Source organism: Streptomyces sp. CA2R106, assembly GCF_037034245.1.
Taxonomy (GTDB): domain Bacteria; phylum Actinomycetota; class Actinomycetes; order Streptomycetales; family Streptomycetaceae; genus Actinacidiphila.
In genome coordinates, this window is sequence record NZ_JBAGKC010000003.1 from 223,785 (window position 1) to 281,455 (window position 57,671).

Annotated in this window: 42 protein-coding genes (1 of these 42 only partly in view); 16 read left to right on the top strand and 26 right to left on the bottom strand. The window is 73.8% G+C overall.

Annotation, left to right across the window (positions count from 1 at the left end):
- The first annotated feature begins 62 nt into the window (after positions 1-62).
- Positions 63-1,643, top strand: coding sequence for a hypothetical protein (locus WA788_RS06650; RefSeq protein ID WP_335972426.1), 1,581 nt, complete (start codon positions 63-65; stop codon positions 1,641-1,643).
- An 82-nt stretch (positions 1,644-1,725) separates the two neighbouring features.
- Here WA788_RS06650 and WA788_RS06655 read toward each other — a convergent pair whose 3' ends face one another.
- From WA788_RS06655 to WA788_RS06675, 5 genes are all read right to left on the bottom strand, one after another.
- Positions 1,726-3,675, bottom strand: a complete 1,950-nt coding sequence (locus WA788_RS06655; RefSeq protein ID WP_335972427.1) for a DUF2264 domain-containing protein — start codon at positions 3,673-3,675, stop codon at positions 1,726-1,728.
- A gap of 16 nt (positions 3,676-3,691) precedes the next feature.
- On the bottom strand, positions 3,692-4,747 hold the full coding sequence (locus WA788_RS06660) for a LacI family DNA-binding transcriptional regulator (protein WP_335972428.1): 1,056 nt from the start codon (positions 4,745-4,747) through the stop codon (positions 3,692-3,694).
- A gap of 46 nt (positions 4,748-4,793) precedes the next feature.
- A complete protein-coding gene (locus tag WA788_RS06665; RefSeq protein WP_335972429.1) occupies positions 4,794-6,446 on the bottom strand; it encodes an extracellular solute-binding protein in 1,653 nt (550 codons plus the stop codon).
- Positions 6,447-6,540: 94 nt separating this feature from the next.
- Entirely contained in the window at positions 6,541-7,428 is an 888-nt protein-coding gene (locus WA788_RS06670; RefSeq protein ID WP_335972430.1) for a carbohydrate ABC transporter permease, read from the bottom strand.
- Complete coding sequence (locus WA788_RS06675) at positions 7,425-8,279, bottom strand: ABC transporter permease (RefSeq protein ID WP_335972431.1); 855 nt, start codon at positions 8,277-8,279, stop codon at positions 7,425-7,427. The genes WA788_RS06670 and WA788_RS06675 overlap by 4 nt, the downstream gene beginning before the upstream one ends.
- A gap of 669 nt (positions 8,280-8,948) precedes the next feature.
- Here WA788_RS06675 and WA788_RS06680 point away from each other — a divergent pair.
- The 5 genes from WA788_RS06680 (at position 8,949) to WA788_RS06700 (ending at position 18,476) form a co-directional block, all read left to right on the top strand.
- Complete coding sequence (locus WA788_RS06680; RefSeq protein ID WP_335972432.1) at positions 8,949-11,681, top strand: exo-rhamnogalacturonan lyase family protein; 2,733 nt, start codon at positions 8,949-8,951, stop codon at positions 11,679-11,681.
- Positions 11,682-11,735: 54 nt separating this feature from the next.
- Positions 11,736-12,815 (top strand): GDSL-type esterase/lipase family protein, encoded by a 1,080-nt coding sequence (locus WA788_RS06685; RefSeq protein WP_335972433.1) that lies wholly within the window; start codon positions 11,736-11,738, stop codon positions 12,813-12,815.
- A gap of 82 nt (positions 12,816-12,897) precedes the next feature.
- Positions 12,898-14,031, top strand: coding sequence for a Gfo/Idh/MocA family protein (locus tag WA788_RS06690; protein WP_335972434.1), 1,134 nt, complete (start codon positions 12,898-12,900; stop codon positions 14,029-14,031).
- A 25-nt stretch (positions 14,032-14,056) separates the two neighbouring features.
- Positions 14,057-15,415, top strand: a complete 1,359-nt coding sequence (locus WA788_RS06695) for a right-handed parallel beta-helix repeat-containing protein (protein WP_335972435.1) — start codon at positions 14,057-14,059, stop codon at positions 15,413-15,415.
- 64 nt (positions 15,416-15,479) lie between these two features.
- Positions 15,480-18,476, top strand: a complete 2,997-nt coding sequence (locus WA788_RS06700) for a glycoside hydrolase family 35 protein (protein WP_335972436.1) — start codon at positions 15,480-15,482, stop codon at positions 18,474-18,476.
- Here the strand turns inward: WA788_RS06700 and WA788_RS06705 are convergent.
- Complete coding sequence (locus WA788_RS06705) at positions 18,461-19,414, bottom strand: NAD(P)-dependent oxidoreductase (RefSeq protein WP_335972437.1); 954 nt, start codon at positions 19,412-19,414, stop codon at positions 18,461-18,463. The genes WA788_RS06700 and WA788_RS06705 overlap by 16 nt on opposite strands.
- Before the next feature lie 254 nt (positions 19,415-19,668).
- Between WA788_RS06705 and WA788_RS06710 the strand changes: the two genes are divergently transcribed.
- Together WA788_RS06710 and WA788_RS06715 are read left to right on the top strand one after the other, a co-directional pair.
- Complete coding sequence (locus WA788_RS06710; protein WP_335972438.1) at positions 19,669-20,499, top strand: PP2C family protein-serine/threonine phosphatase; 831 nt, start codon at positions 19,669-19,671, stop codon at positions 20,497-20,499.
- Positions 20,500-20,568: 69 nt separating this feature from the next.
- Positions 20,569-21,555 carry an MASE1 domain-containing protein gene (locus WA788_RS06715; protein ID WP_335972439.1) on the top strand — a complete coding sequence of 329 codons (987 nt, stop codon included), beginning with the start codon at positions 20,569-20,571 and terminating at the stop codon, positions 21,553-21,555.
- Positions 21,556-21,603: 48 nt separating this feature from the next.
- Here the strand turns inward: WA788_RS06715 and WA788_RS06720 are convergent, their stop codons facing one another.
- The 15 genes from WA788_RS06720 to WA788_RS06790 form a co-directional block, all read right to left on the bottom strand.
- Positions 21,604-22,461, bottom strand: a complete 858-nt coding sequence (locus tag WA788_RS06720) for an SMP-30/gluconolactonase/LRE family protein (RefSeq protein ID WP_335972440.1) — start codon at positions 22,459-22,461, stop codon at positions 21,604-21,606.
- Between the two features lie 66 nt (positions 22,462-22,527).
- The gene (locus WA788_RS06725; RefSeq protein WP_335972441.1) at positions 22,528-23,361 is read right to left on the bottom strand and encodes an SDR family NAD(P)-dependent oxidoreductase; all 834 of its coding nucleotides are present in this window, start codon (positions 23,359-23,361) and stop codon (positions 22,528-22,530) included.
- Positions 23,362-23,539: 178 nt separating this feature from the next.
- Positions 23,540-24,394: an NAD-dependent epimerase/dehydratase family protein gene (locus WA788_RS06730; protein WP_335972442.1), complete on the bottom strand. Its 855-nt coding sequence runs from the start codon at positions 24,392-24,394 to the stop codon at positions 23,540-23,542.
- Complete coding sequence (locus tag WA788_RS06735) at positions 24,388-28,566, bottom strand: fibronectin type III domain-containing protein (RefSeq protein ID WP_335972443.1); 4,179 nt, start codon at positions 28,564-28,566, stop codon at positions 24,388-24,390. Before WA788_RS06735 ends, WA788_RS06730 begins: the two co-directional genes overlap by 7 nt.
- Entirely contained in the window at positions 28,563-29,462 is a 900-nt protein-coding gene (locus WA788_RS06740) for a carbohydrate ABC transporter permease (RefSeq protein WP_335972444.1), read from the bottom strand. The genes WA788_RS06735 and WA788_RS06740 overlap by 4 nt, the downstream gene beginning before the upstream one ends.
- Positions 29,459-30,358, bottom strand: coding sequence for a carbohydrate ABC transporter permease (locus tag WA788_RS06745; protein ID WP_335972445.1), 900 nt, complete (start codon positions 30,356-30,358; stop codon positions 29,459-29,461). Before WA788_RS06745 ends, WA788_RS06740 begins: the two co-directional genes overlap by 4 nt.
- A gap of 52 nt (positions 30,359-30,410) precedes the next feature.
- A complete protein-coding gene (locus WA788_RS06750; RefSeq protein WP_335972446.1) occupies positions 30,411-31,751 on the bottom strand; it encodes an ABC transporter substrate-binding protein in 1,341 nt (446 codons plus the stop codon).
- A gap of 98 nt (positions 31,752-31,849) precedes the next feature.
- On the bottom strand, positions 31,850-33,130 hold the full coding sequence (locus WA788_RS06755) for an enolase C-terminal domain-like protein (RefSeq protein WP_335972447.1): 1,281 nt from the start codon (positions 33,128-33,130) through the stop codon (positions 31,850-31,852).
- Positions 33,131-33,190: 60 nt separating this feature from the next.
- On the bottom strand, positions 33,191-36,100 hold the full coding sequence (locus WA788_RS06760) for a hypothetical protein (RefSeq protein WP_335972448.1): 2,910 nt from the start codon (positions 36,098-36,100) through the stop codon (positions 33,191-33,193).
- 65 nt (positions 36,101-36,165) lie between these two features.
- Positions 36,166-38,088, bottom strand: coding sequence for an alpha-galactosidase (locus WA788_RS06765; protein WP_335972449.1), 1,923 nt, complete (start codon positions 38,086-38,088; stop codon positions 36,166-36,168).
- A 528-nt stretch (positions 38,089-38,616) separates the two neighbouring features.
- Complete coding sequence (locus WA788_RS06770; protein ID WP_335972450.1) at positions 38,617-39,333, bottom strand: GntR family transcriptional regulator; 717 nt, start codon at positions 39,331-39,333, stop codon at positions 38,617-38,619.
- Positions 39,334-39,440: 107 nt separating this feature from the next.
- The gene (locus tag WA788_RS06775; protein WP_335972451.1) at positions 39,441-42,245 is read right to left on the bottom strand and encodes a fibronectin type III domain-containing protein; all 2,805 of its coding nucleotides are present in this window, start codon (positions 42,243-42,245) and stop codon (positions 39,441-39,443) included.
- 35 nt (positions 42,246-42,280) lie between these two features.
- Positions 42,281-43,216, bottom strand: coding sequence for a carbohydrate ABC transporter permease (locus WA788_RS06780; RefSeq protein ID WP_335972452.1), 936 nt, complete (start codon positions 43,214-43,216; stop codon positions 42,281-42,283).
- A complete protein-coding gene (locus tag WA788_RS06785; protein ID WP_335972453.1) occupies positions 43,213-44,130 on the bottom strand; it encodes a carbohydrate ABC transporter permease in 918 nt (305 codons plus the stop codon). The genes WA788_RS06780 and WA788_RS06785 overlap by 4 nt, the downstream gene beginning before the upstream one ends.
- A 29-nt stretch (positions 44,131-44,159) precedes the next feature.
- Complete coding sequence (locus WA788_RS06790) at positions 44,160-45,458, bottom strand: extracellular solute-binding protein (RefSeq protein ID WP_335972454.1); 1,299 nt, start codon at positions 45,456-45,458, stop codon at positions 44,160-44,162.
- 105 nt (positions 45,459-45,563) lie between these two features.
- Between WA788_RS06790 and WA788_RS06795 the strand changes: the two genes are divergently transcribed.
- Together WA788_RS06795 and WA788_RS06800 are read left to right on the top strand one after the other, a co-directional pair.
- Positions 45,564-46,304, top strand: a complete 741-nt coding sequence (locus tag WA788_RS06795; protein ID WP_335972455.1) for a GntR family transcriptional regulator — start codon at positions 45,564-45,566, stop codon at positions 46,302-46,304.
- Positions 46,305-46,432: 128 nt separating this feature from the next.
- Complete coding sequence (locus WA788_RS06800) at positions 46,433-47,500, top strand: mannonate dehydratase (RefSeq protein WP_335972456.1); 1,068 nt, start codon at positions 46,433-46,435, stop codon at positions 47,498-47,500.
- Between the two features lie 119 nt (positions 47,501-47,619).
- On the opposite strand, the gene WA788_RS06805 is transcribed toward WA788_RS06800, so the two are convergent.
- Positions 47,620-48,192 (bottom strand): hemerythrin domain-containing protein, encoded by a 573-nt coding sequence (locus tag WA788_RS06805; protein ID WP_335972457.1) that lies wholly within the window; start codon positions 48,190-48,192, stop codon positions 47,620-47,622.
- A 286-nt stretch (positions 48,193-48,478) separates the two neighbouring features.
- On the opposite strand from WA788_RS06805, the gene WA788_RS06810 reads away from it, so the two are divergent.
- Positions 48,479-49,663, top strand: a complete 1,185-nt coding sequence (locus WA788_RS06810) for a zinc-dependent alcohol dehydrogenase (protein ID WP_335972458.1) — start codon at positions 48,479-48,481, stop codon at positions 49,661-49,663.
- Between the two features lie 7 nt (positions 49,664-49,670).
- Here WA788_RS06810 and WA788_RS06815 read toward each other — a convergent pair whose 3' ends face one another.
- A complete protein-coding gene (locus WA788_RS06815; protein ID WP_335972459.1) occupies positions 49,671-50,582 on the bottom strand; it encodes a LysR family transcriptional regulator in 912 nt (303 codons plus the stop codon).
- A 151-nt stretch (positions 50,583-50,733) separates the two neighbouring features.
- Between WA788_RS06815 and WA788_RS06820 the strand changes: the two genes are divergently transcribed.
- On the top strand, positions 50,734-51,102 hold the full coding sequence (locus tag WA788_RS06820; protein ID WP_335972460.1) for a VOC family protein: 369 nt from the start codon (positions 50,734-50,736) through the stop codon (positions 51,100-51,102).
- On the opposite strand, the gene WA788_RS06825 is transcribed toward WA788_RS06820, so the two are convergent.
- Both WA788_RS06825 and WA788_RS06830 read right to left on the bottom strand, forming a co-directional pair.
- Positions 51,096-52,103 (bottom strand): SDR family NAD(P)-dependent oxidoreductase, encoded by a 1,008-nt coding sequence (locus tag WA788_RS06825; protein ID WP_335972461.1) that lies wholly within the window; start codon positions 52,101-52,103, stop codon positions 51,096-51,098. The genes WA788_RS06820 and WA788_RS06825 overlap by 7 nt on opposite strands.
- Before the next feature lie 140 nt (positions 52,104-52,243).
- A complete protein-coding gene (locus WA788_RS06830) occupies positions 52,244-52,606 on the bottom strand; it encodes a helix-turn-helix transcriptional regulator (protein WP_335972462.1) in 363 nt (120 codons plus the stop codon).
- A gap of 126 nt (positions 52,607-52,732) precedes the next feature.
- Between WA788_RS06830 and WA788_RS06835 the strand changes: the two genes are divergently transcribed.
- From WA788_RS06835 to WA788_RS06845, 3 genes are all read left to right on the top strand, one after another.
- Complete coding sequence (locus tag WA788_RS06835; RefSeq protein ID WP_335972463.1) at positions 52,733-53,182, top strand: STAS domain-containing protein; 450 nt, start codon at positions 52,733-52,735, stop codon at positions 53,180-53,182.
- A 153-nt stretch (positions 53,183-53,335) separates the two neighbouring features.
- Entirely contained in the window at positions 53,336-53,887 is a 552-nt protein-coding gene (locus tag WA788_RS06840; protein WP_335972464.1) for a DUF6328 family protein, read from the top strand.
- 159 nt (positions 53,888-54,046) lie between these two features.
- Positions 54,047-56,257 carry a catalase gene (locus WA788_RS06845; protein WP_335972465.1) on the top strand — a complete coding sequence of 737 codons (2,211 nt, stop codon included), beginning with the start codon at positions 54,047-54,049 and terminating at the stop codon, positions 56,255-56,257.
- Positions 56,258-56,342: 85 nt separating this feature from the next.
- Here WA788_RS06845 and WA788_RS06850 read toward each other — a convergent pair whose 3' ends face one another.
- On the bottom strand, positions 56,343-57,293 hold the full coding sequence (locus WA788_RS06850; RefSeq protein ID WP_443033983.1) for a Rieske 2Fe-2S domain-containing protein: 951 nt from the start codon (positions 57,291-57,293) through the stop codon (positions 56,343-56,345).
- A 240-nt stretch (positions 57,294-57,533) separates the two neighbouring features.
- Between WA788_RS06850 and WA788_RS06855 the strand changes: the two genes are divergently transcribed.
- Positions 57,534-57,671, top strand: the 5' portion of a protein-coding gene (locus WA788_RS06855) for a hypothetical protein (protein WP_335972466.1). It continues 423 nt past the right edge of the window; 138 of the gene's 561 nt are visible here — the first part of the coding sequence; its start codon is at positions 57,534-57,536; the stop codon falls past the right edge of the window.

Here is a 57,671-nt window from a genome sequence, read left to right on the forward strand (position 1 = left end):
GTTCGCTTTGCGCGGCTACCGTCCCAGGCGGCCCGGTCCGGCACAGGAGAGGCGCACCATCGATGAGCACCCCGCTCCACCGCATACCCGCACGTCAGCCCGGGGCGCCGGTGTCCTGGGACCGGCGGCGGCAGGACGGCGGCCGGCCGGCAGCCCTGCCGGGCAACGCGGCGCAGCGCGCACTGCTGGAGATCCAGTCCCGCGCCGGCAACCGCGCCGCGGTGGCGGCGGTGCAGCGCGCCCGCACCGGCGGCGCGGCCCCGGCCGACGGCGCCGCGCCCGCCCCGCCCGCCGCCCGCCCGCACCGGTACCGGGAGCGGATCACCGAGATCCTCGACAAGCTGAAGAAGAACTTCGAGTTCCTCGACACCTTCGTCAAGAACGTGCAGGTGCCGGCGAACGCGGGCTTCTCCCAGCACGCCGCCGCCACCGTCGACGACGGCCTGAAGCACAACGCGGCGTCCTCGGGCGGCGCGGCCGGCGCGGAGAGCATGGTCGCCGAGGGCATCGGCGCGGCACTCAACGGCCTGGAGGCGTCCAAGGCACGGCAGGACCTGAAGAAGCACCGGACCGGGGCGGCCCACCACGGGGCGGCCAAGAAGTTCCGGTCGAAGGCGTCGGAGGCGGTCATCAACGCGGCCAGTTCCGCGGCCAACGCGCTGAGTTCCGCCAAGGAGCTGACCAAGGCCGAGCACGCGCTGCACGCCGCGAGCGTGGCCGAGGCCGGCGGCATCGGCTCCGGCGTCATGGGCGCGGTCAAGGGGGCGCGCGCGGCGCGCCGCACCGGGCTGACGGCCCGCAAGTACCGCGCCCTGAAGAGGATCGAGAAGCCCGCGCGGACCCCCGACGAGGCGCTGGCGCAGCTCAGCCAGGCGAAGCAGAACGCCGAGTGGGCCGCGGCCGAGGCGTACGTCGCGCTGGACGCCCAGTGGGACGTGGGCGGCGACGACCTGGCGGACCGGCTGGGCGACGCCATCGACACCGCCTGGGGGGCGATGGGCGACGCGCGCGACGCCGCCCGGGACTACCAGCGGGCCCAGGACGTCAACACCATGGACGACGTGCTCTCCTACGCCACGGGCAAGCAGCGCCACAAGTTCGGCAAGCAGGCGCTGACCGCGGTCGGCGAGTCCACCAAGGCCGCCGGCGGCATCGTGACCGCGGTCGCGGCGACCGCGGGCGGCGCGGGCCTGGCGAGCAACCCGGTCGGCTGGGGCCTGGCCGCGGGCGCGGCCGGGCTGATCCTTGGGGTGACCGCCTACAAGGCGGGCCGGGCGGGCAAGAAGCGGTACGACGGGGCGCGGCACCCCGAGCGCTGGGCGGAGGAGGGTGCTCGGACGGCGGCGCCCGCCTCCCGCGAGGACGCCCTGAAGGAGGCGCTGAAGTTCTGGAAGAAGGTGACGGGCGGCGAGCGCCAGGCCATGGCGCGGAAGATCTACGCCCTGGCGGCGGGCCCGCAGATCCGGGGCAGCGGCGACACCGCGCCGGAGATGCGGGCGTCGGCGAGGTCCTTGCTGGTCGCCCTGAAGGCGGGCCCGGCCGACCAGAAGCTGGACCCGGACGCGTGGGCGCAGACCCTCGACGACCCGGCGAAGACCGCCGCGTGGATCAAGGAGATCGGCGAGCAGCTGTCCTCGGCGTGACCTCGCGCCCTTGGGAAGGTCCGGACGCCGCCGGGCGCGGGTGCATCCGGCGGCGTCCGGGCCCGGCGGCGCGGGCCGGTGCTCAGGCCGTCCGCACGTCCTCGGTCGTGCCGTCGGGGAAGACGACCCGGACGGCGCCGTCGGCGGTGCGGACGGCGCTCGCCCCGGTGTGCTGCGGTTGCGGCCCGCCGTGGAGGGCGGGGTCGGCGCTGAGGACCACCAGCGTGGCCAGCAGGCGGGTGCCGCCGGGGTGGCGCGCGGTCAGCAGCGGGGTCGCGGAGTGGCGGCCGTAGGCGTTGTGGCCCACGGCGGTGGCGACCGACCCCTGGCCGCCGGGCGGTTCGCCGTCCCAGCCGAGCAGGCCGACGAGCAGGCTGGCCAGGCCGTCGCGGCGGCGGGCGAGCGCCCAGCCGGGGCCGGCCTGCGCGACGGGCGGCGCGGTGTCGTCGGCCACGGCCCAGCCGCCTTCGCGCAGGTGCGCGCCGGCGGGCGCCTCGACCCGGTGGACCCGTACCTCCCAGGGGCCGTGGGCGACGCTGACGGTGGTGATGCGGGCGTGCTCGCCGTTGTCCGCGGACGGACGGGTGTGCCAGGAACCGGCACGCCGGCCCTCGGTGAAGAGGCGGTGGATTCGGCCGCGGGCGAAGCGGCCGGGCGCGTCGAGCAGGGTGATCTGGTTGTCGGGGCCGGCGGCCGTGTCGTCGGGGGGTGTGTCGGGCGCGGTGGCCGTGGAGTACGCGAAGCGGTTGTAGTGCGGGTCGTCCTGGATCGCGGAGGTCGGCGACTGGTGGTCGCTGCCGTGGTTGACCAGGCGGACGATGCCGTCGGCGGCGGTGGAGTGCAGCAGCCAGCCCGGGCCGGGCAGGGCGAGGTGGCGGTCCGCGGTCTCGACCGGGCCGGGCTCTTCCGGCGCGGTCCACACCGGGTGGTCGGCGGGCAGCAGCAGGCCGAGGAACGCCTTGTTCGCCCAGTACGGCGAGGCGGGGCCGGAGTAGGGCTGGGTGACCGGGAGGTAGGGGCCGTACCAGCCCAGCCGCAGCAGCCCCTCGCTGTCGGGTGCGCCGCGGTCGGCGAAGTGCTTCAGCGTCCCGGAGGCCAGCCGGCGGGTGCGGCCTGGCGGCAGCGGGGTGGCGTCGGCCAGCACCCCGGCCCACAGCGGGGCGGCCGCGGCGAACCGGTAGGTCAGGGAGCGGCCCTGGTGGACGGGGGCGCCGTCGGCGCCGAAGAAGTACTGGTGGTCTTCGAGGAAGCGGCGCAGCCGTTCACGGTGGGCGGCGACCAGCATGCCGTCGGCGCGCGGCCCGGCGATGCGGGCCCACAGCACGGGGTACAGGTGCAGGGTCCAGGCGTTGTAGTAGTCGAACTTCTGGCCGTCGCCGTCGGTGTACCAGCCGTCGCCGCGGTACCAGTCGTCGAGGCGGGACAGGCCGGCGTCGATCTCGGCGCGGCGGTGCGGGGCGCCGACGGAGGCGAGGAACTCCTCGGTGACGACCTGGAAGAGCCGCCAGTTGGAGTCGTTGGGCTTGGCGCCGACGAATCCGCCCAGCCAGGCGGCGGTGCGCTGGCGGACCGGTTCGGGCAGGGCGTCCCAGATCCACGGGCGGGTCTCGTGCAGGGCGATGGCGATGGCGGCGGCCTCGACCATGGACTGGGCGCGGTCGGTGACGGGGGGCCAGTGCTCGGGGTCGGCGGGGTCGGTGCCGGCGGCCAGGCCCGCGGCGTAGCGTGCGATCAGGTCCTGGATGTGGGTGGCACCGGGCTGGTCCTGCCCGGCGGCGCCGGCGATGCGGCAGGCGGCGAGGGTGAAGGACCGGGCGTAGCCTTCGAGCCCGTCCGACCAGGCGCCGGAGTGGCTGGCGCGGCCCGGGAGCCGGTACTGCGCCCGGTGGGGTGAGGCGTACGGGAGCAGTGCGGCCAGCATGCGGTCGGCGGCCGCCTCCCAGTGGGCGCGGGTGTAGCCGGTGTACGGCGACAGGCCCGGGTCCAGGGGCGGTTGCTGGGGGGAGTCGGCCAGGAGGTGCGGCGCGGTCATGCCGGTTCGGGCCCTTTCATGGGGTGCGCTCCGGTGGGGGCGCGGCGACGCTTTCGCGTACGACGATGTGTGTGCCGAGCACGTGGTGGGTGCTCGGGGAGTCCTCGGGCGAGCGCAGGGCGATGCGCACGGCCTCGCGGCCCAGTTCCTCGGCGGGGGTGCGGACCGTGGTGAGCGGCGGGTTGAAGTCGGCGGCCAGCGGGATGTCGTTGTAGCCGACGACGGAGATGTCGTCGGGGACGCGCAGGCCGGCGTCGGCGATGGCGCGCAGGGCGCCGGCGGCGACCATGTCGTCCCCGGCGAAGACGGCGGTGAAGTGCGAACCCGCCTTGAGGAGTTCGGCCATGGCACGCTGTCCGTTGGCGCGGCCGAGGCCGCAGTCGACCACGTGCGCGGCCTGCGCGGGCAGCCGGTGCTCGGCCAGCGCGGCGCGGTAGCCGGCGACGCGGGCGTCCAGCGCGGTGTTGCCGGGCAGGCCGCCGAGGAAGACGATCCTGCGGTGGCCGGCGGACAGCAGGTGGCTGGTGATCGCACGGGCGCCGGCCTCGTTGTCGAAGTCGACGACCAGGGCGGGGATGTCGGGGCTGGGGGCCGGGCGCCCGCACAGCACGAGCCGGGCGCCGGCGCCGTCCAGGGCGTGGGCGTACTGGGCGACGCGCTCGCGGTAGTCGTCGTCCTCGACGACGCCGCCGACCAGGACCACCAGCCGGGCGCCCTCCTCGCGCATCAGCTGCATGAAGGCGAGTTCGCGCTGCGGCTCGCCGCCGGTCTGGCCGACCAGGCACAGCCAGCCGTGGGCGGCCGCCTCGGCCTCGACGCCTTCGGCGACGTGCGCGTAGAAGGGGCTGGTGACCTGGCGGACGAGGACGGCGACCATCTTGCGGCCGCCGCCGACCAGCGCGCGGGCGTGGGCGTTGGCGACGTAGTCCAGGGCCTGGGCGGCTCGCATCACCTTCGCCCGGGTCGCCTGCGGCACGGGGTAGTTGCCGCTGAGCACCCGGGAGGCGGTGGCGACCGACACTCCCGCCCGCTGCGCCACGTCCCGGATGGTGACCCGTCGATTCGCCGCCATGCTGCTCCTGCCTCTTCCCCGCGCTGCCGTGTACGCCATTGCCGCCTCACGTGTTCGAGGCGTGTTCCTTGGCGTATTCGTCAGCCATTCTGTCGCCGCCTCCCGAGCGCCACTTGCTGATCGCGCCGTCCAGCGCGGACAGCGGCTCGCGGCCGGCGATGACGGAGGTGATGGTGTCGTCCATGTCGGCTTTGAGCGTGGTGCCCTGGGAGTTGAAGGTGGCGGACTGGAGTCCGTAGGAGGCGTCGCGGATGGCGACCGGCACCACCTTCTGCTGCCAGGCGTGCAGGGCCTTGGTCGCGTCGGGGAAGCCGGGCAGGAACAGCACCTGGGGGCCCTCGGCGAGGTAGCGGAAGGGCAGGTTGGTGATGTTCTCGACCTGGCCGAGCTTGGTGGGCAGCGGGGAGCCGTCCTTGCCGCGGGTGAAGTGGACGCCCTCCACGCCGTAGTGGGTGAGTTCGTACTCCTTGGTGCCGAACGGGGCGGCGAGGTAGTCCAGGACGCGCAGCAGCAGCTGGATGCGCTCCTTGCCCGCCTTCTTCAGGATGGTGTAGCCGAAGGAGCGGCGGGCGGCGACGATGCCGCCGGGGGTGCCGTCCACGCTGTAGGGCAGCGCGGGTGCCGGGGTGAGCAGGCCCTTGGAGTCGGGGTACACGGCCGTGTAGTTGCCGAAGCCGTTCTGGAGGGAGCCGATGGTGCCGTTCAGCATCAGGGTGTAGGCGTCGGAGGTGGACAGGGACGTGGAGTCGGGGTGGTAGTAGCCGCTCTTGCGCAGCTGCGCCTGGTAGGCGACGGCGGCCTTGAAGCGCTCGTCGGCGTAGCCGGCGTGGAAGGCGCCCTTGGCGTCCACCGCCCAGCCCTGCGGCACGTTGTGGGCCGCGGAGTGCACGTTGTAGTTGAAGTCGGAGCCCTTCGCCGAACCGAGGGCGTACTTCTTGCCGCTGGTGGCCTTCTTCGCCACGGCGGTGAAGTCGTTCGACGTCCAGCCGTCCTGCATCCCGGCGGCGGTGAACTCGCCCTGATTGATCCACAGGGTCGAGCCGGGTACGGGCCGCTCCAGCGGGATGCCGTAGATCCGGCCGCTGATCCGGCCCATGTCGTGCCATGCCTGGGCGGGGATGCCGGCGAGGTTGGGGTAGGCGCTGACGGCGTCGCCGGACAGGTACGGGGTCAGGTCCTCGGCGCGGGCCTGCACGAACTGGGCCTCCCGGGGCAGGACGAACCCGGAGAACATGTTGATGATGTCCGGCAGCGAGCCGCTGTCCTGGGCCATCACCGTGGCCATCTTGGCCTGGTAGTCGTCCGTCGGGATGACCGTGTACTCGATCTTCACCCCGAGGGCCTTCTCCACGGCCTTCCAGTACTGGTTGCCCGCCTCGGACTTGGGCGGGGTGCCGAAGGTGACGGACATGACCTTGATGGTCGACCCGTCGCCGGGGGTGCGGGTCACGGAGCTGGTCAGGTTCGACGGGTAGGCGGTGAAGCCGGCCTGGACGCCCGCGGAGGTCGCGGCGAGGTCCGGGGTGGGGCCGGCCGCCGGGCGGTAGGTGGGCCAGGGCGCCAGCTTCTTGCCGACGTTGGAGACGTCGCCGCCGGCGGCGTCGGAGGAGGTGCAGGCCGACAGCAGTCCGGGGACGGACACCGCGGCGCCGCCGGCGGCGATGGAGCGCAGCAGGGTGCGCCGGGACATTCTGGGCATGGCAGGTGGCCTTTCGGGTCGGTGCGGCCGAGCGGGTGGCGGGCGGGTGGCAGGCGGGTGCCGGGCCGGTGCTGAGCAGGTACCGGGCAGGAGGTCAGCTCTTGATGGCGCCGGTGAGCACGCCCTTGGTGAAGTACTTCTGGAGGAAGGGGTAGGCCAGCAGGATCGGCACGGTGGCGAGCACCACGACTGCCATCTGGATCGTCTGCGGCGCGTTGACCGTGCCGTCGCCCAGCGTCTGGTCGGTCAGGCCGGTGCCGGCCACGACATAGGTGCGCAGGACCTGCTGGAGCGGCCAGTGGTCGCTGTTGAGGTACAGCGAGGCGTAGAACCAGGAGTTCCAGTACGACACGGCGTAGAACAGCCCGACGACGGCGAGCGCAGCCTTGGACAGCGGCAGCACGATCGTCCACAGCACCCGCAGGTCGCCGGCCCCGTCGAGCCGGGCGGCCTCGTACAGCTCCTCGGGGATGCCCTGGAAGAAGCCGCGCAGCACGATCAGGTTGAAGACGTTGACCAGCAGCGGAAGGATCAGCGAGGAGTAGCTGTTGAGCAGGCCCAGGTTCTTCACGAGCAGGAAGCTGGGGATCATGCCGGGCGGGAAGAGGAAGGTGAACAGGATCAGCAGCAGCACCGGCCGCCCGCCGATGGCCTTGGGGCGGGCCAGCGCGTAGGCCAGGCCCACCGTGCACAGCAGGCTCAGCGCGGTGCCGATGACGGTGACGCCGATGCTCACGGCCAGGGCGTGGGTGACGATGCCGCCCTGGAGGATGTCGTGGTAGGCCTTGAGGTTCGGGTGCTGGGGCCACAGCACCCAGCCGCCGTTGGCGACGACCTCCCGCTGCGAGGCGAGCGAGGTGGACACCACCACGAGGAAGGGCACGCAGACCAGGGCGACGACCACCACGAGGGCGACGGCCTTCGCGGACTGGGTGACGGGCTTCGGCTTCTCCATCCAGCCCGGCCGGACGTTCGCGCTCACTTGTAGACCCCCTGTTCGCCCAGCCGGTGGGCGATCTTGTTCGCCGCGTAGACCAGGACGGCGCCGACCACGCCCTTGAACAGGCCCGCGGCGACGGCCAGTCCGTAGTCGCCGCCGACGATGCCCTTGTAGTAGACGAAGGTGTCGATGACCTCCGCGGCCTGCGGGCCGACCGCGTCGCGCTGGAGCAGCATCTGCTCGAAGCCGACCGAGAGGATGTCGCCCAGCCGCATGATGAGCAGCAGCACCACCACCGGGCGGATGGCGGGCAGGGTGACGTGCCAGAAGCGGCGCCACGGGCCGGCCCCGTCGATCGCGGACGCCTCGTACAGCTGCTCGTCGACCTGGGAGAGCGCGGCGAGGAAGATGATGGTGCCCCAGCCGGTGTCCTTCCAGATCACCTGGGCGATCAGCAGCGGCTTGAACGCGTCGGGGTTCCCGATGATGTCGACGGTGTGCAGGCCCGCGTCGCCGAGGTAGCCGTTGAGCATCCCGGTGCCGCCCAGCACCTGCTGGAACATCGCCACCACGATCACCCACGAGATGAAGTGCGGCAGGTACACCACCGACTGCACGAACCGCCGCACCGTGCTCCACGTCAGGCTGTGCAGCAGCAGCGCGAGCGCCAGGGGGACAGGGAAGTAGAAGACCAGCTGGAGCAGCGCGATCCAGGCGGTGTTGAAGACCGCGTGCCAGAACGCGCTGTCCTGGAAGAGCTGCTGGAAGTTGGTGACGCCGTTCCACGGACTGCCCCACAGGCCGGCGAAGGGCACGTAGTCCTTGAACGCGACCACGTTGACGACCAGGGCCCCGTACTGGAACACCAGGAAGTAGGCGAGCCCCGGCACCATCAGGGCAAGCAGCGCCCAACTGCGCCGCTTGCGAAAACCTTTTCGTTCCGTCGGAGCCCCCGGCGTACGACCGCGACCGTCTTCGGACGCCGTCTTTCCAGGGAGCTCCCGTATCAGCGCCGCCACGGCGCCTCCTCACCATCGGGTGCTGGGTGAGCGGTAGTTAAAACGTTTCCACACCGCGCGTCAACGGTTCTGACACACATCGCCGATATCCTCGGCGGCCGCGCGCACGGTTTGTCATGAGTTGACGTGTTATCAGCACTGAATCGGTTCATGCCGTATCGATCCGGGAGCCGGCTCCGACCGCCGTCGGACGCCCGGCGCCCACCGCCCGCCGGGCCCACCGCGATCGCCGATCGGGATTAACCCGCGGCGACAGGCCCGGAGAACCCGGATAAGGCCAGTTCAGAGCCGGTTGTATACGGCCGCGCCGGACCGGGGCCGACAGTGGGACCGGCCTGTGGACTCTGCACAATGTCTTGACACGCCTTCATGAGCGCACCTAGAACGATTCATCGATCGCACCTCTGCTGACGCATGGCCCAACCCCGTCCTCCGCTCCCCCGGAGGCCTCGCCGTCGACCTGCGTCCTTCCCGGCCCGGCTCCCCCGCCGCCCGTTCCCGCCGTACCCGTACCCGCAGTTCCGACCTGACTGGAGGCTGTCCATGCCCGAGGGGTCCCCACTCAACCGACGCACGTTCCTCGGCGGTGCGTCGATCACCGCGGCGGCTCTCGCGCTCGGCTCCGGCGGCCGGGCGGCCGCCGGCACGCCGCCGGCCGCGCCGTCGCCCGCCTCCGCCAAGGACGCGGCCGGCGGGGTCGACCTGCACTGGCTGGACGGCCGCCCCGCCGCCACGACCGGCGCGGCCTGGGGCGTGCCCTGGCCGAAGGGGCAGGTCGCCGCGCACACCGCGTTCGCGCTGACCGACAGCGGCGGCGCCCAGGTGCCCGTGCAGTCCTGGCCGCTGGCCTACTGGCCGGACGGCACCGTGAAGTGGACCGGGCACGCGGTGGACTCCACCGCGCTCGCGGACGGCTACCACCTGGCCCCGGGCACACCCGCCACCCCGAAGCAGCAGGTCACCGCCACCCGCGGCAGCAAGGAGATCAAGCTCGCCAACGGCGTGGTGGACATCCGCCTGGCGCTGACCGGCCCGCTGGCGATCACCTCGATCACCCGCTCGGGCCGCACGTCCGCCGAGAACGGGCGCCTGGTGCTGCTGCTCCAGGACAAGCCCGAGGACACCGACGCCCCGAAGCACACCGCCTGGACCGGCGTGGTCGAGACCGCGGAGATCGAGCAGTCCGGCCCGGTGCGCGCCGTGGTGAAGCTGACCGGCCGCTACCGGCAGGACGGCGCGAAGAAGTACGGCACCGGCCGCCGCGCGCTGCTGCCCTGGACGATGCGCGTCTACCTGGGCGCGGGCGACGAGTCGCTGCGGGTCATGCACGAGTTCGTCTGGGACGGCAACCCGGCCAAGGACTTCGTCCGCGGCCTCGGGCTGGAGCTGGCCGTGCCGATGAGCGACGAGCCCTACGACCGGCACATCCGGTTCGCCGGCCCGGACCAGGGCGTGTGGGGCGAGGCCGTGGTCGGGCTGACCGGCCTGCGCCGCGACCCGGGCACGGATGTGCGCGCCGCCCAGATCGCCGGCACCGCGACGCCGGCGACCAGCACCTGGGAGACCACCGTCCAGACCGAGTGGCAGGACCTGCCGGCGTGGGGGGACTTCAGCCTGGTGCAGCAGTCGGCGGCGCAGGCGGCGGTGTGGAAGCGCACCTCGGAGAAGTCCGCGTGGCTCAAGCACGCCGGGTTCGCCGACCGCGCGCCCGGCTTCGGCTTCGCCGGCGGGGTCAGCGGCGGCCTCGGCTTCGGACTGCGGGACTTCTGGCAGCAGTTCCCGCGCGCGCTCGACATCCGCGGCGCGACCGGCGACGCCGCCACCGTCACCCTGTGGTCGTGGTCGCCGCACGGCGAGGCGATGGACCTGCGCGCCTACGACACCGCGAGCCACGGCCTGGACCTGGCCTACGAGGACGACCGCTACGGCTACGGCCTGTCCACCGGCATGGCCCGGTCCACCGACATGCAGCTGTGGGCGCTGGAGCACACCCCCGCCCGCGACGACATCCCACTGCTCGCCACCGCGCTGGCCGCCCGCCCGCAGCTGGTGGCGGCCCCGGAGACCTACCACGGCGCGGGCGTCTTCGGCCGCTGGAGCCTGCCCGACCGCAGCACCCCGGGCCGCACGAAGCTGGAGGACTCGATCGCCGACAGCGTCGCGTTCTACGCCGGCCAGGTCGAGCAGCGCCAGTGGTACGGCTTCTGGAACTACGGCGACATCATGCACACCTACGACTCCGACCGGCACACCTGGCGCTACGACGTCGGCGGCTTCGCCTGGGACAACGCCGAACTCGGCTCGGACGCGGCGCTGTGGTACCAGTTCCTGCGCACCGGCGACGCGCAGACCTTCCACCTCGCGCGGGCCATGACCCGGCACGTCACCGAGACCGACATGATCCGCAGCGGGCCCTTCGCCGGCCTCGGTTCGCGCCATGACGTGCAGCACTACGCCGACGGCGGCAAGGAGCCGCGGGTCTCCGAGGCGTACACCAAGCGCTTCATGTACTACGTCACCGCGGACGAGTTCGTCGGCGACGCGATGCGGGTGCCGCTCCAGTTGGACACCACGCTGCTGACGTACCCGCCGCTGCGCGACTACCTGGACACCCCCGCGGGCGTCCCGACAGTGATCCGGATCGGCCCGGACTGGTACGCGCTGGTCAGCAACTGGCTCACCGAGTGGGAGCGCACCGGCGACACCCGGTGGCGCGACCGCATCGCCACCGGCATGGAGGACATCGCGAAGCTGCCCGCCGGGCTGTTCACCGGCGAGCAGGGCGGCGCCGTCGGCTTCGACCCCGCCACCGGCCACATCAGCGACCTGGGGCTCGGCGGCGACTGGGGCAAGGTCAACCTGACGATGGTCTTCTGCGGCGAGCAGATCATATGGGAGACCACCGGCCTGGTCGACGTGCCGGAGTTCCGCGCGAAGCTCGTGGAGTTCTGCCGCTACGTCCAGGCGCCGGCGGCGGAGATCACCGCGCACTTCGGCTTCAAGTTCTCCACCTCCGCGCCCGCGGTCTTCTACTCGCGGATGACCGCGTGGGCCGGGGAGCAGACCGGCGAGCCGGCGGTGCAGCAGCGCGGCTGGGACGTGTTCTCGGCCGACGCCGGCGGCAAGCCCTGGGGCGCGCCGGTGCACGTCGGCGGCCCGGCGGTGTTCGCCGGGGTGGACGAGATCCCGTCGACCGACTTCAGCACCAACGACCTCGCGCAGCGCAACCTGGCGATCATCGCCCTGCTGGCCGTCGCCCCGGACCAGGCGCCCTGACGGGCCGTCCGGTCCTCCGTATCCAGTCATCCGACCGTACGAAAGGGACATCCCATGCGCGGTAGAACCCGACTGCTGGCCGCTGTTGCGGTCACCTCCGCCGTCCTCACCCTCCCGGGCACGGCCGTCGCCGCCGCGGGCACCCCGCGCCCCGCCGACCAGCTCGCCCAGAACTGCGCCCCGGGCACCGACGGCACCGGCCTGACCTGCTCCTTCGACGTGGCACCCGGCGCCTACGAGATACAGCTCACGCTCGGCAGCCGTACCGCGGCCGCCGACACCGGGCTGGACGTGGAGGCGAACCGGACCGTCCTCGCCCCCGTCGCCACCACCGCCGGCCACCTCGCGCACCGCACCGTGACCGTCGACGTCCGCACCCCGGAGAGCATGCCCGACGGGCAGGAGGGCGACGGCACCCCCGGCCTGCAACTCACCTTCACCGGCACCGCACCCGCGGTCAGCGCGCTGAGCGTGACCGCCCGCCCGCACGCGCCGCGGCTCTACGTGATCAGCGACTCCACGGCCTCGGACTGGCTCAACACCGTCCAGCGCGGCTGGGCACAGGAGCTGCCGCAGTACGTCCACGGCAGCCTCGACGTCGCCAACTGGGCAGTCTCCGGCTCCAGTACGGTCTCCTGGCTGTCGAACCCGGCGCTCTTCGCCACGCTCCAGCCGCAGATCCAGCCCGGCGACGAGGTGCTGATCCAGCTCGCCCACAACGACAAGACCACCCCCGAGGACACCTACCGCGCCAACCTCCTGACCCTCATCGACGGTGTGCGCGCCCGCGGCGCGCGGCCGGTCCTGGTCACCCCGCCCGTGCGGCACCTCTTCGACGCCGACGGGAAGATCACCCCCACCGGGCGGATCGTGAACAGCCTCGGCGTGGACCTGCCCGCCGTCATGCGCGACATCGCCCAGCAGCAGGACATCCCCCTGCTGGACCTGACCGCCGACAGCGAGGCCCTGATGGAGCAACTGGGCCCCGACGCCTCCTGGCTGCTCTACGCCGACCTGCCCGCCGGCCGCAGCCAGACCCACTTCAACGCCGGCGGCGCGGCCACCATCGCCGGGCTGGTGGCCGGCGAGATCCGCGCCGCCCACCTGCCGGACGCCGCCTTCCTCGACAACTGACCGGACGCCCGCCGGCCCCGGCACCCGCCAGGCACGCTCCGCCCGGGCGCACACCGCGCCCGGCCACAGGAAAGAGGACACGATGACCAGGGACGTGGTGCTCGTCGGCGCCTCGGGCTACGGACGCACCTACCTCGCGGAGATCGCCGCGCTGGAGGCGTCGGGCGCGGTCCGGCTGGCCGGCGTCTGCGACGTGCGGCCGCTGGACGACGAGGGGCGGCAACTCGCCGGGGACCGGCCGTTCGACACCGACCTCGGCCGGCTGCTCGACCGGGTCCGGCCGGACATCGGGATCGTGGCCACCCCCATCCACACCCATCTGCCGCTGGCCCGGCAGGTGCTCGGCGCGGGCGCGCACCTGCTGGTGGAGAAGCCGCCGCTGCCCACCGCGGACGGCTGGCGGGAACTGGTCGCGCTGGGCCGGTCGGCGGGCCGCGCCTGCCAGACCGGTTTCCAGAGCCTGGGTTCGCGGGCGGCCGCCCGGCTGCGCGCGCTGATGGCCGACGGCACGCTCGGCCGGATCAGGGGCATCGGCGGCCACGGCGCCTGGTCCCGCCCGGACGGCTACTACCGGCGCGCCGCGTGGGCCGGCCGCCGGGAGGTCGACGGGGTGCCGGTGGTGGACGGCGCGCTGACCAACCCCTTCGCGCACATGGTCGCGACCGCCCTGTTCCTGGACAACAGCACCGGCTGGGACGACGTGTCCGGGGTCGAACTGGAGCTGCTGCGGGCCCGCGACATCCAGGCCGACGACACGTCATGCGTCCGGCTGCGCACCGGCCGCGGCACCGTCGTCAGCGCCGCCGTCACGCTCTGCGCGGAGGTCACCTCCGACCCGGTGCTGCTGGTCCACGGCACCCGGGGCCGGGCCGCACTGCACTACACGAAGGACGTGCTCTTCCTGGACGGGGTCCGGGAGGAGCACGGCACGACCACCCCGCTGCGCAACCTGCTGGACCACCTCGACGACGACCGGGTCCCGCTGCAATCGGCGCTGGCGGACTGCGGCGGCTTCATGCGCGTGCTCGACGCGGTGCGCACCGCCCCCGACCCGCGCCCCATCGCGCCCGCCTGGCTGCGGCGTTCGGGCAGCGGCGACGAGGCACGCGTCCTTGTCGTCGGCGTCGAGGCGGCGGTGGCGGCGTCCGCCGAGCACCTGTCGACCTTCGCCGAGTCCGGCGCCCCCTGGGCGCTTGCGCCCGTATCCCGTTCGTAGGACTTCACGATTCCGGAGTGAGCGAATGAAGACGAACAGCACCGCGGCCCGCGCCCTGCTGACCTCCGCGGTCATCGCCGGCGTCATCGCCGTCGTCGCCGACTCGGCCGCCGCCAGCCCCGCCCCGGGCCACGCGCGTCCGATGACCGGCGCCGTCTACTACGTGTCGCCCACGGGCGACGACAGCGCCGCGGGCACCAAAGGCGCGCCGTGGCAGTCCCTCGCGCACGCGCAGGACGTCGCCCAGCCCGGCGACACCGTGTACGTCCGCGGCGGCACCTACGCCTACACCCACGCCACCACCTCCTGCTCCAGCCAGACCGCCCGGGTCGACGCGGTCACGTTGAGCAAGAGCGGCACCTCCGGCAGCCCGATCCGCTACTGGGCCTACCCGGGGGAGCGGCCGGTCCTCGACTTCTCGAAGATGACCGACGACTGCCGGATCAAGGGCCTGGACGTCACCGGCAGCTGGCTGTACCTCAAGGGCCTGGAGATCACCGGTGTCCCGCAGAACAACACCCTCAACCACGAGTCGTGGGGCGTGTGGAACTCCGGCAGCGACAACACCTACGAGCAGCTCGACGTCCACGACATCATGGGCCCGGGCGTCTTCCTCCAGGACGGCGGCGGCAACCTGGTGCTGAACACCGACTCCCACGACAACTACGACGCGGACAGCTCCAGCGGCCCGGGCACCAACGCCGACGGCTTCGGCGCCCACATCCCCGCCGGCAACCCCGGCAACGTCTTCCGCGGCGACCGCTCCTGGAACAACTCCGACGACGGCTTCGACCTCATCAACGCCCTGTCGTCGGTGACCATCGAGCAGTCCTGGGCCTGGTCCAACGGGTACGTCCCCGGCACGGCCACCAGCGCCGGCGACGGCAACGGCTTCAAGGCCGGCGGCTACGGCGGGAAGTACGTCACCGGCGGCGTCAAGCACACCGTGCGCCAGTCCGTCGCCTTCGACAACAAGGCCGCCGGCTTCTACGCCAACCACCACACCGTCGCCGACGACTTCTTCAACGACACCGGCTACGGCAACCACCCCGACTTCAACATGCTCGGTGTGGCCCCCGACGGCACCGCCACCGGCCTCGGCACCCTGCGCAACGACGTCGCCTACACCGGCACCCTCACCTCCAACATGACCGGCACCGACTCCGCCGACAACTCCTGGGACCTCGGCCTGGCCCTGTCGGACGCGCAGTTCCAGAGCGTCTCGACCACCGGCTGGGACGCGCCCCGCCACTCGGACGGCAGCCTGCCGACGCTGCCCTACCTGCGCCCGGCCGCGACGAGCGACCTGATCGACCAGGGCACCGACGTCGGGCTGCCCTACAAGGGCGAGGCACCGGACCTGGGCGCCTTCGAGACCCGCTGATCCCGCCGCCGCGCCCGGGCGGCACCCCGGACCGAGCTCGACCGACCGTCCGCAAGGAGGACCTGTGTCCCTTTCCCGACGTACGTTCACCACCCTCACCGGGGCGGCGACCGCCGCGCTGGCGCTCCCGCACGCCGCCGAGGCCGCCTCCGGCTCCGGCTCCGGCTCCGGCTCCGCGGCCGGCGGCATCACCCCGGCCGCCGCGGCCAAGGGCACGGCCCACACGGTCGCCTTCGACCGCTACTCGCTGCTGGTCGACGGGCAGCGCGTACCGGTCTGGTCCGGCGAGATGCACCCCTTCCGGCTGCCCAGCCCGTCGCTGTGGCGCGACATCCTCGAAAAGCTCGCCGCGAGCGGCTACAACGCGGTGTCGGTCTACGCGAACTGGAGCTACCACTCCCCCGCCCCCGGCCACTACGACTTCACCGGCGTGCGCGACCTCGGGCAGTTCCTGGACACGGCCGCAGAGACCGGGCTGTACGTCATCGTGCGGCCCGGCCCGTACATCAACGGCGAGACGGACGCGGGCGGCTACCCCGGCTGGCTGACCGCGACCGCCGCCAAGGCGCGCACCGACGACCCCGTCTACCTGCGGTACGCCGACGAGTGGCTGACCGCGGTGAACGCGGTCATCGCGCCGCGCCAGTACACCCGCGGCGGCGGCACCGTGGTGCTCTACCAGCTGGAGAACGAGTACGCCTCGTACGTCGGCTCCGCCACCGGCAAGGACTACATGGCGCACCTGTACGCGAAGGTGCGCTCCGACGGCATCGACATCCCGCTGTTCCACAACGACAAGGGCCGCAACGGCGACTGGGTGCCCGGGAGCTTCGACACCGGCGGGGAGACCGGCCGCTACCTGTACGCCTTCGACGGCTACGCCAGCGGCAACCCGCCGGACTGGGGCTACTTCGGCACCGGCGGAGCCACCGGCGGCTCGACCGCGAGTCCCGACACGCCCGGCTTCCTCGCGGAGTTCGGCGGCGGCTGGTTCGACGCGTGGGGCGGCGCCGGGTTCGCCGGCCAGGGGTACGCCGGGGCGTGGAAGGCCCGCGACCCGGCCTACGAGCGACGGTTCTACCTGACGAACCTCGCCAACGGCATCAAGATCCACAACGTCTACATGACGTTCGGCGGCACCTCCTGGGGCTGGCTGCCCGCCCCGGTCGTCTACACCTCGTACGACTTCGGCGCGGCGATCAGCGAAGCCCGCCAGCTGACGGCCAAGGTCACCCCGATGAAGCAGATGGGCTCGCTGCTCGCGTCCTTCCCCGACCTCGCCGTACTCGACCGCGCCGCGGACACCGCCGCGAGCAGCGCGTCGGTGCGGGTGTACCACCTGACCGACCCCGAGCGCGGCTCGCACCTGTACCTGCTGCGCAACGACACCGGTGCCGACGTGACGTGCACGGTGCCGGTGGCGACAGCCGCGGGCACCGTGACGGTGCCGGCCGCCTCCGGCGGGCTGAAGGTCGGCGCGAAGGACGGCAAGCTGCTGGCCGCGAACGTCTCGCTCGGCCGCCGCGCGCTGCTCTACACCACCGCCCAGCCGATGTGGCGCGCCTCCGGCGACGCACGCGACCTCGCGGTGTTCACCGGGCGCCCCGGCGACCCCGTCGAGGTGGTCGTCCTGGGCAAGGACGCCCCGACCGTCACCGTCACCGACGGGGCCGCCGCCAGCACGTACGACACGGCGTCCGGCACGCTGCGGATCAACGCGACGCTCGCCGGGCTCACCGTCGTCCGGCTCGACGGCGGCGGCTACGACACCCCGCTCGTCCTGCTGCTGGCCGACGACGACGCCGCGGCGACCCTGTGGCCGCGCACCACCGGCACCGGTTCGGTCCTCGTCAGCGGCCCCGCCCTGGTGCGCACCGCGGCGATCACCGGCCGCAGCGTGCACCTGACGGGCGACACCACCGCGGCCACCGGCCTGAAGGTGTGGTCGCCCGGGGTCCTCAAGGCCGTGACGTGGAACGGCCTGGACATCCCGGTCGCCACCACCGGTTCCGGCGACCTCAGCGCCACCGGACAGCTCCCCGGCCCGGCAGCGGTGTCCCTGCCGGCCCTCACCGGCTGGCGGTACGCCGCGGAGAACCCGGAGTCCGCCGCCGCGTTCGACGACAGCGCCTGGCGGGTGGCCGACCTGACTTCCAGTCACAGCACCACCGCGGTCCCGGCCGGGCAGCCCGCCGTGCTCTTCGCCGACGACTACGGCTTCCACTACGGCGACGTCTGGTACCGCGCGGAGGTCGCGGACGCGAGCACCGCGCAGGACATCGCGCTGTCCTACCAGACCGGCACCCTCGGCCTGCTGATGGCCTGGTGGGACGGCCGCCCGCTCGGCACCCACCGCATGCCGGTCCCCGCCAAGGCGGAGGTCATCACCGGCACCTGGTCGGACACGGCCGCCTTCACCGTCCCCGCCGACCTGCGCGGCAGCGGCCCGCACACCCTCGCCGTCCTGGTCCGGCGGATGGGCCACGAGGAGGACGGCGGCGCCAACGACGCCTTCAAGTCCGCCCGCGGCCTGACCGCCGCCACCCTGGACGGCGCGCCCCTGACCTGGCGCATCCAGGGCGCGGACGGCTACGACGCCGTTCGCGGCCCGCTCAACACCGGCGGGCTGTACGGGGAGCGCAACGGCTGGCACCTGCCCGGCTTCCCCGACCGGGCGTGGTCGCCTGTCACCCTGCCGCACACCGACACCCGGCAGGGCGTCGCCTGGTACCGCACCGCCTTCACCCTCGCCGTCGACGGCGCCACCGACGCCTCGATCGGCCTGGCCTTCACCGACGACCCGGCCCGCGCCTACCGCGTGCAGATCTTCCTCAACGGCTGGAACATCGGCCAGTACGCCAACGACGTCGGCCCGCAGCACACCTTCGTCCTGCCCAACGGCATCCTGCGCACCCGCGGCGCCAACACCCTCGCCCTGGCCGTCCTCACCGACGGCACCGGCCCGGCCGGTCCCGCGCTGCCCGCCCTGACGCTGCTCGCCGCCGCGCGCGGCGGCACACCGGTGGAGACCGTCGCGTCCCCCTCCTACCGCCGCTCCTGACGGCCGTCCGGGCCGCTCGGGCCGTCCGTGCTGCCTGGACGGTCCGGGCGGCCCGGGCGCAGGGTGAGGCCGGCCTGCTCCTCCAGGAGCGCCACGCCGAGGAGTTCGCCGTTCACCGGGCCGTAGCGCGCCAGGGCCCGCTGGTGCACCGCGCGCACCGCCTCCGCCACGGTGTGCGGGGTGCCCAGCTCCCCGGCGAGGGCGGTGACCTCCGCCAACTGGTCGTGGATGCGGTCGAGTTCGTACGAGGGGAGGTAGTCGCCGGCGAAGAGCGCCGGCAGGTGGTCGCGGGTGAAGGCGCCGGCCGCCGGGCCCGCCAGCAGCACCTCCCGCATCAGGGCCGGGTCGATGCCGGCCCGGCTGCCGAGCAGCAGTGCCTCGGCGGTGGCCACCGCCTGCCCGAACCACAGGGAGTTGACGAGGAGTTTGGCGACGTAGCCGGTGCCGGGGCCGCCGACGCGGGTGAGCAGGTCGGGTGCGGTGAGTGCCTCCAGCAGCGGGCGCGCCCGGGTCAGGGTCGCCTCCTCGGCGCCGACGAAGAGCCGGGCCCGGCCGGCGGCGGCGTCCTGCGGGCTGCCGCCGATCGGGGCCTCCAGGGTGTCGACGCCGTGCCGCCGGGCGAGGTCGCGGAGCGCGGCGGCGGCCTCGGGGGTGCTGCTGGACATGTCGAGCCAGATACCGCCCGCGCCCAGGGCGCGCAGCACCGCGTCGTCCACCGCCGCGGCGACGTCGGCGGGGCCGGGCAGCACCGTGACCAGGACGTCGGCGCCCGCGGCGGCCGCCTTCGCCGAGTCCTGCCAGCGCGCTCCGCTCCGCTCGGCGTCCGCCTTCCGCTCGGGCCGGGCGTCGAAGGCGGTCACCGGGTGGCCGGCGCGGGCCAGGCGCGTGCAGAGCGGGCGGCCCATCCGCCCCAGACCGATCAGTCCCACTTTCAACATCCCGGGATCGTATCCGGTGGCCCGCGGCACGCACCGCCGGGCCCGGGCCGGCGGGGGCCTGCGCGGGCGAGCCGCGCGGGCGTTGCTCGGGGCCTGCTCGGAGGCGGCCCGCGGCCGCGCCCGCTACCGTGGAGCGGGCCATGGCGTCGGGTCCGCGCCCTGCGCCCGAGCCGAACCAGGAGGCCGGTATGACCGGTACGAGCAGCTCCCAGGTCGCATCGGCGGCGGGAACCGGCGTCAGAAGCGGGTGACCGGTGTCCCGCCGGGGCCCCGCGGACGACGGCGACGAGCTGCTGGCGCGGCTCGGCTCGCTCACCGCCCGCGCATACGAGCTCGCCGAGCAGCAGCGCTCCCGGGTCGAGCTGGCCGTCGCCCTCCAGCGCGGCATGCTCCCGAGGCGCCTGCCCGCCTTCCCGGGCGTGCGCCTCGCGGTCCGGTACGCGCCCGCCAACCACGGCCTGTACGTGGGCGGGGACTGGTACGACGCCTTCCCCATGGCCGACGGCCGGATCGGGCTGTCCATCGGCGACGTCCAGGGCCACAACATCGAGGCGGCCGCCTTCATGGGCCAGGTCCGGGTGGGCCTGCGTGCCCTGGGTTCGGTTGGCGGGGACCCCGGTGAGCTGCTGGCGCGGACCAACGACCTGCTCCAGGCGCTGGGCGGCGACCTCTTCGCCACCTGCACCTTCATCCGGCTCGACCCGGCCACCGGCGTCATGGAGAGCGCCCGGGCCGGCCATGTGCCGCACATCTGGGCGACCGGGGACGGCCGCTCGGGGATCGACACCGGCGAGGGCGGGCCGCCGCTGGGCATCGTCGAGGGGGCCGCGTTCCCGGTGACCCGGCACCGGCTGCGGGAAGGCGGCGTCTTCGTGCTGCTCACCGACGGGGTGGTGGAGGGCCCGTCGCTCAGCCTCGACGAGGGCCTGGCGCGGGTGGCGGAGCTGGCCCGTACGGCCGCGCTGACCGGCGTCGCGGTGGACGCGCTGGCCTCGCGCGTGGTGGCCATGGCCGGAGCGGTCGGCCACGAGGACGACGCGGCGGTGCTGGTGGTCGGCCACGACGCTCCCGCCGCGGCCGCCTGACGGCGGTGTCGAGGGGTCGCTCGCGTGGCCGACCGCGCGCGGCCGGTGTCTCATGGCGGGGTGGAGGGTGTGGAGGCAGACGCGCGGCTGCGGCGGGCCGGGCTGTTCGCCGTGCGGACGCTGGCCGTCGTCGCCTGCTACTTCCTGGCGGGTCGGCTCGGGCTGCTGCGGCGGCTGGAGGTCGACGGGGCCGTGGTGACCCCCATCTGGCCGCCCACCGGTGTCGCGGTCGCCGCCCTCCTCCTCCACGGGCTGCGGATGTGGCCGGGCATCGCCATCGGCGCGCTGGCGGTGGTCTGCTCGATCGACCCGCCGCAGGCCGACGTGATCGGCACGGTGGCGGGCAACACCGCGGCCCCGGTCTGCGCGTGCCTGCTGCTGCGGGCGGTCGGCTTCCGCACCGACCTCGGCCGGCTGCGGGACGGCCTGGCGCTGGTGTTCCTGGGCGCGCTGGGCGCCATGCTGATCAGCTCGACCGCCGGGACGGGCCTGCTGGTGCTCACCGGCAAGCTGGAGGCGGGCGGCTTCTGGGCGGTGTGGCTGGCCTGGTGGGTCGGCGACGCGATGGGGGTGCTGATCGTGACGCCGGCGCTGCTGCTCGTCGTCGGGGCGCGCGCCCGCCCGGACCTGCGCCGCTGGAAGGAGGCGCTGGCTCTGTCGCTGATCGGCTGCGCGGCGTTGCTGGTGGCGACCCGGTCGGACCTGAGCGTGCTCTTCGTGGTCTACCCGATGCTGATCTGGGCGGCGCTGCGCTTCCGGTTCGCCGGGAGCCTGCTGTGCGCGCTGTTCGCGTCGGTCATGACGACGGTGGCCGCCACCGAGGGCGCCGGGCCGTTCAGGCACCTCTCGCACGTCGAGGTGATGGTCAAGCTCCAGGCGTTCAACGGGACGACCGCGCTGACCGCGCTGCTGCTGTCCGCGGTGATCACCGAGCAGTACCGCACCCGGCAGTCGGTGGAGCACGCCTGCGAGGAGCTGGCCGAGGTGCTCGACCGCCTCTCCGTCGGCGAGACCCGCCAGGACCGCCTCTCCCCCGCCCGCCACCCGCCCGCGTGATCCGCCGGGCCGTCTGCCGGTCCGTCAGCCGGTTCGTCGATCCGCCCGTCAGCCGGCGAACCGCGCGGCGGGCAGGCCGGTGACGTCCAAGCCGCGCACGGCCAGGACGGAGCCGGCGATGTCGCCGGGGGGCAGGTCGAGGCCCTCGCGGGCGGTGGTGACGTAGAGGATGTCCAGGCCGGGGCCGCCGAAGGCGCAGGACGCGGGCTGCTCGACGGGCAGCGGGACCTCGGCGAGGACGTCGCCGTCGGGCGACACGCGCAGCAGGCGGAAGCCGCCCCACATCGCGATCCACAGGCAGCCGGCCGCGTCCAGGGCCATGCCGTCCGGGATGCCCCGGCCGGCGAACGCCGCCAGCAGCCGGCGGCGGGCGAGGCGGGGCCTTACCGGGTCGGTGTCGAAGGCGTTGAGCTCGCCGGCCATGGTGTCGACGAGGTACATCGTGCGCCCGTCCGGGGACCAGGCCATGCCGTTGGGCAGGGTCAGCCCAGTGAGCACCACGTGGCCGGCCCCGTCCGGGGTCAGGACGTGGAGCGCGCCCTGCCCGGGGGCGAAGTCCAGGTCGGTGCTCCCCGCCCAGAACCGTCCGGCGGGGTCGCACTTGGCGTCGTTCATCCGCTGCCCCGGCGGCAGGACGCGCGGCCGCGGCGCGTACCGGCCGTCCGGCCCCACGTCGGCGAAGCCCTCCCCCGTGGCGGCGACCATGCCGCCGGAGGCTTTCGGCACGGCGGCGCCCACCGAGGTCGGCAGGACCGTCGTGCGCACCTCCCCGGCGGCCCCGGCGGCGCGGTGGATGGCACCCGCGGGGATGTCCACCCAGGACAGGGTCGCGGTGGCCGCGTCCCAGTGCGGGCCCTCGCCGACGGCGGCGGCGCCGGGGACGGCGACCTCGACACGGGGGTTCATCCGGGTCCTCTCCAGGGGGCGTGTCCGGGTGCGGGGTGGCGCCGCGGGGGCGGCGGGGGGCGGGGTTCAGGCGCCCGCGGGGGCTTCGGGGGCGGCCGGCGGCAGCGCCACCGGGAGCGCCGACAGCAGCCCGCCGTCGACCGGGACGTCGGCGCCGGTGACGAAGCCCGCGCGGGTCCCGGCCAGGAAGGCGATGGTCTCGGCGACCTCCCGCGGCTCGGCGACCCGGCCCAGCGGATGCGACCGCCCCCACTGCGCCAGCAGGTGCCGCACGGAGGCGTCGGAGCCGTCGCTGAACAGCTCCGCGGAGCGGCGCAGCATCGGGGTGTCGACGGAGCCGGGGCACACCGCGTTGACGCGCACCCCGAAGGGCCCCTCGTCGACGGCCATCGAGCGCACCAGCGCGTTCAGCGCGCCCTTGGCGGCGGCGTACGCGGCGACGTTGGCCTGCGTGGCGCGCGCCTGCACCGAGGAGACCACGACGACGGCGCCGCCGGAGGTGCTGCGCCGCAGGTGCGGCAGGGCGGCCCGGGCGGCCAGGAAGACGCCCTTGACGTTGATCGTGAACACCTCGTCCCACGTCTTGTCGTCGGTGTCGGCGACGGTGCCGTAGCGCTGGACGCCCGCGGAGGTCACCAGGACGTCCAGCCCGCCGTAGGTCTCGACGGTGCGGCGCACCGCCTCGGCGACGGCCGCGCCGTCGGCGACGTCGGCGACGACCGGCAGGGCGCGGCCGCCCGCGGCGGTGATCGCCGCCACCGTCTCGCGGGTGCCGGCGGCGTCCAGCGCGCTGACGGCCACCGCGGCGCCGCGGGCGGCCAGCAGTTCGGCGGTGGCGCGGCCGATGCCGCTCGAAGCGCCGGTCACCAGCGCGACGCGCCCGGCGTGTTCCTCAGCCATGTGTTACCTCTCCCAGCCGCTGTGCGGGCTTCTCGCCCCGATGGATTGCCGCCGCCCGGAGGTCGGACCGAGCGTGCGCAGGTGCGTGATGCGGGTGTGCGTGCGGTGTGCGTGTGCGTGCGGTGTGCGTGTGCCTGATGCGCGTGGGCGCGTGGGCGCGTGTGCGGCGGGGGCGCGGTCAGCCGCGGCCGGCGCCGCCGAGCGGCCGGGTGCAGAAGGCCCCCCCGACCCGGGAGTTGCGCGGCGCCGCCGGATCGAGGTCGTCCGGGGTGAAGGCGCCCGAGGCCAGCAGCGCGGGCAGGTGGTCCTCGGCGTCGTCGCGCGGGTGGTAGCCGATGGCCTCCCCCTCGGCGAGCGACCACCACCGCCGGGTGTTGCGGGAGATCCCCCACAGCACCCGGAAGCCCGCCGGCCGGGCCCGCAGGCACGCCTCCACCAGCCGGGCCGCGTCGTCCGGGGACAGCCAGCCGGCCAGGTCCTCCGGGGCCAGCGGCGCCGGCCGGAACGCCCCGATCCGCAGGCAGCTGACGTCCATGCCGAACCGGTGGTGGTACAGCGCGCCGAGCGCCTCCAGCGCGGCCTTCGAGGCGCCGTAGTACGTGTCGGGGCGCGGCGCGCTTCCGGCGGCGAGCAGCCCGCCCGGGGCCGCTGCCGCCTCCTCGCGGCTGCGGAACCCGGCGGCATGGAGGCTGGAGGCCAGCACGACCCGCGGAACTCCCTGCGCCCGCGCGGCTTCCAGCAGGTGCGCGGTGCCGTCGATGTTGGCCTCGCGCACCCGCTCCCAGGACGCCTCGCCCGCCTCGCCGCCCAGGTGCAGCACGGCGTCGGCGCCGCGGCAGGCCGCCCGGATCGCGTCCGGGTCGGTGAAGGACGCCCGGACCACCTCGACGTCCTCGCCCGGCCCGGCGGGCGCGGTCTCGGCGACGTCCAGCAGCCGCAGGGTCCTGCCGGGCCGGGCCAGCCGCGTCCGCAGCGCCCGCCCGATCCGCCCGGCGGCGCCGGTCACCAGGACCCGCTGCCGCTGCGTCACCACGCCTGCTCCCCCGCGTCCGTGGCCGTGCCCGTGTCCATACGCGTGTCCGTGTCCGTACCCGTGTCCGTACCCGTGTCCATACCCGCAGTCTGCGGCACCGCGGCCGGCGGCAGCTGCTCGTCGTACGGCAGGGGGGCCGTGCCGGGGGGTGCGAACGGCGGCCGGTGGTAGGTGTGGTCGCGGCGGAAGGCCAGGCCCCCCGGCGGGTACCAGTGCCGCGGGCTCGCCGGGTCGGTGTCCACGGCGGCCGACAGCGGTCCGCGGCCGTTGCCGTTCTCCGCGGCGACCGCGTACTGCACGACGGGCGCGGCACCGGCCCGGTCGCCGGCACCGGAGGGCGGCCGCGGTACGCGGTCGGTGCAGGTGAAGCCGGGCCCGGCGTACACCTCGCGGTAGTCGTCCGCGCCGCGCGCCCGCCGGTAGAGCCGGTAGCGGGCGGCGCCCAGGACCTCGCCCCAGGTGGCGGTGACCGTGCCGGGGCCGAGTCGCAGCCGCAGCCCGTCCGGGGGTTCGGGCGCGGCGGAGGTGGCGTGCACCGGGTAGTCGGTGCCGGGCCGGCCGCGCCGGTCGGCGTTGTAGGCGGCGACACGCACGTGGTAGGTGCGGCCGTCGTCCAGGCCGGTGAGCCGGAAGGGCCCGGCCGCCGTGCGGGCGGCCCGCGTCCAGGTGGTGCCGCCGTCGGTGCTCAGCTCCAGCAGGTAGCCGTCGGCGGCGGCGACCGGTGTGAAGTGCACCAGCGCGCCGCCGGGCAGGGTCTCGGTGCGCACCACCCGCGGAGGCAGCGGCTCCGGGCGGCGGGCCGTCAGCTCCCAGCGGTGGCGGCCTGAGGGCAGCGCCACGCGCAGCGCGCCGGGGTGCCGCTCCAGCGGCCGCACCGGGGCGCCGTCGACGTACAGGGCGGTGCCCGCGGCGAGCCCGCCGGGCAGGTCGAGGGTGATCGCGGTGTCCGCGGGGGCGACGTAGCTGCCGGCCAGTTCCGCCGGGTCGCGGTAGGCGAGGCTGATGCCCAGGTCTCGGTCGGCGGTGGTGAGCAGGACGTCGGCGGTGCCCACGGCGGTGCCGTGGAAGAGGGCCAGTTCGCGCCGGCCGTCGTCGAACAGCCGGATGACGCCCGCGGTGCCCTCGAAGCGCAGCCCGTCCCGCGCGAACCGCGCCTGGCCGGGCTCGTAGTGGGTGGCGGCCTCGTACCGGAAGACGTGGTCGACGCTGTGCGGGGTGCGGACGGTGGTGCCCCACGGGGTGGTCCGCGCGGCGGCGACGGTGAGGTCGAAGCGGTGGCTGACCACGGCGAGGGTGTTGCCGCTGCCGCCGTCGGCGCGGCCCTCCAGCCGTACGCCGCGGGTCACGTCGGTGGCGAAGCCCCCGCCGGCGGTGCCGTCGGCGGGCCGCCCGTCCTCCCGCACCCCGCGCACCACGTGCAGGAAGGGCAGCTGCTCGGGCAGGTGGCGGTAGCTGTTGGCGTCGTGCCCGGTGGCCTCGGTCAGCACCGACCAGGTCCACACCATGCGCTGGCCGGCGGCGAACGCGTCGTACGTGACGAGGTAGTCGCTGCCGACGAGCAGCACGCTGCGGCTGAGGTAGAGGTCGGCGACGGGGCTGTCCGGGTCGGGGGTGATCTCGGCGAACTGCGCCGGGTCCAGGTCGTACAGCGGGCGGTCCAGGGTGTGCGGGCCGATGCCGCGGAAGCGGCCGTCCTGCCACAGCGCGCAGGAGGTGGTGAAGGTCGCGTCGGGGACGCGGCGGTCCCCGGCGTCCTCGGGGCCGTGGCCGCTGTAGGAGCGGCCGGCGGCGTAGTAGTAGAGCTGGCCGCAGCCGTTGTCGTCGGCGATGCCCCAGCGGTAGTTGGGGCCGCGGTCGACCTGCTGGAGGAAGACGGCGACCTCCTCCGGCCGGTCGACGGCGGCGCGCAGGGTGACGCCGTAGCCGGTGTACTTGGTGCTGCGCAGCCGGGGGTTGGTGCCGGTGGCGGCGGCGCGGCCGGTCGCGGTATCGCCGCCGGAGCGCAGCAGCACCCGCCAGGTGTCGGGGTCGCCGGGCCTGCTGTCCAGCCGCCGGGCGCCGGGGTCGCTGCCCCACAGCAGGTGTTCGGCGGTCAGGGGGCGGTAGCGGCGCAGCGCCTCGGCGAGCAGCCGCATCTCGATCGGCGGGCGGCGCGGCCAGAACGCGTGCGCGCCCTGGGCGGGGTGCAGGCGGCGCAGGTCGCCGGTGCCGGAGACGTCGACGGGTGCGGTCAGCGCGTCGACCAGCCAGTCGCCGAGTGCGGCGAAGTGCTCGGTGGCGATGCGGTTGCGGCCGTCGGCGTGCTGGGCGAGGGCGTTGCCCTGGGTGAGCGGGCGCAGGAACGCCCACACGTAGGTGGCGGGGCTCTCGGTCCAGCGGCCGGGGCGGGCGCCGCGGGAGGGCAGCGCGGGGCGGGTGTGGAAGGTGCCGGACAGTTCGGCGAACTTCTCGAAGGCGTCCAGCCACCGCCCGGCCGCCTCGTGCTCGGGGAACAGCCAGGCCAGACAGGCCAGCGCGGCCTTGCCGTCGGCGAGGAAGTTGGGGTGCCCGCCGAGCATGCGCAGGGTGGGGCCGATCTCCTCGCCCGCGGAGACGTACGCGGTGAGCAGGAGCAGGGCGTCGACCCGGGTGCGCTGCGCGGGGTCGAGGCGGTCGGCGAACCGGTCATAGCCGTCCAGCAGCCGGTCGTAGAGCGGGCGCTGGCCGATGTTGAGGTAGCCGGCGACCTCGTTGACGCCGTTGGCGAGCAGGCGGGGGCCGTCGGGTCCGGCGAAGAGCGCGTCGGTGAACTCCCGCGGGGTGGCGAACTCGCCGGTGGTGCACAGCGGCCGGGGGCGCCGGCCGCTGTAGGTGAGGGTCCAGTCCTTGACCCGGTCCAGGCTGAGCGTGCCCTGCCAGTGGTGCAGGTCGCGGACATGGGTGGTCTGGTGGGCGGGGCGGCGGCCGGCCTGCTCCTGGCGGCGCAGCGCGTCCAGGTCGCGGCGGTGGTCGTAGAAGGCGATGCCGGTGTGCCGGGTGCCGGTGCGCAGCGGCCAGGTCCAGTGCAGGACCCCGTCGTGGCGGAAGCGGATCTGGAGGGTGCCGGCGGAGGCCCAGTGGGCGTAGCCGCGGTCGTCCCAGCGGGCGTGGTCGCGGATGAACACGCCCATCGCGTCACCGCCGCTCCCGTCACCGCCTGCCGCGTCCCAGAACGTCGCGTGCGGGCGGATGCCCCAGGCGTAACTGGGCGCGTACGGGCCGACGGTGAAGGCCATCGCGGCCTCCGGGCGCTCCCGGCCGCCCGGCCCGGAGAAGGGCGGGTCCTCCCCGCTGTCGCCGACCACCACCGGCTCGTCGATGCCCAGCCAGTGGTACCGCCCGGGTGTGCCCGGCGCGGCGTGGGCCGCGGCGTCCTGCGCGTGGGGCCAGGCGGAGGAGAAGCGGTGGGTGGGCGCGCACCCCTCCCAGTCCAGTTGCCAGCAGGCGCCGTCGGTGTCGAGTCCGGCCATGTCCTCGGCGAGTTCGAGGAAGTCGCAGTCGAGCAGGACCCGGACGACCGCGGTGTAGCGGGCGCCGTCGCGGAAGCGGTACGCCAGCGCGTGGTCGGCGAAGAGCGGCCCGGCCCGCAGCAGCCGCACCTCCAAGTGCTCGGCGGGCCCGGCGGGGCGGCGCAGCACCGAGCCGCCGACCCACCCGCCTCCGCGGTCGAGCCGCAGGACGGGTCCGGGCACCTCGTCGGCGGCGCCGAAGCGGCCCGGGGCGGGCAGGCGGACCCGCAGCGCCCCGCCGTCCACCACGGTGCCGTCGCTGTCCGTGCGGACGCGCACCGTCCGTTCGGGGCGGGCCGGCGGCAGCGAGGCGTCGGCCCGCAGCGTGAAGGTGCGGCGCCCGCCGGCGGGGAGGTCGGCGAAGAAGCACACCGTCGCGGCGGCCAGTCGGCCGCTGTCGCCGGGCCCGTCCGGGTGGGCGGTGTCGGTGAGCTGGAAGGGCACGGCCGCCCCGCCGTCGTCGAGCAGCCGCAGGTCCGCGGCCCGCACGGCGGGGGCCGGCCACCGCACCCGGTAGTGGAGCAGGGTGCGGGGCCAGGCGAACTCGGGCCGGTCGAGCCGGTCGTGCAGCCGGAAGGCGATCTCGGCGGCGCCCTCGGGCCAGTCGGTGGTGGGGGTGCCGGTGGTGCCGGCGGTGCCGGTCACGACCCCCCTCCGAGTTCGGCGCCGCCGGCGCCGGGCGCGACGTTCTGGGCGCCGAGCGTGGCGCCGCCCGCGACGCCCTCGACGAGGTAGCGCTGGAGCAGGACGAACAGCAGCATGATCGGCGCGGCCACGATGAAGGTGCCGGCCGCGATCAGCGGCCAGTTCTGCGCGTACTCGCCGAAGAAGGAGTACAGCCCGCGGGTGACCGGCCACAGGGCCGAGTCCGAGAGCATCACCAGCGGCAGGATGAGGTTGTTCCAGGCGGTGACGAAGCCGAAGATGCCGAACGTCGCCAGCGCCGGCTTCATCTGCGGGATGATGATGGTGAAGATGAACCGGACGTAGCCGCAGCCGTCCAGCGCCGCCGCCTCGTCGATCTCCCGCGGGATGCCGCGGATGTAGCCGACGAAGAAGAAGAACCCCGCGCCCGACAGGCTGGTGAGGATCAGGTACCCGATCATGCTGTTGTACAGGTGGAGCGTGCGGGCCTCGATGAACAGCGGGATCAGGCCGCCGGGCAGGAAGCCGGAGAAGACGAAGAACGTGTACAGGCCGCCCGAGTACTTGAAGTAGCCGCGGGAGATGGGGAAGGCGAGGAACACCCCGAGGACGAGGGTGACCACGTCCGGGACCACCGCGTAGACGAGGCTGTTGACCATCTCCCGGCCGAAGTGCCCCTGGTGCCAGGCCGACGAGAAGCTCTCGGTGGACCACGGGTGCGGCGCCCCGGTCGGGTTCTGGAGGAAGCCGGTGTACGTCTTGAACGCCTGGAGCAGGACGTACACCAGCGGAAGGGCGAACAGGCCGGCGGCGATGGCGAAGCACAGCAGGTTGACGCCCGCCGCCTTCGTCCGGCGGGTGGTGAGCAGGCGCCGCAGCGCGCCCGGGGCGGTCACAGGGCCACCTCCCGCTTGCGCAGGGTGTAGAGCAGGCCGCCGCCGATGACGACGGTCAGCAGGAACTGGAGCATGGCCAGCATCGAGCCGTAGCCGAGCTGGCTGTCCGCGCCGAACGCGGACTGGAACATGTACAGGCCCAGGGTCTTGGTGCCGAAGTTGCCGCCGGTCAGCACCATGATCAGGGCGTACTCGCCGAGCGTGCCCATGGCGGTGAGGAAGACGTTGACCGTGGTGGCCGGGGCCAGCAGCGGCCAGGTGACGTGCCGGAAGGTGCGCAGCCGCCCCGCGCCGTCCATCGCGGCGGCCTCGTACACCGACGCGGGGATGTTCCGCAGCCCGGCGATGTAGATGAGCATCGAGTAGCCGGAGAACATCCAGACGTTCACCATCATCACCAGCGGCAGGGCCAGCGAACTGGAGCCCAGGAACGCCGAGTCGGTGCCGAACAGGCCGTGCACCAGCTTCTCCGTCGGGCCGGAGTACGGGTCGAGCATGAGCGCGAAGATCGCGCCGACCACGGTGACGGAGAAGATCTGCGGCATGAAGATCAGCGCGCGGTAGAAGGTGTACGAGCGGCCGCCGCGGTTGAGCAGCAGCGCCAGGCCCAGGCCGATGGCGTTCTGCAGGACGGTCACGCCGACCACGTAGATCAGCGTGACCTTCACCGCCCCGAGGACCTGGCCGGACAGCGAGGTGACGGCGGCGTGGTAGTTGCACATGCCGCAGAAGTTGAACGGCGTGCCCGGGAGTCCGGAGTAGCGGGTGAACGAGTAGCCGATGGTGGCCAGAGACGGGTACAGCCCGAACAGCAGCCAGCCGGCTCCCGGTATCGCGATGCTGGCCCAGGGGATGAACCGCCGCGTGCGTTGCGTTCCGAAGGGACAGCGTGCCACGCCGCGCCTCCTCTCTTTCTTTGCTGCCTGGTCTTGGGTGCCTAGGCGGCGGTCAGCCCTTGACCGACTTGCGGTAGACGGACGCGGAGCGGTTGAGGATGGTGTCGACGCTGTCCTTGCCGATGGGCGTCATCTTGTAGAAGTCCGGGCCCGCCGCGTCCAGGGCGGCGCCGGCCGGCACCCACGGGGTGCTCAACTGCGCGAACGCGTCGGCCATGTGGGAGTTCTGCCAGTCCATCCACGGCAGGCTGTTGGTGAGCGCGGGCTGGGTGGAGACCGAACCGGTCTGCTTCAGCCACTGCTGGTAGTTCTCCGGCTCGGAGAACATCGACAGCCACTGCATGGCCAGCGTCCGGTGCTTGGCGCTGGTGGGCACCACCCAGGTCAGGTCGGGCTTGAGGGTGAGGCGGTTGGCCGACGCGTCATCGGTGCCGGGCATCGTGAAGAAGCCGGTGTCGAGCTTGGGGTTGGCCTGCTGGATGACCGCGCCGTCCCACGAGCCGTCGAGCAGGAACGGGTAGTCGTCGGTCTTCGCCGCCCACACGCCGGGCGCGGTCAGCTGGGCGACCCCGGCCGCGTTGGGCTCGATGTACTTCATGACCTGCTCGTAGCGGTCGGAGGTCTGGTGGTAGACCGGGTCGTTCCAGGACTGGGTGCCCTTCCAGAAGGCGTCGGCCCGGTCGCTGCCGACCCGCACCGACTCGGCGGGCTTCTTGCCCTGCATGAGGACCTGGTTCTCCACGCCCTGCCACACGCCGCCCTGCATGCCGTCCTTGCCGGACACGAAGATCGGGGTGACGCCGGCCTTCTTCAGCGTGGCGCAGTCGTCCAGGAACTCCTGGAAGGTGGTGGGCACGCTCATGTGGTACTTGGCGAGCAGGTCCTTCTTGTACCACATGGCGCCGGCGGCGGAGTACTCCGCGGCCATCACGCCGTAGATGCCGCCGTTGCGGCCGGCCGCCGCGGCCTGGGCGGCCTGGTCGTAGTGCTTCATGAACGGCTGGTTCTTCAGGTCCACCAGCTGCCCGGCCTGGATGAGCGCGGCCGCGCCCTGGGCCTTCAGGCTGGTGTAGCTCGGGGCGAAGCCGGCCTGCGTGGGCGCCTGGAGTGCCAGCACGTCCACGGACTTGGACTGGAGCAGGCTGTTCCAGAGCGTCCCCCAGGCGCCGTTGGAGGTCGGCGCCTGCTGGAGCTTGACCTTCACGCCCGGGTGGGCCTTCTCGAACTTCGCGTCGAGCCACTGGGTGAACTGGATGGCGCCGGGGTTGGTCCACTCGGCGACGTTCAGCGTGGTCGTCGCGCCGCCGCTGCCGGAGGAGCTGGAGCAGCCGGTCAGCACACCGGCCAGGCATACGGTGGCGGCCGTCAGGGTCACGGTGATACGGGGTCTCATGAGGGTCGCTCCTTGGAACGGACAGCGGGTCGGACGGTAGGGGTGGTGCGGGCGGTCGGGTCGGTTGCGGTGCGGGGCCGGTTGCGGTGCGGGGCCGGTCAGGGGCGCTGGAGGGCGCCGTCGGCGCGCCGCGGCGGCTTCCACGCCCGGCCGGGTGCGGCGGGTAGGCGCGGCGGGTAGGCGGCGGCGAGCTTCTCGTCGAGGTCGACGCCCAGGCCCGGCCGGTCGCCGGGCCACAGGTGGCCGTCGCGGATCTCGGGGCAGCCGGGGAACACCTCGCGGGCCTCGGGCCCGAACAGGTGCTGCTCCTGGATGCCGAAGTTGGGTGCGGCCAGGTCCAGCGCGAGGTTGGCGGCGTGCCCGATCGGCGAGACGTCGCCGGGCCCGTGCCAGGCGGTGCGCACCCCGAACAGCTCGCAGGTGTTCGCCAGCCGCCACGCCGGGGTGATGCCGCCGATCGCGGAGACGTGCACGCGGATGAAGTCGCACAGCCGCTCCTGGACGACCGGGCGGTACTCCGCGGGGTTGGTGAACAGCTCGCCGATCGCGATCGGGGTGGCGCTGCGGGCGCGCAGCACCCGCAGCCACTCGAGGTCCTCCGGCGCGACCGGGTCCTCCAGGTAGAACAGGTCGTACGGTTCCAGGTCCGCGGCGATCCGCACCGCGTCGGTGGGGTGCACCCGCTCGTGCACGTCGTGGATCAGCTCGACCTCGGGGCCGGCGTGCTCGCGCAGGTGGTCGAAGAGCCCCAGGACGGTGCGCCGGTAGGCGGCCGGGTCCCAGGCGTTCGGGGTGAGCGGGCGGTGGGCGCCGGCCGCGGCAGCGGCGGCCGGCGCCCCGTAGGTGCCGGCGCCCGGCACGGCGACCTGGCAGCGCACGTGCCGGTAGCCGTCGGCCATCAGCGCCAGCACCTCGTCGGTGACCTCCTCCACGTCCCGCCCGGCGGCGTGCGCGTACACCGGCACCGCGGTGCGGCAGCGCCCGCCGAGCAGCTGCCACACCGGCATCCCGGCCTGCTTGCCCTTGATGTCCCACAGCGCCATGTCCACCCCGGACAGCGCGTTGTTGAGCACCGGGCCCGACCGCCAGTACCCGCTGACGTGCAGGGTCGCGGCGATGTCGGTGATGTCGGCCGGGTCGCGGCCGACAAGCTGCGGGGCCAGGTACTCATCGACCGCGGTGGCGACCGCCGCGGCGCGCTGGGTGAAGGTGGCGCAGCCGAGCCCGTACAGGCCGGGTTCGCTGGTGTCGACCCGGACCACGACGAGCGTGGTGCCGGCCGGCGCGGTCAGGATCGTCCTGACGCCGGTGATGCGGACGCCGGACGGCTGCGCCCACGGCGGCTCGACCGGCTCGGGGGTGGCGGCTTGGTCGCTCACGGGAGGGACTCCAGGTTCGGTGCGGCGGGGAGGCGGGCGGGCGGGGGATCTGCCGGGGATCTAGCGGCCGATGCCCCAGCGGGTGTCGACGCGGCCGCCGGTGAACTGCGCGCCGGTGCCCCAGAACGGCGCGAAGTTGTAGCAGCCGGAGGTGGGCGGCTCGGTGGCGGTGGTCGAGTAGGTGGCGCCGTGGCCGCCGGTGCCGGCGTCGGTCACCTGGACGGCGAAGGTCGCCGGGGTGACGGTGCCGGGGGTCGCGGCCTGCACCGCGGCCTGGAGTTCGGGCAGTTGGCTCCAGGCGAGGGCGATCTCGTACCGGGTCTGCTTGCCGGTGTCGTCGCGGGAGACCAGGACGCGGCCCTCGGTGCCGCTGCCGGGTGCCGCGTCGAGCGGGCCGAGCGGGGTCGGCAGGTCGGCGTTGGTCGGGTAGTACGTCTGGTAGTTGGTGCCGGGGGCGAGCTGGCGGTGCAGCTCGGAGACGTTGCCGGTGGCCAGCGTCGCGACGTACAGGTGGGAGATCGAGCGCAGGCACTTCTCGTAGTGCGGGTCGCCGGCGAGCAGGTCCTCGGTCTTGTCGGCGACGGCGTCGAAGGCGAGCTGGATGCTGTCGGCCTGGAACGGGAAGAGGTACGCGTTGTCGCCGAACGGCACGTGGGAGAGCTGGACGTCGTCCTCCACGACGGCCCTGACGTACAGGAACGACTGGTCCCAGGCGGCCTGGAAGGCGTACGACTTGGTGTCGCCGGCCGCGGTGGTGCTGGTCAGGGTCACCGGGATGACGCCGTTCCACTGGCTGGCGCTGCCGCCGACGGTGATGGAGCGGAAGGGCAGGTAGGCGACCTGGACGTCCTGGGTGCCGGTCTGGTGCGCCTCCGGGCGGCCGGCCACCGTGGCCTCGTAGCCGACGGGGTAGCGGTTGCTGTCGCTGACGGCGAACGCCTTGACCGGGAAGGACAGGGTGCGGGCCTGTCCGGGGGCGAGCCGGACCGACGGCGACACCGCGGGAGCGAGCTGCCAGCCGGGCGGCGGGGTGACGCGAAGCCGCGCGTCGAGGGGGTGCGGGGTGGTGTTCTCCACCCGCACCTCGATGGCGCTGGTCGCGTCGAGCGGCTTGACGAAGGACAGCGGGCTGATCTTCAGCGGCGTGTCGTAGGCGAAGCACGCGCCGCGGGTCAGCAGGGTCTTCAGCGCGGCGGGGGTCAGGTCGCTGTCGAAGTACAGCACCTCCCAGGGGCGGAGCGGGAGGGTGACCTCGGCGGAGCTGCCGTCGGCGAGCTGCCGGCCGAGGTAGTCGTACACCCGGACGCCGCGCGCGCCGTCCAGGGTGAGCGTGCCGGTGTGGCCGGCGCTCTGGTGCTCCTCGGTGCCGTCGTAGAGCTGGTCGGCGTAGAGCGCGGCGCGGCCCTTGCCGTCGGCGCCGCGGAACAGGAAGCCCCAGGTGGACTTCGCGTCCGGGTACAGCTCGCTCTCCAGCTTCGCGTCCTCCAGCAGGGAGGTCATCGCGGAGTAGGCCACGACCGCGGGCCGCGGGGTCTTGGTGGCGTAGTCGTAGATGTTGAACTCGACGCCGGAGTAGGTCTTGTCGTAGGACAGCGAGAACCAGAAGATCCGGATCGGCGAGTCCTCCTCGGCGCCGGCCAGCATGTGCAGCAGATAGGTCGGCGCCACGGTGCGGGCCACGCCGTAGGGGGCCTGGCCGGCGGGGACGTCGGTGAAGCTGGTGCTCTCGGCGGTACCCAGCTCGGTCTGCCACTGCCCGGCGCGGCCCTTGGTGCGCGACCCCTTGCGGTCCATCCGGATCTGGGTCTTGGTCATCGCGTACTGAGTCGGGTCGGGGTAGCCGTAGGCGTGGTTGACCGAGCCGTCGATGTAGCCGGTGTCCTTCGAGCCCTGCGCGTAGACGATGTCGCGGTTGTAGGTGACCGAGCCGCCGCCGATGAGGTTGACGTCCGGGAAGTCCGGCTTGACGCGGTCCCAGATCAGCTTGCACATGTCGCGGTAGTCCTGGGCGTCGCCGGTCTTCCACGCCCAGCCGTGCACCCACGGCTCGTTCCAGATCTCCCAGTTGGGGACCAGGTCCTGGAGCGGGGCGATGGCGTGGTAGACCATCTCGGCGTGCGCGGCCAGGTCCTTGGGCCGGTTCTGGTAGACCAGCAGCGGCTTGCCGTCGGCGTCGGGCTGCACGTTCCAGGACATGTTGTAGTTGATGAAGCCGAGCGGCTCGATGCCGTGGTCGTGCCAGTCGGCGATCTCCGCGCGGGCGGCGTCGACCTGGGCCTGCTGCCAGAACACGCCCGGCGCCGGGCAGACGGTGTCGGGCTGGACGGCGATGACGCCGCGGGTCCACTTCACCCCGATGCGCTGGGCGATCTGCCGGGTCAGGGCGGTGTCGGACTCCGCCCGGATGCCCAGACCGAACGCCGAGCCGGGGCGGCGGCCCTCGACGGGGGGACGGATGACGCCGAATCCGATGGTCTGGCCGAGGAGTTGGGTGCCGGAGGCGGCGGTGACGGTGGCGGTGACCGCGTAGTAGTCCGGGCCGAAGGAGCCCAGCGGGATGGTGGTGGTGCGCTGCGTGCCGGCGGCGGCGGTGAATCCGGCGGTGCCGGTGGCCACCGGGTCGCCGCCGCGCGGGGCCACCGACCAGGCGATCGAACCGCTCAGCGCGGTCGCCGGGTTGAACACGACGAGCAGGGCGGGCGCCGCCTCGGCGGCGCCGCCGGAAAGCGGGTAGAGCCCGGTCGGGTCGGAGAAGGCCAGGGCCACCGCGGGGGCCGCGGCGGCCTGCGCCGCGGTGCCCTCGGGGGTGGCGGCGCTCGCGGCCGGGGCGGCGGCGAGGTCCAGGGCCCCGGCGGTCGCGGCGCCCACCGCGGCCGCGGCGCCGAAGCCGACGACCGTGCGGCGGCTGACCTGCCCGGGGGCGTGCGCGGCCGGCTCGGTGCGGTCGGATCTGTCGTGGTTGTCGGTCACGTGGGTTCTCTCCAGTCTTCGGCTCTTCGGCTCTTCGGCTCTTCGGAACGGGAGCGGGTGTCGGGTCACGCCGGCCTGACGACGCACAGGCCGGCGGGCGGAACGGCGATGGCGGCGGGCCCCGGGCCCAGGGTGCGCAGGTGCGAGCCCGCCGGGCGGCCGCAGGCGTCGAAGGTGTCGAGCCGTACGGCGGTGGCCGCTCCTTCGACGTCCAGCACCACGCGGTCGGCGGCGGTGGAGTTGACCAGGGCGGTCTCGGTGCGTCCGGCCAGCGGCAGGCGGGCGTGGGTGTGTTCGGCGAAGAAGGCCGCCACGGCCCGCTGCCCCAGCTGCGCGGTGACGGTCGGGTGGAGCTGGTCCGGGCGCCCGGCGTCGATCAGGCCGCCGGTGAGGACATCGCGGTGGCTGCGCCAGAAGTCCAGCCAGAACACGGTCGCCGCGTGCTGGTCGGCGGGCAGGCCGGCCAGCGCGACGGACAGCTGCGGGGTGGCGAACAGCGCGGAGTGCAGCTGGCGTGCGGCGGTCTGCGGGGTGGCGGAGCGGTCCCACATCAGCATGTCCGAGTGGACGGCGCCCGAGGTGGCGAGCAGGCCCAGGTCGAGCGTGCGGACCCGGTTGGCGGTGGCGTCGCCCGGGCAGTCGGCGGCCCGCAGCAGGTTGCCGAAGGCGAGCATGCCGGGCCCGGTGTACGGCTGGCGCAGTTCCACCAGCAGGTCGTCGCCGCGCAGCGCGCGCAGCCGGTCGCGGACGTCGGCCAGCAGCAGCCGCAGCCCCTCGCCGACATCGGCGACGTCACCGGCACCGCCGATACCGCCGGCATCGCCGCCGTCACCGCCGCCGGACGGGGTGCTCCCGGGCGCGGTGGCGGCACCGGTGCCGCACTCGGCGGAGGCACCACCTCCGGCACCGGTGCCGTCATCGCGCCCGGCGGCGCCGGTCCCGCCGACCGGGTCCAGGTCCGCGTAGGCCGCCGCGAGGTCGAGGAAGTCGATCTTCAGCCCGTCCAGGTGGTGGCGGCGGACCAGCTCGACGCAGGCGTCCGCGGCGACCTCGCGGGCCGCCGCGAGCCGCGGGTCCAGCACCCGGCAGCCCAGCCGCGGGATGGCGTGCGGCGCCAGGTGCGCGAACTTCCGGTGGGCGGCGGTGCGTTCGCCGACGATGAGCGGCGCGATCCACGCCATGTACCGCAGCCCCAGGCCCTGCACGGTCCGCACATGGGCCGCGAAGTCCGGGAACTTCGCCGGGTCCGGCGTCCAGTCGCCGCTGCCGGAGTAGCCGGTGCCCTTCGCGTGCAGCTGCCATCCGTCGTCCAGCAGCAGCACCCCGCAGCCCGCCGCGGCGGCGAGCTTCGCCTCGGCCTCCACGTCCGCGGCGCCCACGTCCCGGTGCATCGCGTACCAGGTGGAGTACGCCGGCTCCCGGCCCGCGGGCGGTACGGGCAGGGCGTCCGGCACCGCGAGGGCCGCGCCCAGCGCGCGGACCGCGGCCGCGACCGGCGACCCGGCCGGCTGGAGCACCACCCGGCAGCTCTCACCGGCCCGCAGCTCCACCGCCAGCCAGACCCCGAACCGGGCGGTGTCCTCGGCGAGGCCGAACCGGACCCGCGTGGTGGCGGCGGGCCGGTCGGCGCCGAAGGCCAGCAGCGCGCGCCCGGCCGTGTCGTACAGGCACCCCAGCGGCGCGGACTCGGCGGGCCCGACGGTGCGCCAGCGGCTCGCCCAGTCCGCGGTCAGATGGCGGTCCCAGCCGGCCGACGGGTGCCAGTAGCCGGCGGCGTCGCCGAGCGGGACGTCCAGCCGGAGTACGGCCGTGGTGTCCGCGGCAGCGGACAGCCGCAGCTGCCGCGCACCGGCCGGGCCGGGCTCGACGGCCAGGCGCGCGCCCTCGGTCAGCAGGCCGGCCTGCGCGCCCAGCACCGCCGCCGCGTGGCGGGCGTCGGCCCACAGGCGGGCGGGTTCGGCGAAGCCGGGTACGGCCGTCTCGGCCATCACTGCTCCTTCTCAGGTCGGGTGGCAGGTCGCGGTGTGCGGGTGCTGCGGTATGCGGGTGCTGCGGGAAGCATGCGGCGAACAGGCGGGATAACCTTGTCCCGCGCCGAGCCGCTCGGTGAGCGTGCGAGGCGGTACGAAGTGGCCAGGTCCAACGCCGACGAGGGGCACATGACCGCACGTCAGGGCGACAGGCCGAGTACGGGAACCAAGAGGCGGCCGCTCTTCCGCGGTCGTGCTGAACCATAGCCCGCCGAGACAACGTTGCCTATAGGTTTCGCGCCAGTAGCCGGGAATTACTTCGACGGCCCCGGGGACGAAGGCCGCATCACGGCGTGCACGGCCCCATCACGCCTGTACATCACGCCTGTTGACGCCGCATTCGGCCGCGACAGCCCACGGGAATCCGGCCACCCGGCGGCCGTGCGTGACCAACTCGGGCCAACGTTGTCTCAGCTATGAGGGCGTTGCGCAGCCCGGCCCGGCACAGGCCGTCGAGTCCGCACCAGCCGCCCCACGGGCCGCGCTTCAGTCCGTGAAGTAGTCCGGGTACTGCTCGCGCAGCGCGGGCGCGTAGCGGTGCCCGCGGCCGATGTGCGCCCGCAGCACCTCCTGCCCGCCGGCGGCGTCCCCCGCTTCGAGCGCGTCGATCACGGCCGTGTGCTCCTCGATCAGCTCGCGCACGTTCGACGTCTCCGGCTGAGCGAGCCGGCGCAGCCGGTCGAGCTGGACCTTCATCGGCTGCATCACGCTCCAGGCGCCGCGGTAGCCGCTGATGACGAAGATCTGCTCGTGCAGGGCCTCGTCGGCGTCGAAGAAGCCGGTCAGGTCGCCGTTCGCGTGGCAGCGGACCTGCGCGGCCAGCAGATCCCGGCAGGCGGCCACGTCGCGGTCGGGCCGGCCGCAGGCCACCGCGAAGGCGGCCAGTTCCAGGCTCTCCCGGACGAACCGGGCCTCCTCGACCTCGCGCAGGCTGATCCGCCCCACCGTCGTGCCGACCTGCGGGACGACCGAGACCAGCCCGCCGTCCGCCAGCCGGGCCAGGGCCTCGCGCAGCGGCGTGCGGCTGACCTGGAGGCTGGCGGACAGGTCGGTCTCGGAGAGCGAGGCACCCGGCGGGATGCGCAGGTTGCGGATCGCCGACAGCAGCTCCTCGTAGACCCGGTCGGACGCGCGGACCCGGCCGCGGGCGATGGGCCGAAGGGGGCCGGCACCCGGCCGGGTGTCCGCGGAGGAGCTGCTCACCGATCGATCCTTCTGGGTAGGCGCCTGCCGGAAGTCCGGCAGGGCCCAGGATAGGCGGGACGCGGGCCGGGTCCGGCCCGTGTCCCGCCGGGGCGCTCGGTGCGCGGTCAGGGCTTGGCGCCGCGCCCGGAGCGGCGGCCGTTGCCGCCCGGGCCGCGGCTGGTGACGGTCCAGTCGGAGAAGTCGTACACGACGCACTGGCTGCCGACCCTGGCGGTGAACTTCGTGCCCTGCCGGTCCTGCTGGAGCCAGGGGGTGTCGAAGAGCTTGAACGCGTCGTACCGGATCGGCTTGCCGTCCACCAGGTGGGTCGCGCCGGGGGCCTGGGCGGGGTCGTCGAAGGTGAGGTCGAGGTCGTGGCCGCTCAGGCTGTGGTAGACCAGCCGCGGTTCGGCGTCGCCGATGTGGCTGGTGTCCAGCCGGGTCCTGGTGGTCAGCGCCGTCGCGAAGGCGTCGAGGCTGGCGTAGGTGGAGGTGTCGCCGGTCTCCAGCACCCAGCCGTTGGTGTCGGCCTGGCTGCGCAGGATGTCGTAGCTGTAGCTGAGGGTCGTCGTCGGGTGGATCTGGGTGGTGGTCTTCACCTTGTTCGACGGGTCGTTGGGCGTCTGGTGGTACCAGGTCGCCGGCTGGGCCGTCCTGAACGCGAAGTACATGGTGCCGGTGTCGACGACGGTCCAGCCGTCGACCTGGCGGCGCTCCTTGATGGACCCGGTGTCGGGGAAGAGCGCGTTGAGGTAGTTCTCGGTGCTGTCACCGGAGGACTTGTAGACGCCGAGCGCGGTCGGGCCGTCCTGCATGACGCGCTGCTCGGCCGGGTCGTCGTAGTTGCCGACCGGCGCGTTGCCCTGGTCGATCGAGACCCGGAAGAGCGGGTCCGCCGCGTCGGACTGCCAGCGCAGGTCCAGCGGCTGGTCCTCCAGCCAGTCGTCGGTCCTGCGGTACTGCACCTCGGTGGCCAGGCCCCAGGTCGGCCGGACGTAGCTGGTGCGGTAGATGTCCGTCGGGTCGCCGCTGGAGTTCTGGAGGTTGGTCTTGTAGGCGGTGTAGGACTTGTCGGTCATCCGGCCGATCCGCACCGCGAGGGCGGGCGGCTGGTAGGCGGTGCCGGACCAGGCGAGCAGGCCGACGTACTCCAGGTCGGGGCGGTAGGCGTCGGGCGCCGGGTTGTCCGACTCCCCCACGCCCTCCTGCGCGCGGTGCTCCCCGAAGTACGTCCAGGCCAGCGCGGTGTGGTCGGCCGGGCGCCAGGTCGGGTCGCCCACGGACGCCAGGTCGCCCTTGGCCCGGCTCTCGGAGGAGACCAGGTAGCCGTCGTCCCAGTCGTTGGCCCACTCGAACCACATGACGTCCATGGCCGTCTTGGCCTCGGTGCGCAGCTCCTGGTCGGTGGACCACTGGTAGATCGCGTTGAGGCCGAAGTACGTCATGATCGTGTACTCGGGGCTCTCGTACTCCGCCCAGCCGTCCTTGACCGCCTGCTGGACCATCTCCTCGATGTTGGCCTTGCTCTCGGCCATCAGCTCCGCGCCGGAGGTGCCGTCGGTGTCGGCGACGCCGGGCAGGTACTGGCCGACGAGGTAGCCGGTGACATAGGTGCTCATCCGCAGGTTCTCGGTCTGCGGCAGCTTCTTGTAGCTGTACTGGCCGAAGTAGGTGGCCACGTCCTGGAGCATCGCGGCGCTGTACTGGTCGCCCGCCATGAGGTAGGCGTACATCCGCGACAGCCACTTGTACTCTTCGTAGTCGTAGCCCTTGTAGAGGGTGTCGAGCTTGGTGAGGGCGGCGGTCGTGTTCTCGTGGTCGACGAGTTGCGCGGTGTACTGCGCGACGTTGATCGGCCCGTCCTCCTCCTTCATGGCCTTCGTCTTGTCCCACAGCCACTGGGAGCGGGTCTGCTGGGTGCCCGGGTAGGGCGCGGGGTTGTCGGGCACGTACGCGGAGGTCGTGGCGTGCAGCGGGGCGCTCATGGCGCTGACGTGGCCGAAGGCGTCCTTCGCCCGGACGGTGAAGTCGTAGCCGGTGCCCGGCATCAGGCCGCCGACGACCGCGGTGGTGGTCGAGCCGCTGACGGAGGCGACCTGGTAGCCGTCGCGGAAGACGTCGTAGCCGGTGACGCCGGTGTCGTCGGTGGACGGGCTCCACCCCAGCGGGACGCTGTTCTGCCCGGGGGTGCCGGCGATCAGGGACGTGGGGGCGGTCGGCGGCGCGGTGTCGGTGACGGAGCCGGCGTCGTACACGTCGAGGTTGTCCACGGCGACGGCCTCGTCGGTGCCGCCGGTGTCGACGCGGACCTGGAAGCCGAGTTCGACGGTGGAGACCAGCCGGGTGCCGCCGTTGGGCACGATGGTGAAGCGGTACTGCGGTATGTCGGTGTCCGAGACCGGCTGGAGGGCGCCGGAGGTGTTCTGGTAGGCGGCGGTGGTGGTGAGGCTGACCGGCGGCACGGGGAACTGCGGCACCGTGGCGTTGTCGAAGTTGCCGAAGGAGACGCGGGCGTAGATGTCCTTGGCGACGGGCTTGTCGCTGGCCTGGGTGCGGGCGAGGTCGAAGGTCAGCACGAACTGCTCGGCGGGGCTGCCGGCCGGTTCGCTGTAGACGGCGTTGATCCGGTCCTTGAGCGAGCCGGTGGAGAAGCGGTGGTAGAAGTAGCTGGCGAGGTTGGTGCCGTCGGACGCGTCGCTCAGCTGGAGGGCGTTGTCGCCGCCCACGCTGACGATCTGCTGGCTGCCCCCGGTGGTGGTGCTGCCCTGGGTCAGGGGGCTGGTGCCGCTGTCCATCGTGGTGTCCATGTCCGCCGCGAGCAGGTTGACGGGCGTGTCGTCGGCTGCTGCGGCGGCGACGGCACCTTGGCAGGGTGCCGCGAGAAGCACCGTGACGCACACTGACGCCACGGTTGCGTACAGGACCTTCATGGATCGTCCTTCCATGACGCCGGCCGGCCGGCCGGCTATTTGACGGCTCCCGCGGTCAGGCCCTTGCTCCAGAAGGCCTGTAGGGAGACGAACATCGCGATGACGGGGATGACCGAGAGCATGGCTCCGGTGACGACGGTGGTGTAGCCGATGGGGTAGCCCTGCATCTGGCGCCAGCCGACCAGGCCGACGGTGACCGGTTGCAGCGAGCTGTCGGCGAGCATGAGCGAGGGCAGGAGGAAGTTCGTCCAGATGGCGACGAACTGGAAGAGGAAGACGGTGACCATGGCGGGTGCCATGATCCTCATCCCCATGGTGAAGATGCGCAGTTCCCCCGCACCGTCGATCCGGCCGGCCTCGATGAGCGCGTCCGGGACGGACGAGGCGGCGTAGATGCGGCTGAGGTAGACGCCGAACGGGCTGACGATGCTGGGGATGAACACCGACCAGAAGGTGTTGACGATCCCGGTGTGGCTGAACAGCAGGTAGAGCGGGACGGCCAGGACGGGGGCGGGCAGCAGCACCGCGGCCAGCACGGTGCCGAAGACCGCCTCGCGGCCGGGGAAGGGGAACTTCGCCAGCGCGTAGCCGCACATGGCGGCCAGCAGGGTGGCGACGATGCCGCCGCCGACGGCGTACAGCAGCGAGTTGAGCAGCCAGCGGGAGTAGATGCCGCCCTGCGCGCGGAAGAGCGTCTGGACGTTGTCCCACAGCGCGAAGTGGTGGCCGAACCAGAAGCCGTCGCCGGCGAAGAGTTCGCCGCTGTCCTTGGTGGCGGAGACGACCAGCCACCACACCGGCAGCAGGAAGTAGAGGGCGAAGAGCGTCATGACGCCGAGGGTGACCAGCCGCGTGGTGGGGTTGATCGTCGTCAGCGGGCTGCCGGTGCGGCGCCGGCGCGGGGGTGCGGCGGGGGCGGCGGCCTCGGCGGGGCCGGTGGGGTCGGCGGGCGGGTGGAGGGTGCTGGTCATGAGTCGGTCCTTCGGGCCGAGGCACGGAAGACGGCGACCGACAGCACGCAGATCAGTGCGCCGAGCACCACCGACTGCGTTGCCGCGTAGGTGAAGTTGTTCGAGGACACCGAGCGCAGGGTGGCCATGATGGGCGTGTAGGTGGAGGACAGGTTGGGCGCCACCGACTTCATGGTGGCCGGCTCGTTGTAGAGCTGGAACGTGCCGATGATCGAGAAGACCAGCGTCATCAGCAGGGCGGGGCGGATCTGGGGCACCTTGATCAGCAGTGCGGCCTTCCAGCCGGTGCAGCCGTCCACCGCGGCGGCTTCCATCGTCTCCGGCGGGACGGCCTGGAGGGCGGCGTGGATCAGGATGGTGTTGTAGCCGGTCCAGGCCCAGGTGAGGATGTTGGCGATGGCGAAGGGCAGCGCGGTGTCGGTGACGAAGCCGGCGTGGATGCCGGCGGAGTCCAGCAGCCGTACGACCGGGCTGAGCGAGGGCGCGTACAGGAAGGACCAGACCAGGCCGGCGATGACGCCGGGCAGGCCGTAGGGCACGAAGTACGCGACGCGGAACAGGCGCCCGGTCCTGACCACCGCGGAGTCGAGCAGCAGCGCGAGCACCAGGGCCAGGGCCAGCATCGCGGGCACCTGGATGACGCCGATGAAGGCGACGTGCGCGAGGGAGTGCAGGAAGTCCGTGTCGTGCAGGACGCGGGTGTAGTTGTCGGCGCCGGCGAAGACCGTCCTGGCGCCGGTGAGCCCGAGGCCGGAGCGCTTCTCGGTGAACAGGCTCTGCTCCAGGGCGTATCCGGTGGGGATGAGGTAGATGACGGCGAAGAGCGCGAGGAAGGGCAGGACGAAGGGCGCGGCTCGGCGGAGTTCGCGAAGTCGGCGCCGGCGGTCGGTGGCGGCGGACGTCACGGTGGACACGGTCACCTTCTCTGGGGCGGTGCTGCGGGTCACTTGCTGACGGAGAAGCCCTGCGACTTCAGGGCGCTGACGGTGCTTCGCTGGGCGCCGTCGAGGGCGTCCTGGTAGGTGCCCTTCCTGGTGTGGACCTTGCCGAGGCCGTCGCCGAGGCTGGTGGCGGAGGTGGCCATGATCGGGCCCCACGTCCAGTTGTCGTCGACCTTGGCCGCCTCGGTGCGGAAGAGCTGGTAGATGCGCCGGCCGCCGTAGTAACTCTGGGGCGCGTCGAGCGCGGGGCTGGCCAGTCCGGACTTGGAGGCGGGCAGGATCGCCGCGGCGGAGATCAGGTTGGACACCGAGCCGCTGTCGGTCGACATCCACAGCGCGAAGTCGGTGGCCTCCTTGGGGTGGGCGCAGTCCTTCGTCACGGCGGTGGCCGAGCCGCCGGAGTTGCCGACCGCGTCGGAGCCGGCCCAGCGGGGCATGGGCGCGACGGCCCACTTGCCGGCGGAGGCGGCGGCGTTGTCGCGGATGAGGGAGGCGGACCAGACGGGTCCGACCTCCGCCCAGACCGAGCCCTTGTTCCACGCGGAGTACAAGGTGGCGTCGAAGGCGGGGTAGGAGGTGAGCAGGCCCTTGTCGGTCAGGCCCTGCCAGTAGGCGGCGACCTTGCTGTTGGCGGGGCTGTCGAACGACACCGACCAGGCGTCGTTCTTCGCGCCGAACCAGGGCGCGCCGGCCTGCCAGGCGAACCCGGCGTACAGGTAGGGGTCGCTGGGCGCGTTCATGATGCGCGCGGCGGGGTCGGCGGCCTTGACCTTCGCCGCGGCGGTGGCGAAGTCGTCCCAGGTCTTCGGGACGGCGATGTGCGCCTTGGCGAAGAGGTCGGCGCGGTAGAACATCGCCATCGGCGCGGTGTCGACGGGGACGCCGTAGGCCCTGCCGTCGACGCCCACGTTGTTCCAGACCCAGTCGGGGAACTGGGCGCGGTCCTGCTTGACGTAAGCGCTGACGTCCTTCAGGGCGCCGGCGGCCAGGAAGCTGGCGAAGGTCTCGTAGCCGATCTGCGCCAGGCAGGGCGCGTTGCCGGCCTTGGCGGCGGTGAGCATCTTGTCGTAGCCGCCGGCGCCGCCGTTGGTGATGGCCTGGTACTTCACGTGGACGTCCGGGTGCGCCTTGTTCCACAGCGCCACCGACTTGTCGTAGCCGGCGGCCCAGCCCCAGAAGGTGATCTCGGCGGGGCCCTTGCCGGCGGCGGACGATCCGCTGCCGCCGCCGCAGCCGGTGAGCATGAGGGTGGTGGCAGCGAGGATCGCCGCGGCGGTGAGCCCGGCCCTGTGCTTGGTCATGACGTCGTCCCCTTGGTCTGCTCGTACGGCGCGGTGCACGGGTGCCGCCCGGCCGATGGCGAGGCATACTTGCATACAAGTACACTGGCATGCAAGGATTCGGACATGACCGCTCCCCCACCAGCGCGCATGCCGGAACAGGCGCCGTACGCAACCGCCGGAGTGCTGACGCCGATCAGCCGGGACGGCCGGCGCACCCGCACCTCCGACCTCGTCCACGACGAGCTGGTGGCCGCGATCCGCACCCTGCGCCTGGCCCCCGGCGCCTGTCTGTCGGAGACGGAGATCGCCGAGCGCCTGCACGTCAGCCGCACCCCCGTGCGCGAGGCCATCGCCCGGCTCGCCGACGCCGGCCTCGTCCACGTGGTGCCGCAGGTCGGCACGCGGGTCGGGCTGATCCGGCTGTGGGACGTGGCGGAGGCGCGCTTCGTCCGCGAGAGCCTGGAGGTCTCCGCCTTCGAGGCCGCCTGCCGCAGTCCCGCGCTCGACACCGGCGCCCTGCGCGACCTGCTGGACCGGCAGGAGGACAGCTACCGCGCCGGCGACCACGACGCGTTCTTCCAGGCCGACGAGGCCCTGCACGCCGAGGTGTTCGCCCTCAGCGGCTACCTGCGCGCCTGGCAGGCCGTGCAGCGGATGAAGCTGCAACTGGACCGGCTGCGGCGGCTGGCGCAGCCCGACACCGCCAGCATGCGCGACCTGATCGACGAGCACCGGCTGATCATCGACGCGCTGTCGGCCCGCGACGTCGAAGGCGGGCGCCGGCTCATCAGCCGCCACGCCAGGCGCGCGCTGGAGCGGGTGCCGAAGCTGTGCGCGCAGTACCCGGACTACTTCGCCGACTGACCGGGACGCTCCGGTCGGCGGTCCGGCCCCGTGTCCCCCTTCGCGTCCCCCGTGTCCCCTCCTTGCGTCCCCCTTGTCTCCCCTCCAACCGAACGGATCACCGTGAAGCACCTGCGGGTCGGCCGGGCATGACCATTCGACTCTCCCTCGGCCACATCGACACCTACGACGACCGGGTCGCCACCTTCGCGCACCAACTCGGCCTGACCGGCGTCCAGTTGCACACACCGGACCTGCTGCCCGGACGCGAGGGCTGCTGGAGCCTGGCGGAGCTGCGGGCACTGCGCGAGCGCTGCGACGCGGACGGCCTGGCGATCGACGGGCTGGAGAACGTGCCCCTGGCGCACTTCTGGAAGATCCAGCGGGGCCTGCCGGGCCGGGACGAGCAGATCGAGAACTTCCGCACGACCCTGCGCAACATGGCCGCGGTCGGCATCGACCTGCTCGGCTACAACTTCCTCGCCACCTACGTGTGGCGCACCGACATGGCCGCGGCCGGGCGCGGCGGCGCCAAGGTGAGCGCCTTCGACCTAGCGCGGGTCCCGCAGGGCAACGCGCTGGCCGGCTACCGGCTCACCCCCGACGAGCCGGTGGCGGAGCCGATCAGCGCCGAGGACATGTGGGCCCACCACCAGTACTTCCTGGACGCGGTGCTGCCGGTGGCCGAGGAGGTCGGGGTGCGGCTCGCGCTGCACCCGGACGACCCGCCGGTGGACGAGCCGCTGGGCGGGGTCGCCCGGATCTTCACCTCGCCCGCCGCCATCGCGCGGGCCCGCGCCCAAGCGGGCGGCAGCCCGTCCTGGGGGCTGAACCTGTGCCTGGGCACGGTCTCGGAGATGGCCGGGGAGGAGAGCGTCGACGCCGTCATCGACCTGCTCGGCCCGGCCATCTTCTACGTGCACTTCCGGGACGTGCGCGGCACCGTGCCGAGCTTCACCGAGTGCTTCCTCGGCGAGGGCAACCTCGACCCGGCGCGGGTGATCCGCCGCCTGGCGGCCGCCGGGTTCGACGGCTTCCTCATCGACGACCACGTCCCGGCGATGATCGGCGACCTCGACACCTGGGGCGACATCTCCTCGGCGGCGTACTGCAGCCGCGGCCGGGCCCACGCGATCGGCTACCTGCAAGGGGTGCTCAACGCCCTGGACCTCGACGGGCCGCCGCACCGGGCACCCGGCCGGGCACGGGTCCGATGACCCCGGCAACGGAAGGCGCTCTTGCCCGCTGAGCCCTGACCACGCGCGGGCGGGGCGGACGGCGCTTCGCCCGTCCGCCCCGCCCGTGCGCGTGGTGCGCGTCCGGCGGCCCGGTTCCTTCAGCCGCTCAGGGCGTCCCGGACCTTGTCCGTCATCGCGGCGAACGGCCCGGTCAGGGCGACCATCGCGGGGCGGCCGGCCGCGGACGGGTGCGGGTGCGTGGGTGCGAGCCGCTCCGCCCGCGCCAGCCGCTCCCCCATGGTGTGCCGGTGCTCGGCGGTGCACTCGCGCAGGATCGAGGGGAACTCCTCGCTCTCCTCGTGGTCGGCGTGCTCGCCGACCGCCCGTTCGAACTCCCCGATCGCCGCGTCGAACTCGGCGCTGTCGGGGTCCATCCGCTCCAGCCGCTTGAGCACCTCGGTGGCCTCGGCCTCCTCGGTGTTGCGGTGCTCGGCCTCCTGCTCGCCCGCGGTGCGCTTCGCGACCGGCCGGACGATCAGCTCCTCGGCGACTTCGTGGACCGCCAGCAGCGCGCGCAGCTCGTCGAACGCCTGCCGGCGCGCGTCGCCGCGGGTGCCGCGGACGGTGGCGAACAGGTCGCGGATACGGGCGTGCTGGGTGAGCAGCACCGCGACCACGTCGCCGTCGGGAAGGCGGGCCGCCGCGGTCCGTTCGATGGTGGCGGAACTCATGCTCGGCTCCCTCTCGGGTCGGACGTCGATCTTCGTACGCAGGGGCGCCTCACCCCTCACGGCCCCGCCAAACCCCTTCGGCCCCCGCGCGTCCCCGCTACCCCGCCCGTACCCGCGCCTCCGTGGGCCGCGGCGCGCCGGGCGGGACCGCTCGGGGGACCTCGGGCGGCGGGACGCTCGGCCCGGCCCGGTGCGGGGAACGGATGGCCGGGTGCGCGCCCCCGTCTGCCCACGCGGCCGCCGCACCGGTCCGAGCGGGCCGCCGCCTTGAGGAGAGGAAGCACCAGTGAAAGCACTGACCTGGCACGGCAAGCGCGATGTGCGCGTGGACACCGTTCCCGACCCGGTGGTCCAGGACCCGACGGACATCGTGGTGAAGGTGACGACCACCGGCCTGTGCGGCTCGGACCTCCACCTGTACGAGGTGTTCGGACCGTTCATCGACCCGGGCGACATCCTCGGCCACGAGCCGATGGGCGTGGTGGAGGAGGTCGGCCCCGAGGTCACCGCGGTGCGGCCCGGCGACCGGGTCGTCGTCCCCTTCAACGTCTCCTGCGGGACCTGCTTCATGTGCGGGCGCGGCCTGCACTCCCAGTGCGAGACCACCCAGGTCCGCGAACACGGCAAGGGCGGCTCGCTCTTCGGCTACACCAAGCTCTACGGCCAGGTGCCGGGCGGCCAGGCGGAATACCTGCGGGTGCCCTTCGGCAACACCCTGCCCATCGCGGTTCCGCCCGGCCCGCCGGACGACCGGTTCGTCTACCTCTCGGACGTCCTGCCCACCGCCTGGCAGGCGGTGGAGTACGCCGCCGTGCCCGAGGGCGGCAGCGTGGCGGTGCTCGGCCTCGGCCCGATCGGCGACATGGCCGCGCGGATCGCCGCCCACCGCGGCGCCGGCCAGGTCATCGGCATCGACGTCGTGCCGGAGCGGCTGGCCCGCGCCCGGGCCCGCGGGGTCCACACCTTCGACCTGTCCGCGTACGGCGACAAGCTCACCGACGCCGTGTACGACGCCACCGACGGCCGCGGGCCCGACTGCGTCATCGACGCCGTCGGCATGGAGGCGCACGGCGCGCCGCTGGCCCAGGGCATGCAGCAGATGACCGCGCTGCTGCCGGACCCGCTGGCCGCGTGGCTGATGCAGCGCGTCGGCGTCGACCGCCTCTCCGCGCTGTACCTGGCCGTCGAGCTGGTGCGGCGCGGGGGCACCATCTCGCTGTCCGGGGTCTACGGCGGCATGGCCGACCCGCTCCCGCTGCTCACCCTGTTCGACAAGCAGGTCCAGTTGCGCATGGGCCAGGCCAACGTCCGGCGGTGGGTGGACGACCTCCTCCCGCTGCTGACCGACGCCGACCCGCTCGGTGTCGACGACTTCGCCACCCACCGGGTGCCGCTGGCGAAGGCGCCCGACGCGTACGCGATGTTCCAGAAGAAGCAGGACGGCGCGGTCAAGGTGCTCTTCACGCCGTGACCGGGCGTCAGCGGCCGGGAGCGGGCGGGACCGACGAGTGCGGGGCCGCGTCCACGGCGGCGCGGACGAAGGCCCGTACGCGGGCGGTGGTGCGGGACTCCGCCCAGACCGGCCCCCGCAGGATCGGCGGGGCGTCGGTGATCGGCACATAGGCGATGCCGGGGTGCGGGAAGGAGCCGGGGGTGTGCTCGCCGACCGGCAGGACCCCGCGCCCGAGGGCCACCAGGGAGAGCATCTCGGAGAAGCTCTCCCCCTGCGGGCCCCGCGGCACCGGCCGCCCGCCCGGGGTGCGGCTCGGGGTGCGGTGCTCTTTGAACGACCGCGAGGTGGCCTGCGGGTACTGGATGACGGGGTGGTCGGCGAGGACCTCCAGCGACACGGCCGGCTCGCGGGCCAGCCGGTGCCCGGCCGCCACCGCGAGCACCTGGCGCTCCCGGATCAGCGCGGGGCCGGTGGCCATGCCGTCGAAGGGGAACGCGGCCAGCAGCACGTCGACGGTCCCGTCCGACAGGTGGGCGCGGGTGGTGGCCAGGCGTTCCTCGTGCACCCGCACCTCGCAGTCGGGGTGGCGCCGCTGGAAGAGCTCGACCCCGCGCAGGAGCACCGGCGCGGTGGTCGCGCCGAGGAAGGCGACGTGCAGCACGCCGGTCACCCCGCGGGCCGCCGCCACCGCCCGTTCCAGGGCGGCGTCCAGGCCGCGGACGATCGGCCGCAGGTCCGCCGCGAGCTGCTCGCCGAGCGGGGTGAGCCGGACCGTGCGGCTGGTGCGCTCGAACAGCGGTGCGCCGACCCGCCGTTCGACCGCCTTGATGGTCCGGCTGATCCGGCCGGTGGTCAGCCCGAGCCGTTCGGCGGTCCGGCCGAAGTGGAGCTCCTCGGCCAGCACGAGGAAGGCCGCCATCTCGTGGCGCTCCCACACGAGCCGCCTCCCGCTGATCGCCGACCGTTGTTCCTGGGGCAACGATCCTATGCCGCTTGGTGCTTGGTCCCGCCGGCCGGCCCCGCGAGGGTGGTGCCAGGCAGGCGGTCCGGGCCCCGGACCCCGCCAGTGAACGGAAAGAGGGAACGCCATGCGTGTCACCGGATTCGACCACCTGGTCCTCAACGTCGCCGACGTGGAACGCTCGCTGCGGTTCTACTGCGGCGCCCTCGGCCTCGCGCCCGTCCGCGTCGAGGAGTGGCGCGCCGGCCGCGCGCCGTTCCCGTCGGTGCGGGTGAGCGCGGACACCATCGTCGACCTGGTCGCCGGGGAGCGGGACGGCCGCAATGTCGACCACTTCTGCCTGGTCGTCGAACCGCTCGACTGGGACGAGGTGGTCGCGTCGGGCGCGTGGGACGTGGTCGACGGCCCCGGCCCGCGCTTCGGCGCCCGCGGCACCGCCACCTCGCTCTACGTCCGCGACCCGGACGGCAACGTCATCGAGCTGCGCTGCTACTGATGCCGGGGGCGCCGCTCGTTGAACGCGTCGGCGGCCCGGTCGTTGAGGGCGCTGCCCCAGGCGCGCAGCCGGCGCAGCACCGGGTTGGCCGGCGCCGGATCGACGTCGCGGCCCTCCGCCAGGCCCGGTCCGGGCGCGCCGTCCGTCCCGCCCGAGGGGAGGGCGCGGGCGGCGAGCGCCGTCATACGGACGGTGAGCGCCGGGGCCACGCCGTGGGCGAGGCCCGCCGCCTTGGCCGCGGGCGTCAGCACCAGCCGGGTCCGGCGCGCCTCGACGGCCCGGACGATGCGGTGCGCGGCGCGCTCGGCGTCCATCGACAGCAGCGGGGTGCCGGCCAGCGCCGAGAACCACCCGAACTCCGCGGCCCGGTCGCCGCCGAACTCCGCGGCCAGATGGGAGCCGGTGCGCATCAGCCCCGGGTGCACCGCCGTCACGCTCACCTGCCGCTCCTCGGCCCGCAGCCCCTCCGCGAGCGCGGCCACCGCGGACTTCGCGCAGGCGTACGGCACCAGGTGCGGCGGGGTGACAAGGCCGCCGACCGAGCCGATCAGCGCGAGCCGGCCGCCGCCGGGGCTGCGGCGCAGGTAGGGCAGGGACTCCAGGGCGGTGTGCACGGCGCCCATGAACATCGTCTCCAGCGCCGAGCGGAACTCGTCGGCGCCGATCGCGTCGATCGGGGCGACCTGGATGATGCCGGCGTTGGCGAGGACCACGTCGATCCCTCCGTGGGCGCCGGCCGCCTCCCGCATCAGCGCCCGCACCGCGTCGCGGTCGGTGACGTCGCACACCTGGGTCCGTACGCGGGCGTGTCTCGGGGCGCCGGCGTCCAGGTGGGCGGCGGCCGCGTCGAGTTCGGCCGCGTCGCGGGCGGCGACCGTCACGTCGCAGCCGAGGTCGGCCAGCCGCCGGGCCATGAGCAGGCCGAGGCCGCGGGAGCCTCCGGTGACCACCGCGGACCGGCCGGCGAGGGCGGAGTCCGCGCGGGTGCGGGTATCGGCCATGTCCCTACCTCCTACGGCAGCGGGTGCCGGTGCGGGCGGACAGGTTCCCGACCCGGCGCAGGGTCCCCGGGTACCCGCAGGGGCGGCCGTCTACCGCGGGGCGTGCCCGGAAAGTGCGCGGCCGAGCCGGGCGGCAGGGGTCAGGTCGCGTCGCCGCCGGAGTGGGCGCCGGGGTCGGGGTCGGGTGCGCCGCCTGTGGCGGGGTGCGTGTCCAGGGCGAACACGGCGAGCAGGTCGTCCACGGTGGGGCCGGAGTCGGCCGGGTGGCGCAGCAGGGTGCCCTGCGGGATCTCGTAGCGGTTGGAGCGCCCTATACGGGTGTGCTGGAGGTATCCGTCGCCCTCCAGGTCCGCGATGATCTTCTGCACCGCGCGCTCGGTCAGCAGGCAGCGGGCCGCGATGTCCCGCACCCGTACCCCGGGGTCGCGGGCGATGGTGGCGAGCACCCGGGCGTGGTTGGTCAGGAAGGTCCACGTGGGACGGGAGTCGGTTGGTTCGGGCACGGTCTCACCTTACGGCGGCTGATTTGCGTAGCTCAAGTCACGAACCAAATTTCGTGTATTTCTTGACGTGCTCGAAGCGGGCGGGCAAGCTCTGGGTACAGCCTGCGACGCATTGGAGGTAGGTCGTTGACCGTCATCGAGCCCACGCCGACCCTCGGCAGCAGTAAGCGGGCGCGCACGGGCGGCGCAGCGCCGAGGACGTCCTCGTACCAGGACTTCGACTCGGGCCTGGCCGTCCGCACCGTCGAGAGCGGCGGCCACACCCGGGCCGCGGTCACCGGCGAACTCGACCTGGCCACCGCCCCGACCGCGGGCGACATCCTGACGGACTGCCTCGTCCTCTCCCCCGCCGGGTTGGACGTCGATCTGGGCGACGTCGCGTTCTTCGACTGCGCGGGCCTGAACATGCTGCTGCGCCTGCGGGCGCGGGCGCTGGACCTCGGGGTCGAACTGGCGCTCTCCGCGCTCTCGCCGAGCGTCACGCGGGTGCTCGACCTGTCCGGCACCCGCGAACTGTTCGCCTCCCCCACCAGGACCTGCGAGGCCCGGGTGGTCCGCCCGGCCCGGCCCGCCTGACCGTCTCAGCCGCCACAGCCGCCCCACCCTGAGCAGCCTCCCCACCCGGCGCCGCGCATGATCCGCGGCGCCGGGGGCACCCGACCGGCAGGCTCCGCGCGCCCCGCACGGGGCCGCGGACGCGGGGGCGTACGGCGAAGGAGGGCCACCGCGATGAAGCCGTCCGACGACCGGCAGCCGTCACCGGCGGCGGGGCGCCATGAGAGCGAGGAGGAGCGCGCCGACCGCAGGTGGGGCGATCTCCTCCAGGAGCTGCGCGTCGCCCAGACCGGGGTGCAGATCCTCTTCGGCTTCCTGCTCACGGTGGTCTTCCAGCAGCGTTTCACCACTCTGTCCGCCACCGACCGGCACATCTACGTGGCGACCGTCGTGCTCGGCGCCGCCACCACCGGGGCGCTGGTCGGACCGGTCGCCATGCACCGGCTGCTCACCGGCCGCCGGCTCAAACCGGAGACCGTCGTCCTCGCGTCGCGGCTGACCCTGCTGGGGCTGTGCCTGCTGCTGTGCACCATGGCGTCGTCGCTGCTGCTGGTGCTGCGCGTCGCCGTGCACGACCCGGCCGCCGCCTGGCTCGTCGGCGCCCTGGTCGCATGGTTCGTGCTGTGCTGGATCGTGCTGCCGCTGTGGGCCAGGCGCCGCAACGAGCGCCACGAAAACGACCAGCACCACGAGCGCCACCAGCACGACGATCACCACGACCGCTGACCGCGCCGGGGCGGACCCGCCCCCCACGAGCCGCCCCCCGGCCCGGGCCGCCATCAGGAGGAATCCGGGCCGGCCGGCGGTTCGCCCGCCGCGGGCGGGGCATCCGGACAGGTCGGCGCCCTCGGCGCCACTCCCCTGACCCGACCTCAAGGAGCCGCAGTGAGCAGCAAGGACACCCCGCGCGAGAACATCCCCGGCGCACCGGGCGTGGAGCCGCCGCCGGTGGACGAACCGACGCGGCCGCGGGACCCGCTGCCGCCCAAGGCGGACCAGCGCGGCCCGGCGACCGGCAGCCCCACCGGGCAGCCGACGGGCGCCGACCCGGCGACGGCCGCGCAGGCCGGCGCCTACCTCACCACGGCCCAGGGCGCGCGGCTGTACGACACCGACCACTCGCTGAAGGCCGGTCCGCGCGGGCCGGTCCTGCTCCAGGACCACCATCTGCGGGAGAAGATCACCCACTTCGACCACGAGCGCATCCCCGAGCGGGTCGTGCACGCCCGCGGCGCCGCGGCCCACGGCGTCTTCGAGTCGTACGGCACCGCCGCCCGCATCTCCCGCGCCGCCTTCCTCGCCGAGGGCGTCCGCACGCCGGTGTTCGTGCGGTTCTCGACGGTCCTCGGCTCGCGCGGCTCGGCCGACACGGTGCGCGACACCCGCGGCTTCGCCACGAAGTTCTACACCTCCGAGGGCGTCTTCGACCTGGTCGGCAACAACATCCCGGTGTTCTTCATCCAGGACGCGATCAAGTTCCCGGACGTGATCCACGCGGGCAAGCCGCACCCGGACCGGGAGATCCCGCAGGCGCAGAGCGCCCATGACACGTTCTGGGACTTCGTCACCCTGCACACCGAGGCGACCTTCCACACCCTCTGGAACATGTCCGACCGCGGCATCCCGCGGTCCTTCCGGATGATGGAGGGCTTCGGTGTCCACACCTTCCGGCTGGTGGACGCCGAGGGCGGCACCACGCTGGTGAAGTTCCACTGGAAGCCGAAGCTGGGCGTCCACTCGCTGGTGTGGGAGGAGGCGCAGATCGCCGCCGGCGTCGACCCCGACTTCCACCGGCGGGACCTGGCCGACGCGATCGAGGCCGGCGCGCACCCGCAGTGGGAGCTGGGGGTGCAGACCTTCCCCGACACCGAGGACCAGATGTTCGAGGGCATCGACCTGCTGGACCCGACGAAGATCGTGCCGGAGGAGATCGCGCCGGTGCAGCCGGTGGGCCTGATGACGCTGGATGCGAACCCGTCCAACTACTTCGCGGAGACCGAGCAGGTCGCCTTCCACGTCGGCAACCTCGTGCCCGGGGTGGACGTCACCAACGACGCCCTGATGCAGGGCCGGCTCTTCTCCTACGTCGACACGCAGATCACCCGGCTGGGCGGCCCCAACTTCCCGCAGCTGCCGATCAACCGCACGCACGCGCCGGTCAACGACATGCTCCGCGACGGCATGCACCAGACCGCGGTGCACCGCGGCGTCGCCCCCTACCGGCCCAACTCCCTCGACGGGGGCTGCCCGTTCACGGCCGGCGCGGACAGCGGCGCCTACATCGAGGCGCCCGTCGAGGTCCCCGCCTCGCGCAAGGTCCGCGACGCGTCGGCCTCCTTCGACGACCACTTCAGCCAGGCGCGGCTGTTCTGGCGCAGCATGACGCCCCCGGAGCGGGAGCACATCGCCGCCGCCTACACCTTCGAGCTCGGCAAGTGCTACGAGAACGCGGTCAAGGAGCGCGGGCTGCGGGTGCTGGCGAACATCGACGGCGAGCTGTGCCGGACGGTCGCCGCCGGTCTCGGGCTGCCCGCGCCGGAGCCCACGGTGCCGCCGGCCGATCCCGAGCCGAGCCCGGCGCTGTCCCAGCTGGGCGGGCGCTGGCCGACCGACGGAAGGGTGATCGGGATCGTCGTGGCCGACGCGGGGCAGGACGTGGCCGACGTACAGCAGGCCGTGCTGGCGGCGGACATGGTGCCGCTGGTGGTCGCGCCGACGGGCGGGCCGGGCGTGCAGCGCACCTTCGCGACGGCCCGGTCCATCGAGTTCGACGCGCTGCTGCTGGCCGCGGCCCCGGGGCCGGCCGCCGACGCGGCGCCGGCCCGCGACGCGAAGGCCGACCCGGAGGCGGCGGCCGTCACCGACATCGACCCGCGGGTCCTGCTGCTGGTCACCGAGGCGTACCGGCACGGCAAGCCGCTCGGCGCCTTCGGCGAGGGCGGTGACGTGCTGGCGGCCGTGGGGCTCGCCGCCGGCGGCGCGGGGGTGGTCGCGCGGGACAGCGGGACCGAGGCCCTCGGGCAGGTCGCGGGCCTGCTCGCCGAGCACCGCGTCTGGGACCGCTTCCCGCCGCTGCTGGGCGGCTCGTCGGCCTGACCCGGGCGGGCCCGCCGCCGCTTCCGCGCCCCCGCGTGGGGCGCCCCGCACAGGCGGCGGCGGGCCGACAGGTCAGGAGCCGGGGTCAGGAGTCGGCGGGCGCCGGGTCGTCGGCGGGGGCGGCGGTACGCAGCCGCACCCACACGCGGCCGTCCGTGACCCGCGTGTCGAAGCAGGGCTGCGGGGCGGTGGCCGGGCCGGTGACGTTCCACCCGTCCGACAGCCGGAAGGTGCTGCCGTGCCACGGGCACCGGACGCAGCCGTCGGTGATCTCGCCCTCCGACAGCGGGCCGCCGAGGTGGCTGCACCGGTCGGCGAGCGCGGATAGCGTGCCGTCGGCGTCGCGCAGCACCAGCACCGCGACCTCGCCGACGAGGCAGCGCACCGGGCGGCCGTCGGGGAAGTCCGCGACCGCGCCGACGTCGTGCCAGCCGGGCGGGGTGATCCGGGGCGTGGCCTCGCTGTGGTTGGCGCCGGCCGCCTGGTGGTAGGCCAGGTGGCCGCCCAGGGCGCCGCTGGCCGCCACCGCGGCCAGGCCGAACAGGGCCGTCTTCCGCCCGCGGTGGCCGATCAGGCGGGAGGCCAGCGACATGGTGTAGCAGGAGGTCGCCACCACGTTCAGCAGCGCGTGGCCGAGTCCCACCCGGGCCTGCTCGTCCTCCAGTTCGGCCCAGTCGGCCAGCCCGGCGGCCGCCGCGGGGACCGCGCCGGCCAGGCCGACCGCGATCAGCAGCCCGGCCTGCCGCCGGCCGCCGGGCGTCCAGTCCAGCACCGCGGACGACAGCCAGGCGCCCACCGGCACCTGGACGAGCAGGGGGTGGACCGGGTGGCCGAGGAAACGCCCGTGCAGCAGGTCGCGGACGTCGCCCAGCGCCACGGCGTGCACGCCGCCCCGCAGCGCCCCGATCGCGCCGTCCAGCGCCGTGGTGCGTTCCAGCCTGCTGACGGCGTCGGCGATCCGGCCGGGTCTGGCCCGGTCCGGTGCCCATCGCAGCAGTGGCTGTGCCATGACCGTCGTCGCGCTCCAGCGTGTCATGCCCCCGAGTCTGGGGGCCGGGCCGCGGTCGCGCCCGGCGGCGGGCGGACCTGCCCGCGCGCGTGCCGGTGCCCGCGCGCACCCGCCGCCCGCGCGGGTGCCGGTGTGCGCGCGGGCTGCCGGGGTACGCGGCCCCGCAACGGAGCCGGACGCTTTCCGCCCGCCCGCACCGCCGCCGTTCGGGTGACGTACGGCGCGGCGCGGGACGGCGCGGGAGCACGGCTCCGGGGTGCTTCGAGAATGCACGAGGCGGGCATCGAAGGCGGGCGACGGCGGGAGGCGGCGGGCATGGGGCGGACGGCGGTGGCCGAGGTCGCCGCGTGGTGGGTGCTGCTCGCCGCGCTGGACGTGGTGCTGATCAGCTCGGTCAATCCGGTC

Excerpts from the sequence above, each read along its gene's own strand:
- WA788_RS06650 (WP_335972426.1), top strand. The coding sequence starts at position 63 with ATGAGCACCCCGCTCCACCGCATACCCGCACGTCAGCCCGGGGCGCCG.
- WA788_RS06655 (WP_335972427.1), bottom strand. The coding sequence starts at position 3,675 with ATGACCGCGCCGCACCTCCTGGCCGACTCCCCCCAGCAACCGCCCCTG.
- WA788_RS06660 (WP_335972428.1), bottom strand. The coding sequence starts at position 4,747 with ATGGCGGCGAATCGACGGGTCACCATCCGGGACGTGGCGCAGCGGGCG.
- WA788_RS06665 (WP_335972429.1), bottom strand. The coding sequence starts at position 6,446 with ATGCCCAGAATGTCCCGGCGCACCCTGCTGCGCTCCATCGCCGCCGGC.
- WA788_RS06675 (WP_335972431.1), bottom strand. The coding sequence starts at position 8,279 with ATGGTGCCGGGGCTCGCCTACTTCCTGGTGTTCCAGTACGGGGCCCTG.
- WA788_RS06680 (WP_335972432.1), top strand. The coding sequence starts at position 8,949 with ATGCCCGAGGGGTCCCCACTCAACCGACGCACGTTCCTCGGCGGTGCG.
- WA788_RS06685 (WP_335972433.1), top strand. The coding sequence starts at position 11,736 with ATGCGCGGTAGAACCCGACTGCTGGCCGCTGTTGCGGTCACCTCCGCC.
- WA788_RS06690 (WP_335972434.1), top strand. The coding sequence starts at position 12,898 with ATGACCAGGGACGTGGTGCTCGTCGGCGCCTCGGGCTACGGACGCACC.
- WA788_RS06695 (WP_335972435.1), top strand. The coding sequence starts at position 14,057 with ATGAAGACGAACAGCACCGCGGCCCGCGCCCTGCTGACCTCCGCGGTC.
- WA788_RS06705 (WP_335972437.1), bottom strand. The coding sequence starts at position 19,414 with ATGTTGAAAGTGGGACTGATCGGTCTGGGGCGGATGGGCCGCCCGCTC.
- WA788_RS06720 (WP_335972440.1), bottom strand. The coding sequence starts at position 22,461 with ATGAACCCCCGTGTCGAGGTCGCCGTCCCCGGCGCCGCCGCCGTCGGC.
- WA788_RS06725 (WP_335972441.1), bottom strand. The coding sequence starts at position 23,361 with ATGGCTGAGGAACACGCCGGGCGCGTCGCGCTGGTGACCGGCGCTTCG.
- WA788_RS06750 (WP_335972446.1), bottom strand. The coding sequence starts at position 31,751 with ATGAGACCCCGTATCACCGTGACCCTGACGGCCGCCACCGTATGCCTG.
- WA788_RS06765 (WP_335972449.1), bottom strand. The coding sequence starts at position 38,088 with ATGGCCGAGACGGCCGTACCCGGCTTCGCCGAACCCGCCCGCCTGTGG.
- WA788_RS06775 (WP_335972451.1), bottom strand. The coding sequence starts at position 42,245 with ATGAAGGTCCTGTACGCAACCGTGGCGTCAGTGTGCGTCACGGTGCTT.
- WA788_RS06780 (WP_335972452.1), bottom strand. The coding sequence starts at position 43,216 with ATGACCAGCACCCTCCACCCGCCCGCCGACCCCACCGGCCCCGCCGAG.
- WA788_RS06790 (WP_335972454.1), bottom strand. The coding sequence starts at position 45,458 with ATGACCAAGCACAGGGCCGGGCTCACCGCCGCGGCGATCCTCGCTGCC.
- WA788_RS06795 (WP_335972455.1), top strand. The coding sequence starts at position 45,564 with ATGACCGCTCCCCCACCAGCGCGCATGCCGGAACAGGCGCCGTACGCA.
- WA788_RS06800 (WP_335972456.1), top strand. The coding sequence starts at position 46,433 with ATGACCATTCGACTCTCCCTCGGCCACATCGACACCTACGACGACCGG.
- WA788_RS06805 (WP_335972457.1), bottom strand. The coding sequence starts at position 48,192 with ATGAGTTCCGCCACCATCGAACGGACCGCGGCGGCCCGCCTTCCCGAC.
- WA788_RS06820 (WP_335972460.1), top strand. The coding sequence starts at position 50,734 with ATGCGTGTCACCGGATTCGACCACCTGGTCCTCAACGTCGCCGACGTG.
- WA788_RS06825 (WP_335972461.1), bottom strand. The coding sequence starts at position 52,103 with ATGGCCGATACCCGCACCCGCGCGGACTCCGCCCTCGCCGGCCGGTCC.
- WA788_RS06840 (WP_335972464.1), top strand. The coding sequence starts at position 53,336 with ATGAAGCCGTCCGACGACCGGCAGCCGTCACCGGCGGCGGGGCGCCAT.
- WA788_RS06850 (WP_443033983.1), bottom strand. The coding sequence starts at position 57,293 with ATGACACGCTGGAGCGCGACGACGGTCATGGCACAGCCACTGCTGCGA.